Here is a 56,922-nt window from a genome sequence, read left to right on the forward strand (position 1 = left end):
AGACCCTCAACCTGCCCGCCTCGATGCCACGTACCCGCCGCGGACACCACCTCATCGACGCCGCCCGCGCCTTCATCGCCGTCGGCGACCGCGACGCCGCACTCAACGCCCTGCAAGCCGCGCGGACGGTCGCACCCCAGCAGACGCGCTACCACCCCATGGCCCGTGAAGCCGTGCGCGTCCTGGCAGGCCAACACCGCAAGGCCGGCGAAGAAGTCCGCGCCCTGGCGGCCTGGATGGGATCGGCCACCACCGAGCCCGCCTGACCGCTGTCAACCGCACTGTCCACTCTGAAGTACCCCGGCGTGGGGTACTTCAGCCCTTGCGTCTCCCCGAGGCTGGTTTCGTCGGAAACCATCCTTCAAGGGGGAACGCATGGCAGTACAGGCCGCAGCGACGCTCCACCAGAACGACATCGAACGCCCCGACGTCCCGGTCGGCCGAGTCGCGGAGGACAGCGAACACGCCGTCGGCGACGTCGTCCTGAGCGGGAACGCCTACGGATATGCGGCGCACTTGGGAGAGGCCCCACGCGACGGGTCCGGACCTGAGCCCGTGGCGCCAGCCGCTACCCGACGTGTTGCGCTCGCCCGACGTCGCCGTGAGGTCTGCAAGACGCAGGAAGCGCTCGCGTTCGAGACCGGAGTACACCGCACCACCGTCGCCCGCTGGGAATCCGGGGAGACGACCCCGAGCCTGTGGGTGCGGCCCCGGATCGCCAACGCCCTGAACATCCCGATCGACGCCCTGCTCGCCCTGCTCGGAGCCGACGTCGAAACCGCGCGGAGTACCCGGGACCTGGCCGCATCGAGTGGGGAACCCACCAATTCGGTGGGGCCCTCCCCGTCGGCCAGCCCTGGTGACCGGAGGGCGGAACGATGACCACGCCCAGCGACAACCCCAACGCAGCACCCGCACTCGAACCCGGTCGCGGCGCGACGTCCGGCGCGTGGCCACGACCGACGGCGACGACCTCAACCGTCAGCATGACCGAGGTCCACCAGATCGTCGGACACGTCACCCGGGCGCAGATCGACGTGACCCAGATCGACATCCGAGCCATCGCAGGCTGGACCGGGGACGGACGCTGGATACGAGGCGTCCAGGTCCACATCGCCGTCGCCGACATGACCAGCGGCCGAACCCTCGCCGCCGACCTCCACCTGACCCGCTGCACCGACCGACGCTGGGCCTGGCACGGCTGGCACTGGCGCACCGGCGTCGTACCGATCCGATGCCTCGTCAAGGTCGAACCCACGCCCGAATTCCTCGCGGCGATGGCCAACAGCCTCGCCGCAAACATCATCCAGGAGCCGACGGGATGACCCGGCCTCCCCTGAAATTCCACCGGACTCGATCGATCGGAGCAACGTCATGCTGAACCATCTCGGCTCGCCCGGCCGCCCCGTCAGGGTCGTGTTCGTCAACATCGACGGCGTGATCGTGCCCGACTGCGGCAACCTGGTCCCGGATCTCACCCGGCGCGCGATCGCCGGCGCTCGGGCCCGGGGGATCAAGGTAGTGCTCACGTCCGATCGGCCCGTCGCGGGAACCCTGCCGGTCGGTGAGCAGCTCCGACTGGGCAGGGGTGATGCCTTCATCGCGTCGCGGGGTGCGGTAACCGCAGAGTTCACAGGGAGCGGGCGGCGGCCGTTCGTCATGGTGGACGAGCCGCGCGTCTTCGATCCGAAGAGCGCATTCGTCGTCGCGATGGCCGCCTACCCCGAAGTGCGGATGGCGATCGAGGAACCGGGCAAGGGCTGGTGGGTCAACCATGTCTTCGAGCCCGGCCTGCTGACCGGACGGCAGATGCGCGTACGGAACGAGAAGCGGCTGTGGGACACGCCCGTGACCCGCGCGGCGGTCCATGCCGAAGGGATCGTGGCGCTGCTCCCCGAGATCGCCGCCGCCGGCGTCACCACCCGTGCGGTGGGCGCCGACATGGTCGACATCGTCGGTGCGGCCGTGAGTACCGCGGGCGCGGCGGAGGCCCTTCGCATGAAGTGGGGAATCCCGCACCAGGACACCGCGGCGATCGGCAGCCAGGTCGACGACACACCGCTCTTGACACAGGTGCGCCATGCGGCAGTCCTCGACGATGCCGCCGACGAGGTGAAGGATCTCGCCGACGTCATTGTGCCGCCCCTGGACCTGCAGGGCGCCGCTACCTTCCTCGACTCGCTGACCCTCAGCACCCGGCCGCTGCTGACCGAGTCCCTCCCGACCCGGCCGAGAGCCCGATGAGCGTCCGGCGAGATCGTCCAGTGCAGATGTCTCGTGCTCAGGCACGGCAGGTCGGCGACCTGAACGAGCAGCTGCGCATCGCCACCTCTGGCCTCCCGATTCCCGAGTCCGCGCCGCGGATCTGGGTACGTCACGGCGAAGGCGTCCAGCTCGACCGCTGCGAACTATGGGGCCTGATCGGACAGCAGCCAGTCCTGGCGCGAATCTGCGAGTTGCCGGCCGGCATCGGCCTGCGCATGTCACTGGTTGCTCAGGCAGCACAGAACGCCGGATTCACCATCCCGACCACCGACCAACGACGCCGCGCTGCCTGGCGCCGGATCCAATTGCCCGCCACCGTCACGACGCCATGGTTCGAACTGACGCTGACGCTCGAACCGCCCCGTGACGCAGGCGCCTAAGCACACCGCCAGTCCTGCAACATAGCAGCCCCTCATCCCTCATCCCTCATCCCTCATCCCTCATCCCTCATCCCTCATCCCTCATCCCTCATCCCTCATCCCTCATCCCAACCGCACTCCCACTGTTCACGCCTCTTGCAGATCGAGGTGACGGCTCGGTAAACGCTGCACTCCTCCCTGGTGGGAGGTGCGCATCGGATGACGGTGTCGATGAACAAGATGTCGGCCGGGGACGGCTACAGGTACTTCATGAAGTCGGTCGCCGCCGCGGACGCCGACCGGCCGATGAGTACCCCGCTGACCCGCTACTACACCGAGACCGGCACCCCACCGGGCCGGTGGATGGGCTCCGGGGTCGCCGATCTCGGTTCCGACGCGCAGGGTCGCCTCCAGGTGGGGGACATCGTCACCGAGCTCCAGATGGCGCTGCTGGCGGGTAAGGGTCTGGATCCGATTACTGGCGACAAGCTCGGGCGCGCCTATCCGGCCTACGAGCCGGGTGCGGGTAAGACGGCGGTGGCGGGCTACGACTTCACGTTCTCCCTGCCCAAATCCGCATCGGTCCTGTGGGCGGTTGCCGATGCGGATCTGCAGGAGCAGATCGCGGCTGCCCATCACACCGCGATTGACGAGGTCTTCGCGCTCATGGAACGCGAACTCGCCGCCACGAGGGTCGGCGCCAAGGTCGCGGGCAACGCCATCAACCGGGCCGGCGAGGGCGGCGCGGTCGCCCAGGTCCCGGTCACCGGTCTGATCGCGATGGCGTTCGATCACTGGGACTCCCGGGCGAACGATCCGCACCTGCACACCCACGTCGTGATCTCGAACAAGGTCAAGACCGTGCTCGACGGGCGGTGGAGGTCCTTGGACGCTCGCGGCTTCTACGACGCGACCGTGGCCCTGTCCGAACTGCACGAAGCGATCGTGGCCGATCACCTGACCCGCATCCTCGGTGTCGAATGGGAACCGCGCAGCCGCGGGACCGACCGGAACCCGGCCTGGGCGATCGTCGGCGTGCCGCAGGAACTGGTCGAGTCGTTCTCGAGCCGGACCGGACAGATCGACGCCCGCACCGACGAACTCATCACCGAGCACCGCGCCAAGCACGGCCGCGCGCCGACCCGCAAGCAGATCGTGAAGTACCGCGCCCAAGCCACCCTGGAAACGCGCCCCGACAAGACACAGCACTCCCTGGCAGACCTGACGGCTCACTGGCGACACCGTGCGGGTCGGATCCTGGGCCGAGACCCGGCCGCCTGGGCGCGCCGCATCACCTCCCACAGCCACGCACGGACCCTCCAGGCCGCAGACGTTCCTCAGGACGTCATCGCCGACGTCGCCGCGACCGTGCTGATCGTGGTGGGGGACAAGAAGTCCACCTGGCGCCGTTGGAACGTCGTGGCTGAGGTTGCCCGGCAGACCAAGGGCTGGCGCTTCGCCAGCACCGAAGACCGGCTCGCGGTCACGATGGCGATCACCGACCGCGCCCTGGAAGGCTCGGTCCGGCTGACCCCGCCGGACATCGCCGCCACCCCGGCCGCGTTCCTCCGCGCGGATGGCACCAGCGTCCTGCGCCCCAAGGACTCGGCGGTCTTCACCTCCCAGACACTCCTGGACGCCGAAGAACGCCTCCTCAAGCGAGCTGGCACACGCACGGCACCGAGACTGGACCTCCCGGCCGTCGTCCAGGCAACCAAGGCCCGCGACGGAATCGCGCGAGGTGGTCGCCCGGTGCATGCTGTATCGCCGGGGCAGGCCGAAGCTGTTGCGCGCATCGCGGCCTCTGGCAGGCAGATCGACCTGCTGGTAGGCCCGGCCGGAGCCGGGAAGACCACCACGATGCGCACCCTACGAGCCGCCTGGGAACGCCAGCACGGGCGCGGCGCCGTGGTCGGGCTCGCGCCGTCCGCCGTCGCCGCCGAGGTGCTCGCCGATGACCTGGGAATCGGGTGCGAGAACACCGCCAAGTGGCTCCACGAACTCTTCCGAGGCCGAACCCGATTCACACAGGGGCAGCTCGTCATCGTGGACGAGGCCACCCTGGCCGGCACGCTCACCCTGGACCGGATCACCGCCCACGCCGCCGCAGCCGGAGCCAAGGTACTGCTGGTCGGGGACCCCGCCCAACTCCAGGCAGTCCAGGCCGGCGGTGCCTTCGCCCTCCTGACCGCCGAACGCGCCGCCGACGACGGCGCCCCGGAACTGGCAGAGGTGCACCGGTTCACCAACGAATGGGAGAAACGAGCCTCCCTCGCCCTCAGACACGGCCGCCCCGAAGCCATCGGCACCTACCTCGCCCACGACCGGGTCCACGACGGCGACACCGACCAGATGATCGAAGCCGCCTACGACGCCTGGCACCACGACCTCACCCAGGGCAAGGCCTCCGTCCTGGTCGCCAGCGATCGCGAGACCGTCCGTGTCCTGAACGAGCGAGCACGCGCAGAACGCCTCCAGAGCGGCGACACCGACCCGGGACGAGCTGTCCGTCTCGCGGACGGGCTCGAAGCCTCGGCCGGCGACGTGGTGATTACCCGTCGCAACGATCGGCGGCTACGCACGCGCAGCGGCGCCTGGGTCCGCAACGGCAGCCGGTGGACTGTCGCCCAAGTCCGGGACGACGGCGCCGTCGTCGTCCGACAGACCGGAGCGCCACACGGCCGGACAATCACCCTGCCCGCCGCCTACGCGGCCGAACACCTCGACCTCGGATACGCGATCACCACCCACCGCACCCAAGGCATCACCGTCGACACCGCACACCTGCTCGCCGCCCCCGGCATGACTCGCGAGCACCTGTACGTGGGCCTGACCCGCGGCCGGGAGAACAACACCGTGTACGTCGCCACCGACACCAGCGCCGACATCACCCCCGACGACTACCAGGAACCAAGCGCCCGCGCCATCCTCGCGGCGATCCTCAACACCAGCGGAACCGAGAAGGCCGCCACCCAGACCCGCCGCGACGAGCGCGAACGCTACGAGTCGATCGCGCAACTCGCAGCCGAATACGAGACCCTGGCCGCCGCCGCCCAACACGATCGCTGGACACGGCTACTGCACGACTCCGGCCTCACCCCCAGCGAGGTACAGCGGGTCGCCACCGCGCCTGCCTTCGGAGCACTCACCGCCGAACTACGCCGCGCCGAAGCTGACGGCTACACCCTCGAAACCGTCATGCCCGCACTGATCACGCAACGGAGCCTGGATGACACCGACGACCCAGCCGCGGTACTGCACCACCGGCTCGTCCACGCCACCGTCAGACCACGACACTCCAACGGGCTGACCTCGCACTTCGCTCGTCAGCCAGCGCGGGTGGCCGGCCTCATTCCCCGCGCGACCGGACCCATACCCGCCGAGTACGAGCAGGCGCTCCAAGAACGCGAACGGCGGATCGAAGAACGGTCAGACCACCTCGTTACTCGCGCCCAGCGGGATGGCGAGCCGTGGCTCGCGAGACTTGGACCCAAACCCACCCATCCGCATGGCCGTCACGCCTGGCACGCCGCCGCCAGGACCATTGCCGCCTACCGCGACCGATACGGCATCACGGGCGCGATTCCGATCGGAACGGGACTTGTGGCGACGACCGCCCAAGCCGCGGACCAGGCGCGTGCAGCGGCGGCGCTCCACGCCACTACGACATCGCCACCTGATATGCCATCGGTGGGGTTCGGCGTCGCGGAGCCGGCCCGCGGAGACGGCATCGGGCTGTGAGCCGCAGCATGGGAATGGCTGAGGACAACGCCACGAGGTACGCCACTCGTAGCGGCGTACCTCGTGGCGCCCTCGTCACACTGCCGCGGGCGAATGCTCGTGGGCCGGCGCAGGCGTGGCGAGGCGACCTGTGCGATGCAGACCGTGAACCGCGGCCGCGCAGCCCGCTCCGAGTGTCAGGAGCGCGATCCACGGCACGGCGGGCAGTCCTGCGTCCCGTGCCGCGTCCAGCGCCGCCCCGGTGCCCAGGTTCCCGAGGGTGATTCCGATCCCGCAGATCGTGTTGTACAGCCCGTAGTGGGTGGCGACGAGCTTGTCACCGCTGAGCCGGACGATCGTGTCCATCTCGAAGGGGTAGGCGATCATGGTTCCGACTGCCAGCAGCAGGGCGGAAGCCGTCGGAGGTACCGCAGCCAGCAGCCATCGGCCCAGCCCTCCTTCCGGAGGATGCACGGCGGTGGCCGCCAACAGGGGTACGAACGCCAGCCCCATGACCAGGAGACCTCGGACCAGCGCCTGGCCCGGTTCGTACCGTTGCTTGCACCACGCCGTGACCCGCGACTGCAGGAGGATCGTGCTGAGACCGGACACCCCGAACAACAGTGCGACCGCCGCAGTACCGCCGAGGCCGTCCCCGCCGAGACGACGAACCTCCAGGGGCAGCGCGAGGTAGACCTGGAACGTCAGCACGTACGAGCCGATCATGGCGGTCGAGAACAGCAGGAACGACCGGTTGGTCAGGATGCCGATCCATCGAGGTGCTGCGTCGCTGTCAGCACGGTGCGTGTCGTCGCCGTCCCGGCGACGTGTGGGCAGGGCACGCACCTGCACGACGGAGAGCACCGCGAAGATGCCGGCGGCGGTCAGGCAGGTGACGCGGAAGCTGACCCCGGTCAGCACCATGCCGACCAGTGGGCCGAGCAGGATTCCGGCCTGGTAGAAGACGTTGAACAGTGCGAATGCCTCCACCCTGCGCTCTCCGGCGTCCAGCGCCAGGTAGGCCCGGACGGCCGGGTTGAACAGCGCCCCCGCGAGTCCTGTCGCGGCGGACGCGGCGATGAGCGCAGGCACGGAATCCACGAGCCCCAGCGTCGCGAAACCGGCCGTGCGCAGAGTGCAGCCCGCCACGATCAACGGCTTGTACCCGAACCGGTCGGCGAGCATGCCCCCGACCAAGAACATGCCCTGCTGGCTGAAGTTCCGCACACCTAGTACCAGGCCCACCAGCCAGGCGGCGAGCCCCACCGTGCCCGCGAGGTGGGCGGCCAGGTACGGCATGAGCATGTAGAACCCGAGGTTGATGGTGAACTGGTTCACCATCAGGAGCTGAACGCTGCGCTCATAGGTGCGGAACTGTGCGAACGTGCCCGTCACCGGGAGCCCTTTCGGTCGTCGTCGCGCCGAGCGAGGGGGTCGACCACCTCGGTACAGCGGGTCCATCCCAGGACCTCCTTCTCCTCAGCCCGAGCCACGACTTCTGGCTCCTCCGGCGGCTGGATGTCGAGCAGGCCGTTCCGGCGGCAGTACTCGTCGTCGTACACGGTGCCCAGGTAGCGCTGTGGTCCGTCCGGGAAGATCGTCGCGATCCGGGTGTCCGCCGACTCCGTCCGGGCCAGCCACCCCGCGACGAGGGCGACCGCGCCGACACTCCAGCCACCGGTCGCGTAGTGCGAGGCAGCCAGCTGACGGCAGGCCCACACCGCTTCGTGCGGGGCGACCCAGTGGACCTCGGTGAAGCTCTCGTACGCGACGTTCCGCGGGTAGATGCTGGACCCGAGACCGCGCATCAGCCTGGGGCGTGCGGGCTGCCCGAAGATCGTGGATCCGATCGTGTCGACCCCCACGATCCGGATGTCAGGGTAGAGCTGCCGGAGAACCCGCCCCACCCCCGCGGAGTGGCCTCCCGTACCGACGCTGCAGACCAGGACGTCGATGTGGCCCATCTGGGAGGCAAGCTCCAGAGCCAGCGGTGTGTACGCGGCGACGTTGTCGGGGTTGTTGTACTGGTCCGGAGACCAGGAACCAGGATGTTCGCGTAGGAGTTCGGTGACGCGGTCCCGGCGCGCTTGCTGCCAGCCGCCGGTTTCGTGCGGCTCGGAGACCATGTCGACCTCTGCGCCGTACACGCTCAGCAGGCGGGTCATGGACGGCTCCAGGCCGGGGTCGGTCACGAGGGTGACAGGGTGACCGTGGACGGTCCCGGCCAGCGCGAGCCCCAGCCCGAGCGTTCCGCTGGTGGACTCGATGATCTGGCCGCCGGGGCGCAGGTCTCCCCGGGCACGGGCCCTCTCGACCATGTAGAGGCCCGGCCGGTCCTTGATACCTCCGGGGTTGAAGCCCTCTAGCTTTGCCCAGAACCCCCTGCCGGCCGGAGCCAGCGGCTCCGAAACCCGCAGCAGCGGTGTGTTCCCCACCAGGTTCGAGATCCCGGCGCCTATGGGCATGACGGGGTTGTTGGTCGCGGTGCTGTTCATGTGTGCATCACTTTCGTCGTCGCTCGATGAGTGCGTGGTGCGTCGTCATCTCGCGCGGCGGCCTGTGGGGCCGTACGCGGCAACCGGACGTTCGGTTGCGAGTGCGATTTCTAGATGCGCCACCTCGACGTGATGGCCAGAGCAGCCCTCCCTGACCGAACCGGCCGGGAAGGCCGGGAAAGGCGGCGTGCCGACGGCAGCCGGACAAGGGCGGCGATGCCTGCTGGCGCTGGCGACGAGGTGAAGGGGTGACCGGCATCGCTGGCGGACGCAGGTACGAGGGCTTCCGGTGAGCACCATTCACCACCGGTGTGCTGATGGGGCCCGTGAAGCGGTTCGCCGTCGCCAGCTGACGTCGCGGCCGCCGACGTGTCGCGAGCCGCCGGCGCCGGGTCGGCCTCGTAAGAGTGCCCTCCGACCGGCACGTGACCGACGCCGCACCACGAGACCACAACGACGAGCGCTGCGCAGAGCAACGCGAAGACATAGGTTGAGCGGTGCGGCCCGACAAAGCGTGGCCGGGCATGCCGGAGCACGTCCTCAGTAGACAGCAAGATCCCCCCGAGTGCTCACGATGAGCAAAGAGTCCGGCATGGCGTGACCGCTCCTCGGGTGCGGACACGCCATGCCGGTTGACCGTCAGGTCACATGGCGCCGCCCATGAGCTCTTCCATCTCCGCGATCTCGGCGGTCTGGGCGTCGATGATGGTCTGCGCGAGTTCCTTGGCCTCCGGGTTCTGGCCGTCGGCCAGTTCGGTCTCGGACATCTCCACGGCGCCCTCGTGGTGGGCGATCATCAGGTGCAGGAACTCCATGTCGAACTCCGCGCCCGAGAGCTCGCTCAGGGAAGCCATCGCTTCCTCCTGGCTCATGCCCTCCATGTCCATTCCGGAGTGGTCCATGCCCTCCATCTCCGTGCCCGCGGCGTCAGTCTCCTCGCCCCACGCCTCGAGCCAGCCGGTCATGGTGTCGATCTCCGGCTGCTGCGCGCCCGCGATCCGCCCGGCCAGTGCCTTGACCTCGGGGTCGGTCGCCTTCTCGGAGGCCAGGCCGGCCATCTCGACGGCGCCCTCGTGGTGGACGATCATCATCTGCGCGAACTCGGTGTCGGCCGCGTTGTGATCGGCGGACGCCTTCCCACCGTCGTCGCCACCCGAGCACGCGGCGAGACTCGCCCCGGCCAGGAGCGTGACGGCGGCGGTAACCAGGACTCGGCGACGTGACATCACTTGATCTTCCTCTCGATCGATTCCCCACGCTCGGCGGGGCGCGCCGCGACGGCCGCCGGACGCTCCACATCAGTCTGGAACGTCAACACCGTGCATGCTGTCGCTGCTCGATCAAGCTTCGATGAAGACCCCGGTGCGGCCGTCTGACCGTGCTGATCGCCGTCGCGACTGCGGACAATTGACGGGAGCCGGCGTCCTGAGTGCCCTGCGGCGCCGCCGTCGTCGACGACGTGGTCTTACTTGTCCGTCTTGTCGGCGCGTGTTTCTGGCGGGTTCCGGACCCGGCTGGGGCACGACGGCTCGGAGGCGGTCGACGTCCTGCGCCAACTCGATCCGGACGTGATCGTTCTCGATCTGGGCTCGCCCTCGGTGCCTAACCTCGGCAGGCGGTCTGACCAGTGACGTCCCGTGACTCGCGGTGCGGTGTCCGCCTGCCGGGCGTCCGGTCAGGTCGGCGGCCGCAACCGGTTGATCGTCGGCCAGGCCCGTGTGGCACCTGTCGGTGGGAGGTCCACGACGAACGTCGCGCCCCGGCCGGGGCCTTCACTGTGCGCGCTGATGGCACCCCCGTGCGCCATCACGAGGGCCCGGACGATGGCCAGACCGATACCCGAGCCCCCGTGGCCGCGGTCGCGGGCGGCATCGGCCCGGTAGAACCGCTCGAACAGGTGCGGCAGGTGCTCGGCCGCGATGCCCTCACCCGTGTCGACCACCATGAACCGCACGCCCGTCCCGTGGCGCTCGGCTGTCAACCGCACCTCGCCTCCCGCTGGTGTGTGCCGCAGAGCGTTGTCGAGCAGGTTCCCGAGTACCTGTCCCATCCGGTCCCGGTCCACCGCGATCGTGCCAAGCCGCTGCTGGACAGCGGTGGTCAGTCGCACCGATCGCGCCGAGAAGCCGGCACGGGCCGCGTGCGCCGCGAGTTCCACCAGCTCACCCGGGTGAACTGGCGTCAGATCGAGGACCGTCGTACCCGACTCCGCCCGGGCGACGGCCGAAAGATCCTCCACCAGGCGCGTCAGACGAGATGCCTGAGCACGCAGCACCTCGATCGTCTCCGGCCCCAACTGTTCCACGCCGTCGTCTATCGCGTCGAGGTAGGCCGATATCGTGGCCACCGGGGTGCGTAGCTCGTGCGTGACATCGGCCGTCAACTGCCGTCGCATCGACTCGTTCTCGCCCAGCCGCTCGGCCATCGCGTTGATCGCGGCGGCCAACTCGTCGAACTCGCTGCCGACCCGCGGAGACCGCACCCGCACCGAGAACCGCCCGGTGGCGACCTGACCGGCCACGCGGGCCATGTTCCGGAGCGATTTTCCCACCCGGCGGGACATCACAGCCCCGATGGCCAGTGACGTCGCGACGGACACGCCGAGCGCTACCGCGAGCGTGAGCGTTCCCGCCGACATGAACGCCTGGACCGCATGATCGGCCATGCTGCCCGGCTCATGCTCGGCACGTGTCATGTAGCTACGGAAAATGCCCGGGCCGACGACCCGTGCGACGAGCCAGGCGGCGGCGCCGCTCACCATGACCACCAGGGCCATTGCCGTCACCAGCCGCGCACCGAATCCGGAAAGCTGCATGGGCTCATGGGATCCCATGAATCGACCGCGCGTCACCAACCCGCGGGCGACGCTCACACCCGAGCGGCTAGGCTGCGTGGGTCATGTCGGTGATCGCCACGGTCCGCTCGATTCTCCTCGCCGCCCGGCGAGGAGCGCTCGGCGCGCTCCTGATCAGTTCCGTCGTCAGCGGCCTGTTGTCGATGCACGCGCTGTACGGGGCGTTCGCCATGCACTCACACGACGTCGTCGCCACGGCGTCGACCGCGGTGCAAGCCGAAGGCGAGACCGACAGTCTTGACCCGGCCTACAGCTCGGCGAACCATGAGCATCCCGATGCCTGTGAATGCTGCGAGACCGACACACCCTGCCTCACGCTGACGGCAGCTACGGTGCCGCTGCTCCCACCGGCCACGATCTCGATCCAGCCCCCTGGCGTCGGCCTTCCTCACCGGGCGTCGCTCGCATCCACGACAGTCTCAGCCAGGCGTCCGAGCCTGCACGCCCTCGGTATCAGCCGCACGTAGCCATGCGTCGACGGCGCCCCGGACGCCCAGCGGCATTCGGGGCACCACCACGCATGCTCACCGACGACGCGGAAGAACCCCGACGCATGAACTCTACCTTCATAGCCAGGCTCACTCGCGCCCTGCTGACAGTGGCGCTGATCGCCATCTGCACGGCGCCACCCGCCGCGGCGCACACCAAGCTCACGACGACGTCACCCGGCGACGGGTCGATGTCAGCCAGACCCGTCTCGGCCGTGATCCTCACGTTCAGTCTCCCCGTCACGCCGGTCGGCGACGCCGTGGAGATTCACGGCCCCGAGGGCGCCGTGGGCGCCGCAGTCGTCCGGGCGCAGGACGGCACCTCCGTGACGGCGAAGCCTGCGGCGCCGCTGACCGGTGGCCATTACACGGTCTCGTGGACGGTCGCCGCGCAGGACGGCCACACGATTGACGGGAATTTCGAGTTCACCGTCGAGGGACGAACGGACCGTGTCTCCGAGAAGCCCACCAAGGAACCTGCACAGGACCCGGAACAGGAGCAGGACAACTCGCCGTCGCCCCACGCCGGCCACGACATGTCCTCGATGGAGCCGGACCACGAACCACCGCCCATCATCGACGCGAGCGGCCGGTTCGGCAGCGCGGTCATGATGTGGGGATGGCTCGTGGCCGCAGGCGGCCTGGCCTTCGCCGGGCTCGTGCTGCGCGGACGTGACGGCAACGACGAGACGGCGGTCCTGCGAACAGTCCGGTGGTCCGGGGCGCTCGTGCTTGTCGGTACGGCGCTACGAGTCGCCGCGCAGTCCGCCACCCTCACTCACGGAGACCTCGTCGCTGCAGCATCCCCCGACGCCATAGGTGACGCGCTCACAGGGGCCGCCGGATGGGTCGCCGGGCTCCAGGCGGTCGGCGCAATCACCGTCCTGGCCGGGACCGGCCGCACGATCCGGGGATCCGCAGCCGCCCTCGCGGGCGTCGTCGTAGCCGGAGCCGGGTTCGTCCTGGATGGTCACAGCAACATGATGGAGCCCCGCTGGCTGGTCCTGACCGCCGACATCATCCACCTGGCCGCCGCAGCAACCTGGGTCGGTGGCTTGGTCGCGCTCACCGTCGTGCTGCACCGGCACCTGCAGGATGATCGCCGCGCCGACACCGTTCTCGTGGCGGCGCGGTTCTCCGTCGTCGCCGCGGCATCGCTCGCTGCGGTCGCCGTCGCGGGGATCGCGCTGGCTCTCACCATCCTCGAACGTCCTGATCAGCTCTGGACGACCGACTGGGGCCTGGCCCTGCTCGGCAAGACCGCCGTTGTCGTCGCCGTCGGGCTCATCGGCGCCTACAACCACTTCCACACCATCCCGCATCTCACCTCCACAGCCAGTCGTCGCCACGGACGATCCTCACCAGGACCACTCCGCCGAAGTGCGGCACCCGAGATCGCGCTCATGATCGCCGTCGTCCTCCTCACCGGCTGGCTCGTCGGCGCGTCGACGAACGCATAGAGCGTTCTCGCCGGAGTTCCCGCGGGGCCCGGCCCAGATGACAGGAATGTCGCGTCCGTCCACCGATCGAGAGGCCCGACCATGTCCCTGCCGAAGCCGACACTCGCTCTCACCTCGCTGCATCTCGCACTCCTGGTCCTGGCTGGATGCACGAGCGGCGACGCCGCGCCCTCCGGCACCAAGCAGGCGCCGAGGATGGAGCACATTCACGGGATCGACGTCGACCCCGCGGACGGGGATGTGTACGTCGGCACTCACCATGGCTTGTTTCGCGTGGACGACGACGGACCGGAACTCGTGGGCGGGCACGGCCAGGACTTCATGGGATTCACCGTCGCTGGACCAGGACACTTCCTGGCCAGCGGTCATCCGGGCGAGGGGCAGGGCGGGCCGGGCTCGGTCGGGCTGATCGAGAGCACCGACGCCGGCGAGACCTGGAGCGAGGTGTCGCTCGGCGGCGGGGCGGACTTCCACGCCCTGGAGTACCGGCACGACCGGGTGTACGGGCTGAACTCGATGACGGGACAACTGTTGGTCAGCGAGGACCAGGAGAACTGGGAGGAACTCACCCGCACCTTGATGGCGGACTTCGCCGTCGACCCCGGATCGCCCGATGCCCTGATCGCCACCACGCAGGGCGGCCTGGCCCGCAGCACCGACAGCGGCCGGACCTTCGAGGTCCTGTCGGACGCGCCTCTGCTGGTCCTGGTGAGCTGGGCCGATGACGGCACCGTGGTGGGCGTCACCCCCGAGGGCGCTGTTTACCTGGCCGAGGACCCGGCCGGCGAATGGACCGAACGCGGCCGGCTACCCGGACACCCCGAGGCCCTGACCGCGATCTCCGCCTCGGAGATCTACGCCGCCGCGGTCGGCAAGGTCATGCGGTCCAAGGATGAAGGCACCACCTTCTCCGAACTGGGGTAGCGACTTCCGTGAGAATAGCCTCCCGAACGACCAGGAAGATCCGCTCCGCCCGCAGGGGTCATGGATTTCGAGCCTCGTTGCGCGCTGGGGCCGGTCCGGAGCGGCACGCAGCAGGCACGCCGCCCCTAAGTTAGTTAGAAACCCCGAAATTCCAACGATTCGGCGCACCGAACCCACATGATCAACCTCCCATCACTTTGGAACGGCCCGGTCGGGCCGAACCGCCTGGCGAGGGGCTCGGATCCGCTGGATGTTCCAGTCATTTCGCGAGCGTGGAACGCCGGGTGAGCGACGGGTTCTCGGCCGTTCCCGGATGTTCGACGACGACAGCCTGCCGGATGTCTCGTGACGACGCACCGCACTCCAGCCAGTGTGTTCCGGGATCCACGGTCCAGCGCGCGGTCGCCTCGTCCCAGCCCTGCCCACAGCACCGCGCTGGCATGCTCGCGCCATGGCAGAATCTGCACCACGCCGTTGCCGGGGGTCAGTTCCAGCCGGTCGTTCACAGGACCTCCTTCCGTGCCTTGGTCCAGCTCGTAAACCGCGCTCACGAGGCCGGAGTGGTTCGCCCGGACATCGACCACAGCAACCTCTACCTGCTCCAGCACGCCACGCGCGGACTTCTGCGCGGCACGCAAGCGCACGGCGCCCCTCGCCTGGCGGCAACTCGGCGAGTACATGTTCCACGCCTTCCGGGAGGCCGGACCCGATCGGCTCACCCCGCCGTCGAGGATCTGGACCAGGACCCTCGCCGGTGATCCGTCGCGCCGCACCGGGCCAGGCCACCCGCTTGGGTCAGAGGCCCAGATTGCGGTTCGAGTCGTGACACGGTTCCTGACACGATTGCCACCCCTGACACGCGGTCTGACACGGTTGCAACGACCACGGACGCCCACGGTTGCCCACCGATACCCGCCCGTGGGACGCTGGACCCGAACGAGGCGAGAACGGCGGAATCCAGCCGTTCTCGCGGCATGAACAGGGCGCACAAGCGCCCGGCGAGAACAGCCTTCCGAGCGAGCGCGAAGACCCGCTCCACCAGCAGGGGGTTAGGGGTTCGAGTCCCCTTGGCTCCACCTGGTGAAGGCCGCTGACCCGCAGGTCAGCGGCCTTTCATGTACCGCACGGCGGACCGTGGGACCCGGCCCGGGCCGCCGTCGGACATGTAGCTGCAGCCGCTCCGCCCGCCGGGTCGTGAGGACGGCCTCCAGCACCCGGTCGGACAGCAGGGTGGCGAGACGGCCGCGAACGGTTCGCCACTCCGAGCTACGACGAAGGGACCTGCGGCGAGCGTTTTGCCGCAGGTCCCTTCGCGTCGAAATTGCTCAGCGGATCACGTAGAGGTGGCTCGTTGCCGTCATGCCGGAGGCCGCCACCAGGCGGACCCGGCCCGTGAGTTCCCTTGAACTCTCCAGGGTGATGTTCCGCATGCCCCAGGTGGCCCGGTGCGAGTTGACCGTGCCCAGCCGTGTGTCGCCGACGTAGACATGGACCGAGCCCATTGTGGGCCCCGTGACCATGTTCAGGCGGACGGCGTTGACGTGGAAGGACCTCTCGGTCTGGGTCGGGCCCGAGCTGTGGTAGCCGGTGACCATGAGCGCGTCTCCGTAGCTGACGGGCAGCCCGAGGTCACGTGCATACGTGGCGAGTCCCCAGTCCATGCCGAACCGCCAGTCCGCGGGCGCGTTGGAGCACTTCCATCGAGACCAGTCGCTCACGTTGCCGGCGCGGTCCTTGATCCGGACGCGGGCACACTCCTGGTCCACAGGATTCAGCACGAACTTGGTCGAGGTGCTGGTCAGCCAGTCGCTCCTCGACGGCGTGCCCAGGTCGGCGCCTTCCCGTGTCCCCCTCACCTCCCGCTGGTAGCGGTAGACACTCTTGTCGTCGGTCCCGGAGTAGCGGAACGTCGGGTACCACTGGACGAGGCCAGACTTCCAGTCCGGCCAGGTGCCCATCCACCGCTTCACCGAGGCGCTGGATACCTTGGGCTTGATCCCGTCCACGTAGGTGCACCGGGTCTTGGACCAGTCGGACACGTTTCCGGCCTTGTCACTGGCCTTCACCTGGAAGCACACGGTCCTGGACCTGTACCAGGACCTGGTGAACGAGGTCGCGGTCCCCACGTTCTCGTAGGTCCACTCGCCCGTGGACTGCCCGCGTGGCGTCGCCCGGCGGCGGATCGTGTAGTTCCCGATCCTGCCGTTGTCGCTTCCGTACCACCGGAAGGTCACATCAGTCGTCGTGCCTGTCACCTTGGTCGAGCTGGGCAAGCTGCGAGAGGTAACCGACGGGGCCGTGCCGTCGATCTGCACGCATTGCTCGGGGGTCCAGGCACTGAGGTTTCCGGCCTTGTCGGTGGCACGGGTCTGCCAGCAGGTGCGGGAGCCGGCAGAAGCGGTAGCGTCTCGGCTCGAGCCGACGACGATCGGCGAGCTCCAGGCTCCGAAATTCTCCGCTCCGCGCGGACGGCTCCGGTGCCGGGCCTCGATGCGGGCCACACCAGAGGCCATGAATTCATCGCCCGGCTGGTCATCGTCGAAGGCTTTGAAGCGCACCGTGTACGTCCGGGTGGCAGACCATGTCGCAAGGTCCAGGACTGGCCACGGCGCGGCCGAGTCCGGCGGCGAGTCGAGGACCTCTGATGTGACCGGTGTGAGATCGACGGAGTGCAACTCGCCGTTGGAGGCGAACACTGCGGCGTTTCCGTCTGTGTCAAAGGTCGCCAGCGACGCCGGGGCTCCTGGGACTTTCGCGACCACATTCGTCCATGGATTGAACACGAGCGGCCGAGCCGGGTCACCAGGGCTACTAGTCGAGACACCGATGAGCATGCCGTCGCTGAGCGACCACGTAAAGCTGCCGAAATCCTTGTCGACCGACTTCGAGTAGTAGACACCAGCGCTGTCGTGGATGGAGTACAAGCCCTCCCAGCACATCACGAGTGCGAATCGGCCGTCGTAGCCAGCGGACTTCCCTGGCGCTGCCGGATCCCACTCGGGGTCGCCGCAGCCTGTACGCGTGGTCATGCGGACCGCGCCTGTCGGAACGCTGATGTAGCGCAGGTTGTAGCCGTCGACCGCAGTGATCAGCGAGCCCGAGAGTCGGTGCCCGGTGTAGTTGGTCGCTGCTGATCCGAGCGGAACACTTGCGACCACGGTTCCCGAGATTGCGTCCTGGATCGTGACAGACGTGCCTGCTCTGAAGCTCACACGAGTGCCGCTGGGGTCCAGCTGGTAGGAACTTGGGATGGCGCGGTAGGCGCCGTCGGAGGCGCGCAGAACCACGTGGGCGCCATTCGTCATCGTTCCGCGGACGGTGCCCCCTTCGGCGTCCTGCAGCGCTTCCATGCCGTCGATCTGGTGCCATGCGGCTTCTGCGGTACTGCGGTCGAGGGTCCACACCTGGGACGGCAGCCCATCGACGGCAACCTCCAGCGCGATGAGCTTCCCGGTCAGCTCGACTCGGGTAATGGCCCCATCAGGGAGCGCTTCCGCGGTGGCGAAAACTTCGGAGGGCAGGCTCGTCCGGATGTAGGCCGAGGCAGCAGGCGCACCTGCGACGACAAGGGTGGTGCCGGCAAGCGCCGTGATCGCGAGCCCGGCGGTCCATCGCAGGGCTCGGCGGCGCGTGCGCGCCAAGAAGATCTGGGGCATCGAGGGGGTTGCCTTTCGGTTCCGTCTCAGCGCCGGCGGAGGTACGTCCGGGACCAGCGCGAGGAATTCAGACGGAACACTATCCGCTGAACTGGCGGTTCAGCGCGGATCGACCGGGTGAAACAAGCTGTTCAGCGTGTGTTTTCGGGTCGACGCCGCTGCCTTGCGCCCGACATGGATCAAAGCTGGCAACTCCTTGATATTGCCTGGGATGTCGACTACCGATTCCCCACCCAGGACTGGTAGTTCTTGTTGCCGCCCGACAAGTTGTAGACCTTCTCGAAACCCAGGTTGCGCAGGACGTTCTGCCCCGCGTTGCCGGTCACGCCCTTGTTGCAGTACGTCACCGTGAAGGCGGCCGGGTCCAGCTCACCGGCCCGCGCCCGCAGTTCCGCCAGGGGGATGTGCACCGACCCGTCGACGAACCCCTTCGCGCGATCCTTGGCCGACCGGACGTCCACGACCTGCACCTTCTCGCCATCGCCCCGGAGCCGCTCCAGTTCCGCGGGCGTGATCAGCCGTGCGCGCCCGCGGATCGCGTTGTCGAGCGCCATGCCCGTGTAGTGCACCGGGTCCTTGGTCGTGGCGTAGGTGGGGGAATACGCCAGGTCCAGGTGGAACAGGTCGGCGACGTCGGCCCTGTAGGTGATCGCGGTGGCGAGCACGTCGATCCGCTTGTCGGCGCCGGAGGCGCCGATCGCCTGCGCACCCAGCAGCCTGCCCGACGCGCGGTCGGCCACGGCCTTGATCAGCAGCGCCTTCCCGCCGAGGTACTCCGGCCGGTCGGGCTTGATGTTGTGCAGCACCTCGACGTCGTACCCCGCCGCGCGCGCCAGGTCCTCCGTCAGCCCGGTCCGGGCCACGGCCAGGTCGAAGACCCGCACGATCGACGTGCCGAGAATCCCGCGGTGCTCCAGCGTGCCACCCGTGATCGCGTCCCCGGTGATGCGGCCGGTCTTGTTCGCCGTGGAGCCCAGCGGCACCCAGGCGGGCTCGCCCGTGACGAGGTCGAACGACTCCGCCACGTCCCCCACCGCCCACACGTGCTCGACGCTGGTTCGTCCCTGCCGGTCGACGGCGATCGCTCCCGTCGGCCCGATCGTCGCACCGGCCTGCTGCGCGAGCTCCAGGTTGGGTCGCACGCCCACCGAGACGATCACGAGGTCGGCCGGCAGGGTCTCGCCGTCGTCGGGTGAACCGACGCGCACGCCGGTCACGGCGTCGTCGTCCCCCTCGATCGCGCCGACGCGCGCCGCGAGGCGCAGGCCGACGCCGTGCCGGCGCAGTTCGGCGTCGACGCGCGCGGACATGTCCGCGTCCATGCGCGGCATGGCGTGCTCGAGCGCCTCGACGACGGTCACCTCGATGCCGCGCCGGGTGAGCTGCTCGGTCATCTCCAGCCCGATGTATCCGGCGCCGACGACGACGGCGCGCCGCACCTCGCGGGCCTCCAGCCACTCGCGGATCCCGCGGGCGTCGGACGGGTTGCGCACGGTGAACACTCCCGGCAGGTCCACGCCGGGCAGCGGCGGGACCACGCTGCGGACACCGGTGGCCAGGATCAGCTCGTCGTAGGTGTCCTCGGACGTGGACCCGGTCGCCAGGTCGCGGACGGTGACCGTGCGGGCCGCGGCGTCCACCGCCGTGACCTCGTGCCCGGTGCGGACGTCGACGTCGTAGCGGGCCTTGAACCAGGCGGCGTCACGCGGCGTGAGCTGGTCGATCGTCTCGACCTCACCGCCCACGAAGTACGGCAGGCCGCAGCCGGAGTAGGAGATGTCGTGATCGCGCTCGTAGACGGTGATCCGGGCGGTCTCGGTGTTGCGGCGAGCCTTCGCGGCGGCGGAGGTGCCGGCCGCGACCGACCCGACGACGACGATCTTGAATGGCGACGAGGTGCTCATCGGGTTCCTCTGCTCTGCGGGCTCGGTGAGGGACGGGGCGTTCGAGCGCACTGCATCGAATCTCTTCTATTTTGACAGTCATCGATATGGCTCGCAAGTCACCTGGCGGGCGCCCTGTCCGACGACGACGAACCGGGTGCCGGACACGAAACGGCCCTCGCGGGCCCCGGATATCCGGGGCCCGCGAGGGCCGTCCCACGCCCTGCTCGAGGGCCTGGGGATGTGTCGCCCGTCGTCAGGCCGGCTTGTCGGTCGGCTTCTCCGGGTCGGCGAGGTCGTCGTACGCGTAGGCGTCGTCGTCCTCCGGGGCGGACGGGCGGAGCGGTTCCGCCGTCGTCGGCTCCGCGGACTGCGGCGTGGCCCCGACCGGGGTCTTCTCCGAGGAAACCGCGCTCGGCTCCGACGGGAACGTGCCGTTCGGCGACAGCGTGTCGTCGACGGCGGTCGCGCCGGCCACCTGACTCGTCGTGCCCGCCGCCGCGTTCCCGGCCGACGGCGAGGTCCACGGTGCCGCCTCGGTCACCTTCTGCGCACCCACGCGGGCGGCCTCGGTGGCCTTCCCGGCGGCGGTGCGGGCCGCCTCGGTCGCCTTGCCCGCCGCGACCGACGCCTTCTGGCCGACGGTGCCCGCGACCTCACGGCCCTTGGACACCGCGGCGCCGGCCCTCTCGCTCACGCTGCTCGCCGCCGCGCTCATCTTGTGCCGGGCGTCCGTCGTGGTGCCGCCCGAGTAGTCGGCCGACGACGCCTGCTCCCACGGCTCCGCCCACGGGTCGCTCTGCGGCTGCGCCCGCTTCCAGAACACGTAGCCCGCGGCGACGGCTCCGACCCCGACGGCGGCCCAGACCCAGCGCTTCCCGGCCGAGCCCGACCTGGCCTCCCTGGCCGCCTGCTTCGCGGCCGCGGCCGCTGCCTTGGAGGCGTGCTTCTCGGCGAGCTCGGCCGCCTTGCGCGCGGCGCGCGCGGCCTTGCCCTTCAGGGGCGGCGCGGCCGCCTCCGCTGCCGCGCGCTGTGCGTCCGCCGCGTGCGCGGCGGCGGCGTTGGCCGCAGCGACGGCCCGCGGGAGCAGGTCGTCGACGAGCTTGTGGTGGGCGGTGTCGATGAGCGGCGCGGCCTTCGCGGCAGCCTGCTGGACCCGGGGCGCGGCGGCCTGAAGGCCGTCACGCCAGGCCTTCTCCGCGCGGGGCCCCGCCCAGTGGCGGAACTCCTCGACCCGCGGCTGCGCCCAGTCCTTGGCATGGAGCGCTTGTTCCTTGGCCTGCCCGGCGAGCGTGCCCGCCTGCTGGGCGGCCCTCGCGCCACGCTCGCTCAGCAACGCGGCGGCGGCGGCCGCCTGCTGCTTCAGCTTCTCCTTGTCGACCTGGTCGACGGTGATCTTGTGTCCCATGGAATGGAACCCCCCGGGTGTCGGCCGATGAGACAATCTGGCATGCACCACCCACTCTGCCATTGCCTGCTCGGTGTGGCGAGGCCGAGCGCTCGCGCGACGTGGAAAGATTGGGTACATGTTCGCAACCCTGCACACGACCGCCGGCGACATCCGTCTTGAGCTCTTCCCGAACCACGCTCCCAAGACGGTCGGCAACTTCGTCGAACTCGCACGTGGTGAGAAGACCTGGACGGACCCGCGCACGGGCGAGGAGCGCAAGGAGCCGTTCTACGACGGGCTGATCTTCCACCGGGTCATCGACGACTTCATGATCCAGGGCGGCTGCCCCCTCGGTACGGGCACGGGCGGCCCCGGGTACACGTTCGACGACGAGATCCACCCCGAGATGTTCGAGTTCAACGAGAAGTACCTGCTCGCGATGGCCAACGCCGGCAAGCGCCGCAACCCCGTCACCGGCGAGCCGGAAGGCACCAACGGCTCGCAGTTCTTCATCAGCACCGCCGAGACGCCCTGGCTGAACGGCAAGCACACCATCTTCGGCAAGGTGGCCGACGACGCGTCGCGTGCCGTGGTCGACGCCATCGGCAAGACGCCGACCCGTCCCGGTGACCGGCCGGTCGACGACATCACGATCACGCGCGTGACCATCGAGGACTGACCGGAGGGCCGGGTCATCACCGACGACGAGGCAAGCGCATCCCCCCACGCACAGGCCGGTCCGCCGGTCTGTCCCCGGCACACCGACCGGGTGTCCTACGTCAGGTGCCAGCGCTGCGGGCGTCCGGCGTGCCCGGAATGCCAGCGGCCCGCCGCCGTCGGCATCCAGTGTGTGGACTGCGTGAAGAAAGCCGCGAGGACGGCGCCGCGCCAGACGACGGTGATGGGCGGCACGGTCACCACCGGGCGGCCCGTCATCACCTTCGGGATCATCGGCGTGTGCGTGGTGAGCTGGTTGCTCCAGCTGATCCCCGGGCTCGGGTGGACCGGGCTTCTCGCCTTCCAGCCGTACGCCGGTGCCTTCGAACCGTGGCGATTCGTCACGGCCGCGATCGTCCACGCGGCACCCAGCCCGCTGCACCTGCTGTTCAACATGTACGCGCTGTGGATGATGGGCCAGTTCCTCGAGCCGCTCCTCGGGCGCGCGCGCTTCGCGGGGCTCTGCCTCGCGGCGGCGGTCGGCGGTTCGGTGGCGGTGCTGCTGCTCGCGGGCTCGCCGGCCGACCCCCAAAGCGGCTGGGGCACACCCGTCGTGGGCGCATCAGGCATGGTCTTCGGCCTGTTCGGCGCGGCGATCCCCGTGCTGAAGCGGATGGGTCGCAACGCGATGCAGATGTGGGTGCTGATCGGGATCAACGCGGTGATCGGCTTCGTGGTCCCGAGCGTGTCGTGGCAGGGGCACCTCGGGGGCCTCGTCACAGGGCTCGCGGTCGGCGCTGCGTTCGCCTTTGCCCCCAGGCGCGCCCAGGCGCTCGTGGGCGTGGCGGCACCGGTGGGCGCGCTGGCTCTCCTCGTGATCGCCGCCACCGTGAGGTACCTGGGTGTCGGCCTCTGGTGACCGCGTCCTTCGGGTGCCCGCGATCGGCCGGCGTCGTCGTCCCTGCTCCAGAAACCGCACCACAACGCCGACCTCGGGACTTTTCCACAGCTTTACCCACAGCTGTGGAAAGTCTGCCGGGGCGGCCCGAAGGGCCTCGCGGCGCGTCAGCGCCAGCGGGTCGTGAGGCCGAACCCGGCGATGATCAGGCCGAACCCGATGGCGAGGTTCCAGTTCCCGATCTGCGGGATCGGCAGGCCCAGATCCGCGCTCGTCAGGTAGAACGTGACGATCCAGGCGAGCCCGAGGACCATGAGCCCGACCATGACCGGTGCGAGCCAGCGGGGGTTCCCCTCCGGCTTCGCCGCCACCGGTGTGTCGCCGGCGGGCTTGGCGACGGCCTTCTTCTTGCGCGATTTCGACTCGGGCACGCTCGTGGGCTCCTGTCCGGGCGGGTACCGGACCGCCCGCGCCAGCGCGGGAAGTCCGGACGTTGTCAGTCTCGTGGACTAGCGTAGTGGCCGAGTCAGGCAAACGGTGACGCGGACATGGAGGTTTCCGTGATCGAAATGGCCCGGGCCCGGGCGATCACGGGCGCGCGGGTGCGGTCCTGGGTGACCGTCGGGGGTGTGCTCGCGGCCGCGGGCCTGTTGTTCGTGGCCAGCGGGCTGCATGCCGCGCAGTCCGGATCGCGGCAGCCGCAGGACATCGCCCAGGTGGTCCAGGCCGAGTCCGAGCGCGTCTCCGAGCTGACCGACGCCGCCGCCCTGCTCGACCAGGAGATCACCCGCCTCACCGCGGACGAGAGCGGGCACGTGCCGCGGGTCGCCCCGCCGGTCGCGGCCCGCGAGGGCATCGCCGCGGGCTCCCGGGCGGTGAGCGGCCCGGGCCTGACGGTCACGCTGGACGACGCACCGCCGTCGGCCCTCGACACCGCCCCCGGCGATCCGCAGCCGAACGACCTGGTGGTCCACCAGCAGGACCTGCAGAACGTCATCAACGCCCTGTGGGCGGGCGGGGCCGAGGCGATGACGCTGCAGGGCGAGCGCGTGACGTCCACCTCCGCTTTCCGCTGCTCCGGCAACATCCTGCTGCTGCACGGCAAGGTCTTCTCGCCGCCGTACGAGGTCACCGTGATCGGCGATCAGGAGGCACTGGCCCAGGCGCTGGAGGAGGATGAGGGCGTCAGGAACTACCGGGCGTTCGTCGACTGGGTGCATCTGGGGTGGGGCGTCGAGAGGCACGACAAGGTCGACGTTCCCGCATCGCAGTCGACCGGCGAGCTCCGCTACGCCCGGGTACCGGAAGGAACGGACGTCTTCGCGTGAACCGCACACCGACATCGGCAGAGCTCTTCCCCGCTCCGGTCCGGCGGGACGTCCCCCGGCGCCGGCACGCCCCCGACCCGCGCAGGCGCCGCGGCGGTGACGCCGTCGCGACCGTGGTCGGGGTGTTCGGTGAGCTCCTGGTCACCTGCGGTGTGCTGCTCGGGCTGTTCGTCGTGTGGCAGCTGTGGTGGACCGACGTCGAGGGCAACCGGGCGCAGCAGCAGATCGTCGCGGACATGGGCTGGGAGGAGCCCGAGAAGGACGGCCCGCGCGTCGCGACGGAGCACCGCGACAAGCCGCCGGGCGTCGCGGCGCCCGCCATGGGCGAGACGTTCGCGCAGATGTTCGTGCCGCGCTGGGGCGACGACTACGTCAAGCCGATCGCGGAGGGCACGGACAAGGCCACGGTGCTCGACACGATCGGCATCGGCCACTACGAGAAGACGGCCCTGCCGGGCGAGCTCGGCAACTTCGCCACCGCCGCCCACCGCACCACGTACGGCAAGCCGTTCAACCAGATCCACGAGCTCAAGGACGGCGACGCGATCGTGGTGCGTACCGAGAAGAACTGGTACGTCTACAAGATCGTCGAGTCCAAGATCGTGCTGCCGTCGAACATCGAGGTCATCTCCCCGATACCGGGCCTGATGCCCGGCGAGCCGCTGCCGGAGCTCAAGGACCGCTACGTCACCCTGACCTCGTGCCACCCGATGTTCTCCGCCGCCGAGCGGTACATCGTGCACGGCAAGCTGGACTACTGGGCCCCGGTCAGCGAGGGCACGCCGAAGGAGATGCTGGACTCGTGACGGCCTGCGAAAGAGGGATGGCGCGCTGATGTACTCCGCACTCTGGAACTTCCTGCCCGGTCCCACCTGGGCGCGCGTGCTGCTGTGCATCGGCCTGGGGATCATCGTGCTGGCGGTCTGCTTCGAGTACTTCTTCCCGTGGCTGAGCGAGTACATGCCGTTCAACGACACGACGGTCGAGTAATCACGGCGGTCGACCAACGGGGCCGACGCCGTAGGCTGTGCCGCATGACGCGGATCCTCGTCGTGGACAACTACGACTCGTTCGTCTACACGATCGTCGGTTACCTGAACCAGCTCGGCGCCGAGACCGTCGTCGTCCGTAACGACGCCGTGCCCGAGCCGGACGGCGACGGCCGGTTCGCCGACGACGCCGGGCCGTTCGACGGCGTGCTCGTCTCCCCCGGCCCCGGCACGCCGTCGCAGGCCGGCGCCTCCGAGTCCGTCATCCGCGCGTGCGCGCGCTCCCGCACGCCGATGCTCGGCGTGTGCCTCGGTCACCAGGCCCTCGCCGAGGTCTACGGCGCGACGGTCACGCACGCGCCGGAACTCATGCACGGCAAGACGAGCGAGGTGTTCGTGTCCGACGCCGCCGCGCCGGGTGCCGGCGCCGGGGCCGACGACGACGGGTCCGTGGTGTCCGACGACGCGGCGGCGCGATTCGACGTCGAGGGCTCGGTGCTGGCCGGGCTGCCCTCACCGTTCACGGCCACGCGGTACCACTCGCTGGCGGCGACGCCGGAGAGCGTGCCGGGCGAGCTGGTGGTGACGTGCGCGACGGAGTCGGGTGTGGTGATGGGGCTGCAGCACCGGGACCTGCCGCTGCACGGGGTGCAGTTCCACCCGGAGTCCGTGCTCACCGAGGGCGGGCACCGGCTGCTGGCGAACTGGCTGGAGATGTGCGGGCTGGAGGGCGCCGTGGAGCGATCGACGGGGATGGCTCCGCTCGTGGCCGGATGAGGAACGCCGGGGCAGCCGGGTCGCGAGGCGACGGCTACCCCGGCGGTTCTGGCTGCCGGTGCCCGGAGATCAGTCGTTGTTCCCGGGCGGGAAGAGGCCGCCACCCTCCGACGGGGTCGCGCTCGGGCTGGCGGACGGGAGCGCCTCGTCGTCGACGACCTGGAGGATGACGTCGCTGCCCGGCTCGATCGCGAGACCCGGTGCCGGGTTGGTGTTGTAGACCTGACCGGGCTCAGCCTGGTCGCTGACGCCGTACTCGACCTCGCAGTGGAAGCTCTGCCGGCAGATCTCGAGTGCCTCGTCCTCCGGCATGCCGATGATCTCGGCGGGGAGCGAGACCTCCTCAGGCTCCTTGGCCACGAAGACCTTCACCGTGCTGCCCACGGCGACGTCACCGCCTCCGACCGGGTCGGTCCGGATGACCTGGCCCGCGGGAAAGTCGGTGGAGTCCTGCGGCACGGTCTCGGGGTAGAAGCCCAGTTCCTTCAGCTGATCCGTGGCCTGCTTCTCGCTGAAGCCCGTCAGGTCGGGAAGCGTGATCATCCCCGACGAGTAGAAGACGTTGACGGACGAGCCCTCTTTCACGGTCGTGCCCGGAGCCGGCTGCGACTCGATGGACTCGTCCTTGGGCTTGGAACTCGACTTGGCGGTCCAGTCGCCCAGCTTCAGACCCACTGCTTCCAGATTCTGCTTCACCTGGGCCTGGGTCATCCCCAGGATGTTGGGGACGCCCACCTCGCCAGGCGCACCCGAGACGAAGATCTTGACCGTCGACCCCGCTTCGACGTCGGTCCCGGCCTCCGGCTCCGTCTTGCCGGTCACCTGGCCCTTCTCCTGTTCGGAGTCCTCCTGGACGGTCTTCTGGCACTCGAGTCCTGCGGCCCTGACGACCCCGCACGCCTCGTCGTACGACGTCCCCGCCGTGACTGCCGGCACGCCAACGGTCTCCGCCGCGGGAGGCTGCTGGTTCATCATGATCCCGATGAGGATCGCCACCAGCGCCGCGATCGCGACGGCCACCAGCGTCCAGATCAGCGTCTTCTTGTTGTCCGTCTCCCGGCGGTCCCCCCGGCTCCCGGGCGGCCCCACCGGCATCGTGCCGGTCGGATATCCCTGCCCGGGGGTGTTCACGGGCGGCTGGGTCGACGTCGGTGGCCCGCCCCACTGCTGCCCGGCCCCGTACCCGGCGGGCATCGGCGCGGTCCCGTACCCGGCGGGTGACATGACCTGCGTCTGCCCGCCGGCCGCCATCGCGCCCACCATCGGCGCGGTGACCTGCCCGCCGCGCAGCGCGGCCTCGAGGTCCGCCCGGAACTCCGCCGCCGACGAGTACCGCTGCTCGCGGTCCTTGGTCAGCGCCTTGAGCGTGATCCGGTCGAGCACGTCGGGCACGTCCACCGCGATCTCGCTCGGCCGCTGCGGCTGCTGCCCCACGTGCTGGTACGCCACCGCCACGGGCGAGTCGCCCTGGAACGGCGGCCGCCCGGTGAGCAGCTCGAACAGCAGGCACCCGGTCGAGTACAGGTCGGAGCGCGAGTCGACGGTCTCGCCGCGGGCCTGCTCGGGCGAGAGGTACTGCGCCGTGCCGATCACCGCGTTGGTCGCGGTCATGGTCGCCGCGGAGTCCGCCATGGCCCGCGCGATGCCGAAGTCCATCACCTTGACGGCGCCGGTCGGCGTGATCATGACGTTCGCGGGCTTGATGTCCCGGTGCACGATCCCGGCCCGGTGCGAGTACTCCAGGGCGGACAGCACCCCGGTGGTGATCTCGATGGCCTCTTCGATGGGCACCGCGGCGCCGTCGGTCAGGATGTCGCGGACGGTGTGCCCCTCGACGTACTCCATGACGATGAAGGGGACGGTGATCTCCCGGTCGCGGTTGTCCTTGGCGCGGTCCTCCCCCGTGTCGTACACGGCGACGATGGCGGGGTGGTTCAGCGCGGCGGCGGACTGCGCCTCACGGCGGAAACGAGCGAGGAAGGACGGGTCCTCCGCGAGGTCGGACCGCAGCACCTTGATGGCGACCGTCCTGCCGAGCCGGGTGTCGTGGCCGACATGCACTTCGGCCATGCCGCCACGGCCGACGAGCTCGCCGACCTCATAGCGGCCGGCGAGCACCCGGGGCGTGTTGTCAACCAACTTGTACGTCCTTCGAAGATTCGGCCGTCCGCGTCGCGGCCGGCGGCTCGTCAAGGAGCATCATCCCAGAATCCACGGCGATGGCCGTGGTGCCAGGATTCAGCATTGCGTCCGTCGTTCGGTAGGAAATCTCACCCATCGACTCCGCATCGTTATCCCCGCCCCCGCCCATGGTCAGAACCAGGATGAGGACGACGACGGCCAGCAGGACGCCCAGGGCGACCAGTGGCCAGGGGATACGGATGCCGAGACGGTCCTCGAACTCGGCCGCCCAGTGCGCGACGCTCGTCGTGAACCCGCCCTTGCGGTTCGATCGTCCGGACTGCTCCTCACGCATCTCCCGCCGCGACCGATACGTCCGCGACGTTCCGTCCGCAGGCGACAGGGTACCCGGCAGGTAGCCGGTCTCCGGGCGGAACCCGCCGCTGATCGGATCATCCACGGCGCTCCCGTGCCGTCCGACGGCGTGTCCCTGCGAGTCCGTGCCCTGATGCCCTGTGCCCTGCCCCGTGGCGGCCTCCGCGGGCAGGTCCGACCCGGGAGCGCCGTGCCGGTGGGGCCGCGCCTGCGGCGTCGTCGTCTGGCTCCGGCCACCCCAGGGGTTCTGGTCCGACGGCGCCGCGGCGGGTGCGGACGACGCCGTCGTCCCGAACGGGTGGGTCGGGCGACCGGCCTGCGCCGGCGGCACCGACTGCGGCACGACCTGGGGCTCCGCGTGAAACATGGCCTCGCCCTGCGCGGCGCGGCGGACTTCGCTGCGCGTCCGCGCGGCGGGCCGTGCGCCACCACGTGTGTGGCCGCGCCGGTTGCCGCCCGCGTGCCGCGACGGCCCGGCGTCGGGCTGCTCGCCGGAGCGCGGGCCGGGGATGACGCGGCGGGTGCCGAACGGGTCCGCCGTGACCTCCGCGGCCAGCGCGTCCATCTCGCGCGCCAGCGACTCGGCCGACGAGAACCGGTGCGCCGGATCCTTCTCCAGCATCTGCATGATCAGCTCGGCGACGCCCGGATGGGCCGACGACGGCAGCGGCGGCACCGGCGCGTTGACGTGCGCGATCGCGATGTCGACCGGGCTCTTGCCCGTGAACGGGCGCCGCCCCGCGGTCGCCTCGTAGGCGACGACGCCGAGCGCGTAGATGTCCGACGCCGCGGTCGCCGACTGGCCGACCGCCTGCTCGGGGGAGAGGTACTGCGCGGTGCCCATGACCATGCCGGTGGCGGTCATCGGGACCTGGTTCTGCGCCACGGAGACGCCGAAGTCGGTGATCTTCACGGTGCCGGAGTGCTCCAGCAGGATGTTGCCGGGCTTGACGTCGCGGTGCACGACGCCGGCCGAGTGCGCCGCGTGCAGGCCGCGCGCCGTCTGCGCGAGCAGCGGCAGCAGGCGGCCGGCGGGCAGCACCGGCTCACGTTCCAGCAGGTCGGCAAGGGGTTCGCCGAGCACGAGCTCCATGACCAGGTAGCCCGCGCCGTCCTCCTCGCCGTAGTCGTACATCTGGGCGATGTTGGGGTGGAGCAGCGTCGAGGAGTTGCGCGCCTCCGTGCGCAGGCGCCGCAGGAAGTCCTCGTTGCCGGTGTACTCCTCGCGCAGCACCTTGATGGCGACCTCGCGGTTGAGCTTCTCGTCGAAGGCGACCCAGACCTCGCCCATACCGCCGATGGCCAGGCGGCGCACCAAGCGGTAGCGCCCCCCGACCAGCACCCCCTCGACGGGTCTCATCGATCGCTCCCGGACTGCAGCGCGGCCTCGAGGACCGCCTTCGCGACCGGGGCCGCCAGCGCGCTCGAGGCGGTCTCCTCGGTCGAGGCGCCGGCGTTCTCGAGGACGACGGCGACCGCGACCTGCGGGTCCTCCGCCGGGGCGAACCCGGTGAACCAGAGCGTCGGCTGCCGCGGCGGGTCCTCCGCCGTACCAGTCTTGCCGGCGACCGTGACGCCCGGGATCTGGGCGTTCACGCCGGAACCGCCCTCCCCGTTGACGACCTCGGTCATCATCGCGCGGAGGTCCTCGGCGGTGGACGACGAGATCGGGTTGCCGAGCACGTCCGGCTGCGTCTTCTCGACGGTGTTGAGCGAGCTGTCGCGGATCTCGTCGACCAGGTACGGCTGCATCTCCGTGCCGCCGTTCGCCACGGTCGCGGTCATCATGGCGACCTGGAGCGGGGAGAGCTTGAGGACACCGCCCTGACCCATGCCGGTCAGCTCGATGGGAGCGGTGGTGGTGCCCTCGTTGTTGTCGACCCCGGGGTAGGTACCGGCGGTCGTGTCGAGCGGGACCTCCAGGGCCTCGTCGAAGTGGAAGTCCTCGAACATGTCGCCCATCGCCTCGGCGCCCACCTTGCCGCCCAGCCACAGGTAGGCGGAGTTGCAGGAGACCTTCAGCGCCTCGGTGAGGGTGATCTCGCTCTGGCCCGCCACGCACTCGTAGCCGCCGAAGTTGTTGACCTTCGTCTGCGTGCCGGTCAGCGTGTAGCCGTTCGGCGCCGGGACCTTGGTGTCGGCACGGAACTTGCCGCTCTCGATCGCGGCGGCCGAGGTGAACACCTTGAACGTCGACCCCGGCGGGTAGAGCGCGTTGATGGTGCGGTTGTGCAGGACGGAGTAGCTGCTGCGCCGCTCTTCGCCGGCGAGGCTGCCGACGACCGGAGTGGTGGCCGCAGCGATGTTGATGGCGGCGCTCGCCTCTTGGCCGTCATGCACGGCCATCGTGTTCGGGTCGTACGACGGTTTGGAGACCATCGCCAGGATGGCGCCCGTCTTGGGATCGAGCGCGACGGCGGCACCGGTGTAGTCGCCGAGCGCGTCCCAGGCAGCCTGCTGGACGGCGGGATCGATCGTGGTGACGACCGAGGAGCCCTCGGCGGTCTGCCCGGTGATGAGGTTCTGCAGCTGGTCGAGCCAGAGGGAGTCCGCGCGCCCCGACAGGTAGTCGTTGTTGGCGTTCTCGAGCCCCGAGACGCTGCCCGTCACGGCGAAGTAGCCGGTGATCGGCGCGTACATCGACGCGACCTCGCCCTTGCCGCCCGCGTAGATGCGCTGGCGCCCGTAGTCGTCGTCGACCTCCTTGGAGATCACGATGTTCTCGTCGCCGACGACGATCGGGCCGCGGGCGGCGCCCAGGTCGCGGTAGATCTTGCGGGCGTTCCGGCTGTCCTCGTTGAGCTCACCCGCCCGGACGTACTGGATGTAGGTGGTCGAGACCATGAGGACGAGGAACATCGCCATGACGACGGCCGACAGGCGGCGCAGGGTGGTGTTCACGCCTGGTCACCTCCTTGGTCCCGGATCGGTGCGTGCATCTGGGTCTTCTCGTCGCTGGGCGCGGGCATGTTCTGCCGTGCGGCCTCTCGGTTCGCGGGACTTGCTCCCGGCCCGACCGGGATCGCGCCCTCGACGCCGGGGTGTTGGGTGCTGGCCGGCACGTCGGCCACCTGGCCGCGTGTCGGCAGGGCCGACGGTCGTCGCGCGGCGTCGGAGATACGCAGCAGAAGCGCTACGACGACCCAGTTCGCCACCATCGACGACCCACCCTGGGCCATGAACGGCAGCGTCAGGCCGGTCAGCGGGATGACCTGGGTGATACCGCCGACGACGACGAACACCTGGAGCGCCATGACGAACGCCAGACCGCCGGCGAGCAGCTTGCCGAACCCGTCCCGGACGCCGACGGCGGTGCGCATGCCACGCTGCACGATCACGAGGTAGACCAGGAGGATGCCGAGCAGGCCGGTCAGCCCGAGTTCCTCACCGAACGTCGCGTAGATCATGTCGGAGAAGGCGAACGGGATCCTCGTCGAGAAGCCCTCACCCCAGCCGGCGCCGAACAAGCCGCCGTACGCCATCCCGAACATGCCCTGCACGATCTGGAAGGAGCCGCCCGGATCCCGTTCGTAGAGTTCCTGGTCGAGCGGGTTGAGCCAGATATCCACGCGCGCCTGCACGTGTCCGAAGATCGTCCAGGCCACGAACGCACCGATGACGAACATCGACAGGCCGATGGCGACCCATCCGCCGCGCTCGGTGGCGAGGTAGAGCATCCCGACGAACAAGCCGAAGAACAGCAGCGACGTCCCGAGGTCCTTCTGGCCCACCAGCACCGTCAGCGAGACCGCCCAGACCACGAGGATCGGGCCGAGGTCACGCATACGGGGAAGCTGCAGGCCGAGGACCTTCTTTCCGGCGAGAGCGAGGGTGTCCCGGTTCGCCACCAGGTACCCGGCGAAGAACACGGCGAACAGCAGCTTCGCGAACTCGGCGGGCTGGAGGGAGAATCCCGCGACGCTGATCCAGATCCGCGCCCCGTTGAGTTCCTTGCCGAGCCCGGGGATCAGGGGCAGGATGACCAGGACCAGCGCCGCGAGCATCGCGGTGTACGTGAACTTGCGCAGCAACCGGTGGTCGCGCAGGAGCACGAGGATGACGCACATCACCACGATGCCCACGACGTTCCACATGAGGTGGCGGGGAGCGTCCGTCAGCCGCATACCCTCGAGCTGGAGCCGCGTGATCATCGCCAGGCTCATGACGCTCAACAGCACGACCGCCGGCAGGATCACCTGGTCCGCGTAGGGTGCGCGGATCCGCAGCACGATGTGTGCCACCAGGGACAGCCCGGTCAGCACCAAGGTGTTCATCCAGAAGCTGTCCGGCAGCTTCCCCTCGATGGTGTAGCCCACCATCGCGAGCCCGCCCAGCCCCAGCACCAGCGCGACGACCAGCAGCACGGCCTCCGCCGCGCGCCCGGGAGCGTTCTCCTCCGGCTGCAGGGCGCCCTGCATGCCCTGGGGGATCCTCTCGGAGAGCAGGCTCATCAGTTGTTCCCCCCGTCGCCGTCGGTCGAACGGTCACTGTCGCGGGACGACGAATCCTTGCTGTCCGCGTTCGAGTCGGTGTTCCTCGAGCCGGAGTCCGAGTCCCTCGACGGCTCGTCCGAGGGCCTCGTCTCCTCCTCCGACGGCGTCGGCGAAGGAATCGGCTCGGCCTCCTCGGCCCGCTCCTCCTCCGCCTGGTCGATCAGCTTCTGCGCGCGCTCGAGCGCGTCCTCGCGCGACGACGCGCGGATCGTTCCCTCGATCCGGTCGCCGATGTACGCGGGCAGCTCGGCGATGTCGGTCCCGGTCAGCACGACCGGCGTCGACAGCGAGAACGGCCCGGCCGTCGCGGGGATCCCGCGGAACACCGCGACCTGACCGTCGGCCTCGCCCACGTAGTACTGCGTCTGCGTCCAGCGGTAGCCGGCCCAGCCGGCCACCCCGATGCCGCCGATCAGCAGCACCGCACCGAGGGCGGTGAGCCACGGCCTGCGCTTGCGGGGCCCCGCCACCTCGGCGTCGGCCTCGTCCCCGCCCTCGGGCATGACGTCCGGCCGGTACTCGGCGCCCTCGGAGCCGCTCACGGCGTGCTCCAGCACCTCGGCCAGGCGCGGGTCGTCGTCGGGCAGCACCGCCGTGCCGACGGCGGCGCCCGTGGCGGCCACCGCGCCGTCGGCCCCGCCGGGGACGGGTCCGTTCGGGTGGATGATCGTGCCCGGGCCGATCGCGGCGGTCACGCCGCGCAGGGCGGCCGCGCCGACGATCTCCGGGTCCGGCGGCGGGAAGGCCTCCGCGTCGTCGTCGACGACGTCGGCCACCACCACCGAGATGTTGTCCGTGGAACCCTCGCGCATGGCCATCGAGACCAGCCGCTCGGCGGCACCGGCGGGGTCGGCGACCTGGCGGAGCGTCTCGGCGAGATCCTCCGGCGAGACGAAGCCCGACAGGCCGTCGGAGCAGAGCATCCAGCGGTCGCCCGGGATCGCCTCGCGGACCGACAGGTCCGGCGTGAGGTCCAGGTCGAAGTCGCCGAGCACCCGCATGACGACGTTGCGCTGCGGGTGGGTCTCGGCCTCGTCGGGCGAGATGCGGCCGGTGTCGACCAGGTGCTGGACGAACGTGTGATCGACCGTGACCTGGGACAGCAGGCCGTCCCGCAGCAGATAGGCACGGGAGTCGCCGAGGTGTGCCATGGCGAGCGTGTTGCCGCTGCGCAGCAGCGCGGTGACCGTGGTGCCCATCCCGGCCAGGTCCGGATCGGCCGCCGTGGCGGAGATCAGGTCCTGACGTGCGCGATCGACCGACTGCTCGAGATCGGTGAGCAGCCGGTCGGTGCTGTGCCCGGGTTGGTCCAGGGGCGTCAGGGCGGCGATCGTCAGGGACGACGCCACGTCGCCCCCCGCGTGGCCGCCCATGCCGTCGGCGACCACCAGGAGGTACGGCCCCGCGTACGCGGAGTCCTGATTGTTGGAGCGGACCAGGCCGACGTCGGAACGCGCGGCATACCGCAGATTCACGGTCACGTGATGGTCATCCCTGGAGCTCGACGACGGACTGGCCGATCTGTACGCCTACCCCCGCTGGCAGCGGGACGGTCCCCTGGATGCGCTGATCGTTCATGTAGGTCCCGTTGGTGGAACCGAGGTCCTCGACGTACCACTGGTTCCCCTGCGGGTAGATGCGGGCGTGCCGCGACGACGAGTAGTCGTCGTCGAGCACGAGAGTGCAGCTCGGGGCCCGGCCGATGAGGATGCCGGACTGCGTGAGCGGGATCGTCGTGCCGGTCAGCGGGCCGGCGACGACGACAAGGCGGGACGGCGCGCCGCTGCGCGGAACGCCGCCCACAGGAGTAGGAGCCGGCCCGCCGGGGGGCGGACCGCCCGCCGCGACGGGTTCCGGCTGACGACGACGCTTGCGGCCACCGGTACGGGGGCCCGCGAGGTCACGCCTCAGGACTGCCACGGCCGAGAGCACGAACACCCACAACAGCACCAGATAACCCAGCCGCAGCAGGGTGAACGTCAACTCGCTCATGAGGGGTCGATCACCAGTCCTCGTTCTCGGCGCCGGAACTCCCCGACCAGAACATGATCCGGGTGCGTCCGATCGTCATGGTGTTGCCGTCGAGCAGCGTGGCCGCCGGCACCTGATGGCCCTCGACGTACAGTCCGTTCGTGGAGCCCATGTCGGAGGCGATGACGCCGTCCGGTGTGACACGGATCTCCAGATGGCGGCGGGAGACGCCCGGGTCGTCCACGACGATGTCGGCCTCGGCGTCGCGCCCGATGACCGTCACCGGGCCGGTCAGCAGATAGCGCTGCCCGTCGATGTCGATCAGCGGGTGCCGAGCGCTGGGCGAACCCGAGGTCGCGGGCGCCACGTTCCCCTGCACGCTGCGGGAACGCACGTTGAACCGGCCCGGCACGAGCTCGAACACCTCGTCGAACGTCACGCTGACGGGCCCGACGAACGCGTAGTGCTGTGTCGCCGCGTAGGCGGTCACGTTCGACGCCAGCTCGTCGGCCAGGGTCTGTGCACCCCAGGCCTCGATCTGGGCGAAGTCGTCCGGGGACAACTCGATCGTGAACTCGTTCGGCGCGACGGTGCGGTCCCTGCCGACGACCGCGGCACGGTCGTCAAGCTCCCGCCTGAGCCGGCTCGCCAGCTCAACGGGTTTCACCTCACCGCGTCCTACCTTGGCGAACGCGTTGTTCATCATGCGCTCCACGCTCTTCTCGAAGCGATCCAGGGCGCCCATGCCACCTCCTTCCCGGCCTGCGCCTGGGCAGACTACATAGATCGTATAGACCGGCAGGTCAACGCGGACCGCAATCCGTGTGGAAGTCCTGCGGATCTTCTCGATCCTGTGCTGTGAGCCTCGGCACTGCCAGTCGGGATGAGGACGGGCGAACCCGCACGCTACCGGAGGTCGCGGTGCGACGGAACCGGGTGCGTCACGAATCCGGTTCGGATCCGACCCCACCTGCGTGCTACTGTCTTCCAGCAGCGCGCGAGTGGCGGAATTGGTAGACGCGCACGGTTCAGGTCCGTGTGCCCGAAAGGGCGTGGGGGTTCGACTCCCCCCTCGCGCACGTGATGCGATTGGGCGGGGTGTGTTTGGGCTGAGGCCCAAACCGCCCCGCCTCTCTTGTTTTTCTGCGGGGGCGCAGCCCCCGCACCCCGCCCGGGAGGGACTTCGTCCCCCCGGACCCCCCTTGGGTCTCCCCGGACCCCCTTTGGCTTCCCCAAACCCCCTTTGGTTCCCCCCGGACCCCCCTCTTACCTGGCGGGATGGGCCCCTCGGGTGCCTGGCCGGCCGTGCGTTAGGTCGCATCGCTGGTTTGCGTCACAATCTGCTGCATGCTTGACGTCTCGATCGCCCCAGCTCCGGCGCGTGGTGCGCCGTTCGAGGAGCACGTCGAATGGGCCCGTAACGCGCCCGCGACCCCTGTGACACCTGCCACCATGCCGGTCTCCTTCGCCGATACGCCGGCGGGGGACGACATCGTCGTCGACCCGCAGCCCTGGGACTACGAGGCCCTGGCGCGCGAGGCGGTGTCCGCGTCGCGGCACGGCGTGCTCGACATCGGGACGGGGGACGGCTCCGCGTTCGTCGCGCTGGGGCCGCTGCCGGAGCGGTCCGCGGCCACCGGCAACGGGCCCGCGTTCCTCGCCGCGCGACGCCGGCTGGAGCCGCTCGGGGTGAACGTCCAGAAGGTCGAGGAGGTCTGGGCCGACGAGCTGATGCTGCCGTTCTTCGACGGCCAGTTCGGCACCGTGATCAGCCGCTGCGGCCTGGTCAGCGCGACCGAGGTGGCGCGCGTGCTGGAACCCGGCGGCGTCTTCGTCACGGAGCAGTTCGACACGCGCGACGGGTTCGCGATCAACGACGCCCTCGGCGTCCCGCTCGGCTGGGACCCGGACGGCATGACCGTCGACGTCCTCGCCGACGGGCTCAAGGCCGAGGGCCTCGAGGTCACGCGCTCGGAGCACCACGCGGGCGTGCGGCGCTTCACGAGCCTCGGCGCGCTGCTCTGGTACCTGAAGCTCGCCCCCTGGCAGGTCCCCGACCTGGCGCAGCTCGCGCCGGGCGCCGTCGCCGCCCACGAGGCGGGCCTGCGCGGCCTGCACATGCAGTTCGCCGCCGGCACCGAGCTGGTCGACGAGGCCCCCCGCATCCTGGTCACGGCCCAGAAGCCCGTCTGACCTGCCGGAGTCGTGCCCGCGATCCGTCGCGCCCGGGACCGGCCCGGCGCGACACCTCGCGGCCACGTTCTCACGGTCCGTTCACAGCGGGGCGGGGATCCGCGGGGGCGACGGCCGCCACCGCCCTGCGCACGGCCGTCACGATCGCCGCGGGGCCCTCGCCGGTGACCGTCTCGACGTGCTGGGGCAGCGTCAGGGCGGCGGGCGCGGCGGTGACGATCCGGCCGTCGTGGGCGATCGTCGGGGCGTGGGCCTCGAGGTCCGCCCAGCTCGGGCAGCGCCGCATGCCCGCGACGTATCCCGGCGGGATGCCCGCGACGTCCAGGAAGAGCTCCACCGCCGAACCTCGATCGCCCTCCGCGACGCACGACTCGACCGCGGCCACCAGGTGGCGCCACGCGTAGGGATCCGCGGCGGCGACGTCGTACCGCGGCCGGTGCACGACGACGGCGGTCACGCGTTCGCCCAGGTCCGCGGCTGCCCGCAGCGCGAGGAACGACCCGGTGGACAGCCCCAGCAGCGCCGCCGGGCGCTCCGCGACGTCGAGCACCGCGGACAGGTCCTCGATCTCCCGTTCGACCGCGTACGGCGGCCTGAACCCGCTCTCGCCCCGGCCGCGCCGGTCGTACCGCACGCAGCTGATCGGACCGCGGAAGTGCCCGCCGTCGTCGTCCGCCACGGGCAGCGCGAGAACGCGCGCGATGGCGCGCGTCGCGGCCGGCCGGTGCGCGAGCACGCCGTCGACCACCACGACCGACGGGCCGCCGCCGGGACCGGTCCTGTCGACGGCGATGGCGGTCCCGTCCGCGGAGGTGACGGTCAGGTCGACGGTCGGGGCCACGGTGTTCGGCGAGGTCATACAAGGTACGACGACGCCGCGGGCCGGAACTGATCGCTCGCGTCCGGAGCCCCGCGCGACCGGTGCGGAAAAAACCTTGGCGCCCCCGCCGGCGCGGCGTAGGTTCCTGCTTACACAAGAAGGGAGGTGATCCGAGATCGTGAAGACACTCGGGACCAGTGAGGTGGTCGCGCGCTGAAGTCGCGTGACGCATGACGTCTACGCGCCGGCCTGGCCGGCGCACGGGACTGGTGGCGAAACCCACGCGACCACCGGGGCCCGCGGGTACCGCGCCCTCGTCCAGCGCGGTACGGAGGTGCACCTCCGAGCCCGCGGGCCTTTTCCATGCTTGCGCACCTATTGCCCGCCGCCGGCAGGGGTTTTCCCTGGTCCGCTCGCGTGAACCCGCCACGTGCGGCTTATTCTCGAAGCTATGGCAGGCGGAGCGGTGGTCCTCGCGGGTGCCGGCGGCGCGGTCGGCGCGCAGCTGGCCTTCCGGCTCGCCGCGGAGGGGACCGAACAGCGGATGATCGTGCCCGGCAGGGGGCAGGAACCCTCGCTGCCGGACGGCAGCCCGTTGCCGGACTCCGAGACCATCGTGCTCGGTCACACCCCGGGCAGGCCGGAACTCGCCACGGCGCTGGAAGGCGCCGAGACCCTGGTCATCGCGGGCGCGGCGCACCGCGACCCGGACCCGTTCGCCCTGATCCGTGCCGCGGCCGAGCTCGGCGTGGGCAGGATCCTGCACCTCTCCCACATCGGCGCCTCCGAGCAGGCCGTCGCGATGGCCGCCCGGCGGCAGTGGCTCGTCGAGCAGGAGGTCCGCGCCTCCGGCGCGACCTGGACGATCCTGCAGTGCTCGATCCTCTTCGGCGCCCTCGTGCGCTCGGTGCACGACGACGTGCTGCGGGCTCCGGCGGGCCACGGCCGGGCGGCGGCCGTGTCCAACGCCGACGTCGCCGACGCGGTGACCGCCGTCCTGCTCGACGAACGCGTCCACGTCCACGATCGCGTCACCTACCGGATCACCGGGCCCACGGCGCTGTCCGGGCCCGAGATCGCCGCGGCGCTGTCCGTCACGATCGGGCGCGTGGTGCGCTACGAGCCGGTCGCCGCCCGCGACCTGTACTCGACCCCGATCCCGTGGGTGCGCGACCTCGACGCCTGGATCTCGTGCTGCGCCGCCGTCGATGCCGGGGTGTACGAGCAGGTCAGCGACGCGGTCCCGGCCCTGGCGGGCCGTCCGGCGCGGGCGTTCTGGCGCTGGCTCGACGACTATCCGGTCGAATGGCTCCACCTCGGCGACTCGCGGGACAGCGGCACCGCGATGTAGGTCCGATGCCGGACGAGGTGACGCGGTTACATTCGGCAGATGTGGACGCCGGACGTGCTCGCGGGTTTCGAGCAGCTCACGCTCGACCTCAGGGCCGACGACGAGGGCGACGTCGTCGCCACCCTGGTGCGCCGGATCGACCCCGGACCGGTCGACGCCGGCGTCGATCTGCTGTACGTGCACGGCTGGAACGACTACTTCTTCCAGGCGCACCTCGCCGGCTTCTGGGAGGAGCTCGGCGTGAGGTTCCATGCCCTCGAACTGCGCAAGTACGGCCGGTCCATCCGGGAGTGGCAGACGCCGAACTACGTCGCCGACCTCGGCACCTACGACGAGGACATCGCGGCGGCGCTCGCGGAGATCGGGCACGACCCGGCCGCGCCGCGCGGGCAGCGGCGCCTGATGCTCATGGGGCACTCGACCGGCGGGCTGATCCTGAGCCTGTGGGCGTCCCGCCACCCGGACAGGGCCGCCGGGGTGGTGCTCAACGCGCCGTGGCTTGAGCTGCAGACGCGCGAGGCGGGGCGCCGCGTGCTGGAGCCGGGGGTGCGGGCGGCCGCCGCGATCAACCCGCGCGGCCCCGTCGTCTACTACGACCGCGGGCTGTACTCCCGGGCGATCTCCGCCGAGTTCGACGGCGAGTGGACCTACGACACCGTCTGGCGGTCCGACGCGGGCCGCCGCCCGACGCCGGCCTGGATGGCCGCGATCCTCAGGGGCCACGACCAGGTGGCGCACGGGCTGGCGATCACCGCGCCAGTCCTGGTGCTGCTGTCGGCCCGGTCCGTCCTGCCCACGCGCTGGACCGACGAGATGCTCCGGGCGGACACGGTGCTCGACGTGACCGGCGTGGCCCGCCGCGTGCCGAACCTCGGGCCGGTCACGACGCTGGTCCGGCTCGACGGCGCGCTGCACGACGTCACGCTCTCCGCCGCCCCGGTCCGCGAGGTGCTGTGGCGCGAGACCGCGCGGTGGTTCCGCGGGTACGTCGGCGGGGAGGTGGTGCGCAGGCCGGTGCCGTCCACCGCCGCCGACGACGCCGTCGCCGCCCGGGTCGGCACCGGCCCGTTCACCTGGTGGCGCCGCCTGCGCCGGCCGCCGGGGTAGCGGCCTCCCGGCGAGGGCGAGCGCCCTGCGGCCGGCGCGGCGTCACATGTCCTGGACGAGGGTGACCACCAGGACGCCCAGGAGCAGGAGCGGGATCGGGAGCGCCGCCCAACGGCGTCGTCGGACGGCGACCACGACCCCCGCGACCAGCAGCGGAGCGGCCGCGTAGCGGGCGATCGCCGAGGACATGCCGATCTCCGCGAAGTCCTCCAGCACCGCCCCGAGGAGCACGACGGTCACGGCGAGGGCGGAGAGGTTGACGACGGAGAAGATCTCGCCCTGAGGCCGGAGCTCCGCCTCTGGTCCGGGGCCCGTCTCGGCGGGCGGGTCCTGCGTGGTGGCGCGGAAGTCGGTCACGTTTCTCCTCTGGGGTGGGAACGCGCAGGTCAGGCAGCATGAATCTGGCTGTGTGGGGGACAGGAAGGGTGGTCTACCCCGAGTCTTGGCGTCGCGTCGGCACAGGTCAAGCAAAGTCCAGGAATCCAGCCACCTTTATCGGGCGCGCCGAGGGGGCATCATTGCCCCCATGAAGGTCTCGCGCCGCTCCGCCGTCCCGCCGTTCGCCGTCATGGAGATCCTCGCCGCCGCGAACGCGCGCCGCGCCGCGGGCGAGGACGTGCTCAACCTCTGCGCGGGCGAACCGAGCACGGGGGCCTCCGACGTCGTCCGCGAGCGTGCCGCCGAGGTGCTGCGCGGCGGCGACATCGGCTACACCGAGGCGCTCGGCGTCCCGGCCCTGCGGGCCGAGATCGCCGCCCACTACGGGCGCTGGTACGACGTCGAGGTCGACCCCGCGCGGATCGCCGTCACCACCGGGTCCAGCGGCGGCTTCCTGCTCGCGTTCCTCGCGGCGTTCGACGTCGGCGACCGGGTGGCGCTCGCCCGGCCCGGGTACCCCGCCTACAAGAACATCCTCGCCGCGCTCGGCTGCGAGGTGGTCGAGCTCGACTGCGGGCCCGAGACCCGCTACCAGCCGACGGTCTCCCAGCTCATGGAGGCGTACTACGAGGGCGGGCTCGACGGCGTGATGGTGGCGAGCCCCGCCAACCCCACCGGCACGATGATCACGTCGGACGAGCTGGACGCCGTCGCCGCCTGGTGCGCCGAGCACGAGGTGCGCCTGATCAGCGACGAGATCTACCACGGCATCGCCTACTCCGACGAGGTCACCCAGGCCACCGCCGCGCGGTACGCCGACCGGGGCGCCGTCGTCGTCAACTCCTTCTCGAAGTACTGGGCCATGACGGGCTGGCGGCTCGGCTGGCTCGTGCTGCCGCAGGAGCTGGTGGCGCCCGTCGGGGCGCTCGCGGGGAACGTGGCGCTGTCGCCGCCCGCGCTGGCGCAGCAGGCGGCGGTGGCGGCGTTCAGCGAGGCCGGGTACGCGGCGGCGACCGAGAACGTCACGCGGTACGCGGACTCCCGCGCCCTGCTCGTGGCGCGGCAGGCCGAGCTGGGCTGGGACCCGGTGGCCCCGGCCGACGGCGCGTTCTACTTCTACGGGAACGTCGCGCGGTTCGGCCTCGACTCGGTGACGTACTGCGACCGGCTGCTGGCCGAGGCGAACGTGGCGATCACGCCCGGCCTCGACTTCGACGCTGTCGGCGGGCGGGACTGGGTGCGGCTGTCGTTCGCGTCGGCCCCGGCGGTCGTCGCCGAGGCGGTGGACCGGATCGTGGCCTGGCACAAGACGTTGTGACCTACGGGCGCATGTCGCGCGCCGCCTCGACCATCTCGTCGATGACGGCGCGCACGGCCGGGCTGGGTTCGTGGCGGCCGATGCGGTGGCGCACCACGAGCTTGCGGGATCCGAGGCCGGCCAGCCGGACCACCGTGACGCCGTCGGGGACGTCGTTCTCGCCCAGGGCCAGCGCGGGCAGCATCGCGACGCCCTGACCGGCCGAGACGAGTGAGAGCGCGGTGTCGAAGTCGTAGTAGGCGTGGCGGGTCGGGATGGCCGTGCCGAGCGTGCGGGACAGACGCCGTAGCGCGCGGTCCGCGGCCGTGTCCGCGATCGGTCCCACCCAGGGGAGGCCCGGGAGGTCGTCGAGGCGCTCGGGTTCGGCGGTCTCCGGGGGGACCACGATGCACCACGGCTCCTCCAGCAGCGGGATCTCGTGGACGCCCCGGGGCGCCGGCGCATCCACGTCCATGTCCCGCTCCAGCACGATCGTGTCCAGGTCGCCCGCGCGCAGGCCCCGGGCCAGCTCGGCCGGGTCGTGCTCGCTGACGCCCACCTCGATGCCCGGGAACCTCGTGGCCAGCGGCGCGAGCATCGGGGCGACGACGGCGCGGATCGCGGTCTGGAAGGCACCGATCATCACGCGGCCCGTCACCTCCTCGCCGAGCGCGGCGATCGCCTGCCGGGCCTCGATGAGCTCGGACTCGATGCGCTCGGCGGTCTCGGCCAGGACCCGGCCAGCCGGGGTGAGCGTGACGCCGCGCGGCCCGCGGTCGAGCACCGTGATGCCCTCCTCGGCCTCCAGCTTGGCGATCTGCTGGGACACGGCGGACGGCGTGACGCGCAGCAGATCCGCGGCGGCGAGCACGCCGCCGGAGCGGTGCACCGCAAGGAGGAAAGCGAGTCGCCGGGGGTCTGCAGCCATGTAGCGATGCTACACCCCGGAGTGCAGGAACATTCGATTGTGCTGAACGGGTTCCAGGGTGCACCATGGTGTTCGGCGCGAGCCCGGGAGGTGCCTCCCGCGGCGCGATGCCGCCCCGCCCGCGCTCGTCGGCGGAGGTTCTACCCACCCTCGCGGCTCGTTTCCGGCGCGGGTGACCCGTGAATTTTCGAATCGATTCGGGAGGTGCTCTGTGTTCTCGCTCACGACTGTCGTCACGGCCTTCGGCTGGGTCGGTGCCGCCGCTGGTCTGGTCGCGTACGCGATGGTCAGCCAGGGCCGGTGGCGCCCCGACTCGATCGCCTTCCAGGTGACGAACCTGGCGGCGGCGATCGTCCTGCTGGCGGTCGCCGCGATCCACGGCGTCTGGCCGTCCGCGGCGTCCAACGCGGCCGCGATCGCCATCGGGCTGAACGCGCTGTACATGGTGGTGCGGGCCCGCGTGCGGCGGGTGCGGGGCGGGCGTGCGGTCCGCGAGGCGACCGCCGAGGTCGCGGAGACGACGCCGGCCTGAGCGCGAGCCTGCCGGACGTGTCTCAGATCACCACCGTGTAATGACAAAAGCCGCGGCCGGTTGAGAGGCTGGACAGGACAGTAAATCACAGTGCAAGGACGCATCGATTCCTGGAGAATTTTGCCAGATGCGATCGCCGGGCGTGATCATGGACCGCTGCAGGCTCCATGCGCAGCTCAGGCGCGCGGCGTGAGACTCACGTCCACGACCAGTGCTCGATGATCGGAGAGCCCCGTGTCCACCGCACGGGGCTCTCCGGTCACCCGCAGCTGGCCGTCGTCGTCCACGAGCACGTGGTCGATCTGGAACCGCGGCCGTTCCACGGGGAACGTCGGCGTCGGCGTGGCGGCCGGCGGCCGCCAGCCGATCTGTTGCACCGGCGCCGTGTCGCGCAGGTTCAGGTCCCCGGTGAGCACGACGGGCCGCGGCGCGCCGCTCAGCGCGTCGCGCAGCCACGGCAGCTGGGCCCACGCGTTGCCGAGCCGCGAGCTCAGGTGCGTCGCGCAGACGGTGATCGTGCCCGACGGCGTCCCGACGTCCGCGGCGACGGCGGCCCGCGGCTCGTCGACGCCCAGCTGGACCGGCCCGGCCCACCGGCTCGCCAGCGGCAGCCGCCAGTGCCGCCATGCCCGCACCGGGAACCGTGAGGCCAGCGCGATCCCGTACGCGGGGTACCGTTCGCGACCCCGGGCCCGCCAGCGCAACCCGGGCACGCTCATCCACCCGGCCACGGTCGGCACGAACCGATGGTCGACGGCGCCCATGGCCTCCGCGCAGATCCGCGCCTGATCGGTGAACCCGCTGCGGGGCTGCCGCCTGTCGACCTCCTGCAGCGCCAGGATGTCCGGGTCCAGGGCCCGCACGGCGGCGGCGAGCCGGCGCGCGTCGCACCTGCCGTCGGGGCCGAGCCCGTGCCGGATGTTGAACGTCACGATGCGCACGCGCCGATCCTGGCGTGCGCCCGGCCGCGCCGCCACCTGGGCTGTCGCCGCGTCGCCTGCGGTCCGCACGGGCGGCCTCTACCGCGGCCGTCCCCTCCACCGTGGCGCGGCCCCGGGGCGGTCGCAACCGTGCGCCTGGCGTGCCCGGCCAGGCAGTAGGCTGGGCACACAACTGAATCCGGCCCGGGCGAGTTCTCTCCCGGGGCCGTGCCGCCAGCAGTCGCGACGGGAGAGCCCGGCCCGGCGTCGTCGTCCCTGACGACCACGCCGATCAGACCGGCGCCGAAGGAGCAACACCCTCCCCGGGAATCTCTCAGGCACCCGTACCGTCGCGGCGAGGCAACTCTGGAAAGCAAACCGCCCGGCCTGGTCATCGCCACGCCGGAACGGTTTCACCGACGGTGCAAGCCGGTGCCTCCCGCGAGGGAACGCGCCGGTCAAACTCTCAGGTCGACCCAGCTCCCCGCACCCGGGCAGCCGGGTCCGATGACAGAGCGGGGAGGGACCCCTTGACGTCCCTCGCCCTCCGACCGCAGGAGCCCGCCCGTGAACCAACAGCACCCGGCCGTGTTCGCCGACCGGCACCTCGGCCCCCGCGGCCGCGAGATCACGACGATGCTCGACGAGCTCGGCTACGCCACGCTGGACGCCCTCGTCGAGGCCGCGGTCCCCAAGTCCATCCGCACGGAACGCCCGCTCGACGTGCCCGCCGCGCGCAGCGAGGCCGAGGTCGTCGCCCACCTGCGGGAGCTCGCGGGCAAGAACGTCCTCAAGCGCCAGCTGATCGGCCAGGGCTTCTACGACACGCACACGCCCGCGGTCATCCGCCGCAACGTGCTGGAGAACCCCGCCTGGTACACGGCCTACACGCCCTACCAGCCCGAGATCAGCCAGGGCCGCCTCGAGGCCCTCCTCAACTTCCAGCAGGCGGTCGAGGACCTGACCGGCCTCGACATCGCCAACGCCTCCCTGCTCGACGAGGCCACTGCCGTGGCCGAGGCCGTCGCCCTGATGTGGCGCGCGTCGCGCGCGAAGGCCGGCTACGTCGTCCTCGACGCCGAGCTCTTCGGGCAGTCCCTCGCCATCGCGCGCGGCCGCGCGGAGGCCATCGGCCTCCCGGTCGTCGTCCTCGGCCTGTCGGCCGGCCTGCGGGCCGGTCTCGAGCGTTTCGTCGCCGACGGCGGCACGCTGCCCGACGGCGACCTGGTGGGCGTCGTGATCCAGCAGGCGGGCGCCGGCGGCCGCGTCCTGGACGCCCGCGGCGTGGTCGCCGAGGCCAAGGAGGCGGGCGCGCTCGTCACGGTGGCCACCGACCTGCTCGCGCTGACGCTGCTGGTCAGCCCGGGCGAGCTGGGCGCGGACATCTCCGTCGGCTCGGCGCAGCGGTTCGGCGTGCCGTTGTTCTACGGCGGCCCGCACGCCGCCTACATGTCGGTGCGCAAGGGACTGGAGCGGCAGCTCCCAGGTCGGCTCGTCGGCGTCTCGGTCGACGCCGACGGCGCGCCCGCCTACCGCCTCGCCCTGGCCACGCGCGAGCAGCACATCCGCCGTGAGCGGGCCACGAGCAACATCTGCACCGCCCAGGCGCTGCTCGCGATCGTCGCGAGCATGTACGCGGTCTATCACGGGCCGGCGGGCCTGAGGGCGATCGCCGAGCGGGTCCACGGCCACGCGCTCACCCTCGCGAACGGCCTGCGGGCCGCCGGGGTCGAGATCGTCCACGACCAGTTCTTCGACACGGTCCGCCTGGCGGTTCCGGGCCGCGCCGACGACGTCCTCCGCTCGGCGTCCGACGCCGGGTACAACCTGTTCGCCCCGGACAGCGGCCACGTGCAGGTCTCCGTCGACGAGACGACGACGCCGGCCGACGTGGACGCGGTGCGCACGGCGATCCTGACCGCGCTCGGCCTGGACGCCGGCGCGGCGCCGTCGTCGTCCGCCGCCGCGACGTTCCCGGCGGAGCTGACCCGGACCACGGACTACCTGCAGCACCCTGTTTTCCACAGGTACCGCTCCGAGACGTCCCTCATGCGGTACCTGCGCAAGCTGTCCGACAAGGACCTCGCGCTGGACCGCACGATGATCCCGCTCGGCTCCTGCACGATGAAGCTCAACGCGGCGGTCGAGATGGAGTCGATCTCCTGGCCCGAGTTCGCCGGGATCCACCCGTACGTGCCGGCCGAGCAGGCCGCCGGCTACGCCGAGCTCATCTCGGCGCTGGAGAGCCAGCTCGCGGAGATCACCGGTTACGCCGCCGTCTCCGTGCAGCCCAACGCCGGCTCGCAGGGCGAGTTCGCCGGGCTGCTGGCGATCAAGGCGTACCACGCCTCGCGCGGCGAGCAGGCGCGCGACATCGTGCTCATCCCGGCCTCGGCGCACGGCACGAACGCGGCGTCGGCGGCGCTCGCGGGGCTGCGCGTCGTCGTCGTCAGGACGGCCGACGACGGCGAGGTGCTGCTCGACGACCTGCACGCCCAGCTGGAGAAGCACGGCCCGCGGGTCGCGGCGATCATGATCACGTACCCCTCCACGCACGGCGTGTACGAGGAGCACGTGCGCGAGGTGTGCGACGCGGTGCACGCGGCGGGCGGCCAGGTGTACATCGACGGCGCGAACCTGAACGCGCTCGTCGGGCTGGCCCGGCCGGGGGAGTTCGGCGGCGATGTGTCGCACCTGAACCTGCACAAGACGTTCTGCGTCCCGCACGGCGGCGGCGGGCCCGGGGTGGGGCCGGTCGCGGTGGCCGAGCACCTGGTGCCGTTCCTGCCGGGGGACCCGACGGCGTCGTCGGCCGGCGAGAACGGACCCGGCGCGGGCGGGACGCCCGTGTCGGGCACGAACCACGGTTCGGCGGGCATCCTGCCGATCTCGTACGCGTACCTCGCGCTGATGGGGCCGGACGGGCTGACCGAGGCGTCGCGGACGGCGGTGCTGACCGCGAACTACGTGTCGTCGCGGCTCGGCGGGTACTTCCCCACGCTCTACACGGGGCCGAACGGCCTGGTGGCGCACGAGTGCATCCTGGACCTGCGCGAGCTGACCGCACGGACCGGCGTCACGGCGGCTGATGTCGCCAAGCGGCTCCAGGACTACGGCTTCCACGCCCCGACGCTCGCGTTCCCGGTGGCCGGCACGCTGATGGTGGAGCCGACGGAGTCGGAGGACCTGGCGGAGCTGGACCGGTTCGTCGCGGCGATGATCGCGATCGCCGGGGAGATCGACGACGTCGCGGCGGGCCGCTGGACGGTCGACGACTCGCCGCTGCGCGGCGCCCCGCACACGGCCGCGTCGGTGGTCGCGGACTCGTGGGACAAGCCGTACTCTCGCGAGCAGGCGGCCTACCCGCTGCCCGGCCTGCGGCACGACAAGTACTGGCCGCCGGTGCGCCGCATCGACGACGCGCACGGGGACCGGAACCTGGTGTGCTCGTGCCCGCCGGTCGAGAACACAGCCTTCGAGGCCCCTGAGACGTCCGCGCCTGCCGAGGAGATCCGATGAGCGACAAGAAGACGCCGCTGCACGACGAGCACGTCGCGCTCGGGGCGCACCTGACGGAGTTCGGCGGCTGGGAGATGCCGCTGCGGTACACCTCCGACCTCGCCGAGCACCGTGCCGTGCGCGAGGCCGCCGGGCTGTTCGACCTGTCCCACATGGGGGACATCGAGGTGACCGGCCCGGACGCCGCCGCGTTCCTGGACCACGCGCTGGTGGGCGCGATCTCGAAGGTCGGCCTGCTGCGGGCCCGCTACACGATGATCTGCGCCGACGACGGCGGCGTGCTCGACGACCTCATCGTCTACCGCACGGGCGACACCGAGTACTTCGTCGTGGCGAACGCGGCCAACACCGACCTCGTGCTGGGCGAGCTGGAGCAGCGGGCGCGCGGCGCCGGTGGCGCGGCGGCGTTTGACGTCGAGATCGCGGCCGTGCCGACCGCTCTGATCGCGGTGCAGGGGCCGCGCGCGGAGGAGATCCTGCGGGCGACCGACGGCTTCGACGAGAGCGCCACGGACCCGGCGGCCTCCGGTGGGACGCTGGCGGACCTGAGGTACTACGCGTGCGCGCCGATGACGTTCGCGGGCGAGCCCGTCGTCGTCGGCCGCACCGGCTACACCGGCGAGGACGGCTTCGAGGTCTGGGTCGCCCCGCACCTCGCCGTCCGCCTGTGGCGGGCGCTGCTCGCCGCCGGCGAGCCGTTCGGCCTGGTCCCGGCCGGGCTGTCCGCGCGCGACTCGCTGCGCCTGGAGGCCGGCATGCCGCTGTACGGGCACGAGCTCGACACCACGACCACGCCGTTCGAGGCGGGCCTCGGCCGCGTCGTGAAGTTCGACAAGGTGTCCGGCGACGGCGCGCCGGTGGCCTTCACCGGGCGCGCCGCGCTCGAGTCGCGGGCCGGGTCCGAGCCGGCGCGGGTGCTGGTCGGGCTGCGCGGGCAGGGGCGGCGTCCCGCCCGCGCGGGCTACGACGTCGTGCTGCGCGGCGCCGCCGGAGCTGCCGGGGCGAAGGTCGGGACGGTGACGTCCGGGGCGCCGTCGCCCACGCTCGGGTACCCGGTCGCGATGGCGTACGTGACCCCGGAGGTGTCCGCCGAGGGCACCGAGCTCGCGGTGGACGTGCGCGGACGGGCGGAACCGTTCGTCGTCGTCCCGCTGCCGTTCTACCGTCGTCCCGGGAAGTGACAGCACTCCCGGGCCGAGCCGGCCAACCGAACTGATCTACGACAGGAGCCCGATATGGCGGACTACCCCGCTGACCTGAAGTACACGACGGAGCACGAGTGGATCGACGGCGGCTCGCCCGCGGCCGTCGGCGTGACGCCCTACGCGGCCGAGGCCCTCGGCGACGTCGTGTTCGTCGAACTGCCCAAGGTCGGGGCGACGATCGAGCACGGCACCGTGGTGGGCGAGATCGAGTCCACGAAGTCCGTCTCGGAGCTGTACTCGCCCGTGAGCGGGACCGTCGTCGAGGTGAACGAGGAGGTCGTCGCCGACCCCGCCCTGGTGAACTCGGACGCGTTCGCGGCCTGGCTGTTCAAGGTCGACGTGACGGCCGAGGGCGAGCTGCTCACCGCCGAGGAGTACGCCGGGCACGCGGGCGGCTGATCCTGCCGGACGTCCATGATCTGTCGCGGCGGAAACAGCTTCACCGCGACAGATCATGGACACTTGACCAAGGCAGCGGGTTTATCCGGTTGGTGGCAGGTTCTTCTCGACGGACAGGGTCGCTCAGGGGCTCTACCTCGCGGTTCTCTCCTCGCGGAGTAGCTACTGACTTATCTTCAGGTTGCGAGACGGTCACGCCTTCGAAATTTCTCGATCCAACCGCGTCACGATTCCCCGCTCACCACGTCTCTCTTGATAGCAGCACCCCACCAAGGCCGAGCCCAGAACCGGCCGCTGCATCGAAGGAGAGCCCACATGAGCACCGTTGTCGTCGATGTACCCGAACTGACCCGTCGCGAGCAGGTCGTCCTTCAGGGCCTGATGAACCTGGACGAGACTCTCGAGCAGATCGCCGACTCCCTGTTCGTCACGCGCAACACGGTGAAGTCGCAGGTCCGTAGCCTCTACCGGAAGCTCGGCGTGACCAGCCGCGAGGCAGCGGTCGAGCGCGCCGCCCTCCTCGGCCTGGCCTGAGGCGGACCACCACCCCGCGACCGCCTCCGCCGCACCCGGCGCGGAAGCCGTCGTGTCGCGGGGCGGTCCATGCCAGGATGCTCGGTATGGCCGCCCCGATCCTCGTCGTCGCCGCCGCGCTGGTGGACGACCTGACCCACCCCACCCGCCTGCTCGCCGCCCGTCGGACGCTTCCGGCGGCGCTCGCGGGCCGCTGGGAGTTCCCCGGCGGCAAGGTGGACGACGGCGAGACGCCCGTTGCCGCACTGCACCGCGAGCTGCGCGAGGAACTCGGCGTCACGGCCGAGCTGGGCCGTGAGCTCCCGGGCCCCGACGACGAGTCGTCGTGGCCGCTCACCGACCGCTACCGCATGCGGCTCTGGCTCGCCCGGATCACCGCCGGCACCCCGGCCCCGCTGGAGGACCACGACGAGCTGCGCTGGCTGCCGGTCACCGACCTGCACTCGGTCCCCTGGCTCGACGGCGACGTCCCCATCGTCCGCGCGCTCGAGGCCGCACTTCACGCGCCCGCCCGGTGAGGGCCCTTGTCAGGCCGGGACGGGCCGGGCGCGGCGGGCCGCCGCGATGCGGTTGCCGAGGGGGACGAACGCGCCGTCCATGAGGACCGGGACGACGTCGGTCGCGTCGACCTCCGAGGCGATGACGACGTCCTCGTCGAAGCCGAGGTCGATCAGCTCGCGCGCGCTCGCCGACTCGCGCAGCAGCTTCTCGGGGCGGGCCACGCCCTTCCACAGCGCCGCGGCGGCGATGCTCTCCGCCGAGAGCCGGGTGGTGTTGTCCGGCAGCATCCCGGTGAGCTTCGCGGCGATCGCGCCGGCGCCGATGTTGTCCTCCAGCGCGGGGCGCAGGGAGCCGTCGGTCCAGTGCTCACCGGCCGGGACGAGGACGACGTCGTGCGCCGGGTTGGCGTTGAGGTGCGCCGCGGCGAGACCCGCGACGGCGGCCGCGTTGCGCAGGCATCCCGCAATCATCAGGGCGCCGCGGCTGGAGATGGTGTGCGCGATCATCGAGCCGTTCGGCGACGGCAGCACGACGCGCTCGGCGTCGAGACCGCGCAGCGACGCGGGCGACAGGCTGATGCCCTCCGACGAGCGGGGCCCGGCCAGGGCGGCGCGCATCGTGCGGGCCAGCCGCGCGGCTCCCGACGCGTCGCTGTAGGGGAACGGGTACACGCCCGCGCCCGCCTCGCACGCCACCGTGACCGACGTCGAGAAGGACAGCACGTCGATCACCACGACCAGGGACCGGCGGGCGTCGGCGTCGGTCAGCGCACGCGCACCGGCCAGTCCCCAGTCGGTACGGACCCGGGCGGGACGCTGGTCATGCGGTGTCGCGGTCACGCAGGCATCGTAGAGCCTTGGGCCTCCCTTGAGGTAGGGCATATGGGACGAAAATCTATACGATCAGGTTTCGGGCGGGTGAAAGCATTCGCAGTACGCTGTGCGCATGACGAATTTCCAGGTCGCCCATCGCGACAAGCAGGAGCCCACCGCGACTCTTCTCGTCCGGGTGATCGTGTGCCTGGCCCTGTTCGTGGGTGGTCTCGCGCTGATCGGGATCGGGTCGGACGGCGCGGACGCCGAGAACCTGGGCAGCGCGCTGACCTTCGTCGGCGGCATCGTGCTGATCTCGCTCGCGTTCGGCCTGCCGATGATGGGCGCGACGGAGCGCTGATCCAGCCGTTCCCCGGCCCCGATCTCACCCGATAAAGGTGCGATCGGGGTTCCGTTGTGTGCCAGGATGACCGATGCGCCGTCATCGACGGCCGCTCCCATCTCATCCTCCCCAGGGGCTGATGTCCATGCGCCCGTTCCTACGCTTCGCCGCCGTGGCCCTGTCCGCGGGAGCTCTCCTCCTGGCCGGGTCGGCCGCGCCTTCCGCGCCGGCTGCCGCAGCCGGCACCCGAAGCGGCACCCTGCACGTCGTGACCCGCGCGGGAACGCTTGACGGCACCTATTCGATCTCCGACGTCGTGACAGGCACCAGCGCACGCGTCGCTCGGATGAAGTTCGTCTTCGACCCGCACGGCCAGACCCTCGACCTCATGTCGGGGACGGCCGGTGGCCGAAGCTCGATCTGCGTGGAGAAGTCCAACGGCGACTACTGCGACCATGCCTACCTCGTCCAGGACTCGAACACCGAGGCCCACGCCGATGTCTACCTCGATGCCAGTGATCCTGCGACCACCTACGAGGCCTACGTCGCGCTGAGATTCAGCCTCGGCGGCCGCACCGGGTTCTGGTTCTACGACCCCGACCCGCTCGAGTTCAAGGTGAAGCGACAGACCAAGGCTCGGGTCACCGCCGAACGTTCTGGGTCTTCGGTGGTCGTGTCCGGCGGGCTGAGCCGTGCCGTTCCGCTCCTGCGCCAGACGGAGGTCGGCTTCCGGCCGTACCCTGGCGCCGACGTCGTGCTCACGTTCGACCCTGAAGGCGACGCTCCTGCCGTCAGCAAGGCAACGGTCACGACATCCGCCGCGGGAACGTTCAGCAGGAAGCTGGCATATCCCGGCCCGGGCCGGTGGATCGCCGCATTCGCGGGCAACTCGGCCTACGCGCCGTCAGGTGTGCTGGCGTCCGGCCGGCCCGCTCCCGCTCCTGAGCCGGCCAAGACGGTCAGGTACACGGACTACGGCGTCACGGCGTCCTTGAAGACCGTGGCGACGAATGTCACCGTCACAGGGTCGGACGAGGTGAAGATGCGCGTCGACATCCGGGGCTCCGCCGACACCGACTGGTTGTCGATCGAAGCGAGGGAGATCTGTGCGGTCAGCCGCGTCGGCCGGTACGACTGGCGCTGCAGCACGGCACGCAAGGTGAGCAGCAACCATGCCTACGCAGTCTTCCCGTTCAGCAGCTTCGACCCCGCGAGCGTGTACGACCTGGCGGTGGCGGGCAAGTTCACGCTGTCCGGATGGGGCAAGATCGACTTCCCGGCGTCCTCCGGCGTCGCCAGCTTCAAGGTCTCCAAGAAGACCAGGCTGACCACGGCGTTGAGCGACACGTCGGCCAGGACGGGTCAGAAGGTCTGGGTCTCGGGATCGCTCAAGGTCCCCACCCTCAAGTCCGACAGCACCAACCCGTCGGGCTTCCACGCGCTGCCCTACGAGCCCGTCCGGATCTGGTTCGACCCGTCCGGCTCTGCCGACCCGGTGCTGAAGGCCAAGATCACGACCGACTCGAAGGGCGCGTACGCGAAGTCGTTCACGGCTCGCACCTCCGGCAGCTGGATCGTCAGGTACGCGGGGGACGAGACCCAGTTCCTCACCTCGTCGTCCGACCGGAAATGGATGTCCGCCGGCTGACGGACGCCGACCCTCGACCCGCTGACGAACGGCCGCCGTCACCCGCATCCGGATGACGGCGGCCGTTCGGCGTCGCTCAGAGAGTCTCGCGGACCTGCCGGGTCGCCGCGATCAGGTTCGTCAGGCTGGCCGTCGTCTCCCCGTAGCCGCGGGTCTTGAGCCCGCAGTCCGGGTTGACCCACACCAGGCGCGGGTCGATCTCCGCGACGGCGAGCTTGAGCAGGTCAGTGATCTCGCCGTCGGACGGTACCCGCGGGCTGTGGATGTCCCAGACCCCCGGGCCGATGCCGCGGGCGTAGCCCGTGGCGGCCAGCGCCGGCACGATCTCCATGCGGGACCGCGCGGCCTCGACGGACGTGACGTCCGCGTCGAGGTCGTCGATCGCGCCGACGACGTCGCCGAACTCCGAGTAGCACAGGTGCGTGTGGATCTGGGTCGACGGCGCCGCGCCGGAGGTCGCCAGGCGGAACGAGCGCACCGACCAGTCGAGGTAGCCCGGCTGCGCACCGGCGTCCAGCGGCAGCAGCTCACGCAGCGCGGCCTCGTCGACCTGGACGATGCCGGTCCCGGCCGCCTCCAGGTCCGCGACCTCGTCGCGCAGCGCGAGCGCGACCTGGTTCGCGGTGTCGCGCAGCGGCTGGTCGTCGCGCACGAACGACCAGGCCAGGATGGTCACCGGGCCGGTGAGCATCCCCTTGACGGGCTTGTCGGTGAGCGACGCCGCGTACTGCGTCCACGGCACCGTGATCGGCTCCGGGCGCGACACGTCGCCCCACAGGATCGGCGGCCGCACGCAGCGCGAGCCGTACGACTGCACCCAGCCGTGCACCGTCGTCGCGAAGCCGGCGAGCCGCTCCGCGAAGTACTGCACCATGTCGTTGCGCTCCGGCTCGCCGTGCACGAGCACGTCCAGGCCCAGCTCCTCCTGCAGCTCGATCACGCGGGCGATCTCCCCGCGGATCCGCGTCGTGTACTCGGCGTCGTCGATCTCGCCGCGCGTCCAGGCGGCGCGCGTGGTGCGGATCTCGGAGGTCTGCGGGAACGAGCCGATCGTGGTGGTGGGCAGCGGCGGCAGGTTCAGCCGGGCCTGCTGCGCCGCGGCGCGATCGGCGTACGGGGCACGGGCGAAGTCCGCGTCGGACAGCTCGCCGAGGCGTTCCCGGACCTCCGGGACGACGACGCCGGCCGCCTCCGCCCGCGCGGCCACCGCGGCGGCCGACGCCGTGAGCTCCTGGGCCACCGCGTCCCGGCCCGCGGCCAGCGCGCGGGACAGGGTGACGACCTCGGCGACCTTCTGGTCGGCGAACGCCAGCCAGCCGGCCAGCGCGGGGTCGAGGCGCGGCTCGTCGTCGACGTCGTGGGGCACGTGCTGCAGCGACGTGGACGTGCCGACCGCGATCGCCGCGGCGCCGGCCGACTCGCGGAGCGTCTCCAGGACGCCGAGCTTCGCGGCGAGATCCGCGCGCCAGATGTTGTGACCGTCGATCACGCCCGCGACCAGGGTCTTGGTCTCCAGCCCGGGAACGGTGGACGACGACGTCGCGGGTGCGGAGGCGGCGTCGGACGCCCCGGAACCGCTGCCCGGCAGCGGGGAGCTGCCGCGCACCAGGTCGACGGCGATCGCCTCGACGGCGGTGCCGGCGAGCACCGACAGGTGGTCACCCGACGCGCGGCGCAGGTCACCGAACGGCGCGGCGACCAGGATCTGCGGGCGCTCGGTCCCGGCGGCCGCGGCGGTGAGCCCGGCGTACGCGCGGCGGACGGCGTCGGACACGGTCTCGTGGTCCGCGGCGATGAGGTCGCTGACCAGCGCCGGCTCGTCGAGCTGTACCCAGGGGGCGCCCGCGGCGGCGAGCGCGGCGAGGAGCTCGCGGTACGCGGCGACGACGTCGTCCAGGCGGGACAGCGGCGAGAAGTCCTCGGGGGCGCCGTCCTCCGGCTTGCTCAGCAGGAGGTACGTGACCGGGCCGACGACGACCGGGCGCGTCACCACGGGAATCCCGCCGTCGGACGGGCGCGCGGCCTCGGTGAACTCGCGGACGATGCGGTCGTCGGCGAACGAGATCGGCGTGGACGGGCCGATCTCCGGGACGAGGTAGTGGTAGTTCGTGTCGAACCACTTGGTCAGCTCGAGCGGCGGCTGCGCGGCGGTGCCGCGCGCCAGGTCGAAGTAGCCGGCGTCCTGTGCGCCGTCCGTGAAGCGGGACGGGATCGCGCCCAGCGTGAACGTGATGTCCAGCACCTGGTCGTAACGGGAGAACGAGCCCGGGATCGCGGCGTTGCCCGCCTCCAGGCCCAGCTCGGCCAGGCGGCGGACCGTGGCGAGGCGCAGGTCGTGGGACGTGCGCTCCAGGTCCTCCTCCGTCGTCCTTCCCGACCAGTACGACTCCAGCGCGCGCTTCAGCTCGCGCCGTCGCCCGATGCGCGGGTAGCCGAGCACCGTGGCGTGGGGGAATGAGGGCAGATTGCTCTCGGTCATCTCTACTCCATCGCACCTGGCATTGAGCACCGTGCCCCGGCAGGGGTGGTTGCTGCGGCGTCACGGAGCCAGGTCTCTCGGCCGCTCTGGATGGGTGAACATGCCTCCGGGAGGAGGCGTGAGGGCCGCCCGGCGGACGTCGTCGTGCGGGCCCTCCGGACCCCGGCTCAGGCCGGGGTTGTCGTGAGTCCGGCGGCGGACAGCAGGTCCAGCGCCGGACGGTGCTTGTTGAACGTGTACACGTGGATGCCGGGCGTGCCCGCGTCGAGGACGGCCCGGGCGAGCCGCACCGTGTACTCGATGCCGCGCTCGTGCTGGGCCTCGACGTCGGGTGAGCCGTCGTCGAGCTGCAGGCCGTCGAGCTCCGCGAGCAGGCCCGGCGGCGGGACGACGCCGGTCAGCTCGTGCACCCGGCGCAGGCGGCGCGGCTCCGTGGCGGGGAGGATGCCGGCCAGGATCGGGATCGTGACCCCGGCCTTCCGGGCCGCCGTCGTGAACCCCGTGTACGAATCGGGCTCGTAGAACAGCTGGGTGATCGCGAAGGAGGCGCCTGCCTCCTGCTTCTCCAGCAGGCGGGCCACCTCCTGCTCGCGGGTCGTGCCGGCGCCGGGGTTCCCGTCCGGGAACGTGGCGACGGCGATGGTGAGCGGCTTGGCCGCGCCCCGCAGCGCGTTCGCGGGGCTGGCGGCGCAGCGCCGGGCGTCGAGGTCGCGCAGCAGGCGGACCAGCTCGGTGCTGGAGTGCACGCCGTCGGCGGCCGGGCGCCAGTCCGGCTGGTCCTTCGGCGGGTCGCCGCGCAGGGCGAGGAACGTGCGGACCCCGGCCTCGAAGAAGTCGTCGATCACCTCCGACA

Annotated in this window: 49 protein-coding genes, 1 tRNA gene and 2 riboswitches (2 of these 52 cut by a window edge); of the genes, 28 read left to right on the forward strand and 22 right to left on the reverse strand. The window is 70.9% G+C overall.

Features of this window, described 5'->3' with window-relative positions; genetic code table 11:
• The 6 genes from ABD208_RS11295 to mobF form a co-directional block, all read left to right on the forward strand.
• A protein-coding gene (locus ABD208_RS11295) for a helix-turn-helix domain-containing protein (RefSeq protein WP_344102706.1) crosses the window boundary here: on the forward strand, positions 1 to 266 show its 3' portion. It extends 961 nt beyond the left edge of the window; the window shows 266 of its 1,227 coding nt (coding positions 962-1,227); the start codon falls outside the window, past its left edge; its stop codon occupies positions 264 to 266.
• Between the two features lie 109 nt (positions 267 to 375).
• On the forward strand, positions 376 to 882 hold the full coding sequence (locus ABD208_RS11300; protein ID WP_344102708.1) for a helix-turn-helix transcriptional regulator: 507 nt from the start codon (positions 376 to 378) through the stop codon (positions 880 to 882).
• Between the two features lie 104 nt (positions 883 to 986).
• Positions 987 to 1,325: a hypothetical protein gene (locus ABD208_RS11305; RefSeq protein WP_344102710.1), complete on the forward strand. Its 339-nt coding sequence runs from the start codon at positions 987 to 989 to the stop codon at positions 1,323 to 1,325.
• A gap of 49 nt (positions 1,326 to 1,374) precedes the next feature.
• A complete protein-coding gene (locus ABD208_RS11310; RefSeq protein WP_344102713.1) occupies positions 1,375 to 2,244 on the forward strand; it encodes an HAD family hydrolase in 870 nt (289 codons plus the stop codon).
• A 26-nt stretch (positions 2,245 to 2,270) separates the two neighbouring features.
• Complete coding sequence (locus tag ABD208_RS11315; RefSeq protein WP_344102715.1) at positions 2,271 to 2,645, forward strand: DUF1349 domain-containing protein; 375 nt, start codon at positions 2,271 to 2,273, stop codon at positions 2,643 to 2,645.
• Positions 2,646 to 2,843: 198 nt separating this feature from the next.
• The gene (mobF, locus tag ABD208_RS11320) at positions 2,844 to 6,365 is read left to right on the forward strand and encodes a MobF family relaxase (RefSeq protein ID WP_344102718.1); all 3,522 of its coding nucleotides are present in this window, start codon (positions 2,844 to 2,846) and stop codon (positions 6,363 to 6,365) included.
• 75 nt (positions 6,366 to 6,440) lie between these two features.
• On the opposite strand, the gene ABD208_RS11325 is transcribed toward mobF, so the two are convergent.
• The 4 genes from ABD208_RS11325 to ABD208_RS11340 all read right to left on the reverse strand — a co-directional run bounded on the left by ABD208_RS11325 (position 6,441) and on the right by ABD208_RS11340 (position 11,654).
• Entirely contained in the window at positions 6,441 to 7,739 is a 1,299-nt protein-coding gene (locus ABD208_RS11325; protein ID WP_344102720.1) for an MFS transporter, read from the reverse strand.
• A complete protein-coding gene (locus ABD208_RS11330; RefSeq protein WP_344102723.1) occupies positions 7,736 to 8,839 on the reverse strand; it encodes a PLP-dependent cysteine synthase family protein in 1,104 nt (367 codons plus the stop codon). Before ABD208_RS11330 ends, ABD208_RS11325 begins: the two co-directional genes overlap by 4 nt.
• 644 nt (positions 8,840 to 9,483) lie before the next feature.
• On the reverse strand, positions 9,484 to 10,065 hold the full coding sequence (locus ABD208_RS11335) for a DUF305 domain-containing protein (protein WP_344102725.1): 582 nt from the start codon (positions 10,063 to 10,065) through the stop codon (positions 9,484 to 9,486).
• 449 nt (positions 10,066 to 10,514) lie between these two features.
• Positions 10,515 to 11,654, reverse strand: a complete 1,140-nt coding sequence (locus tag ABD208_RS11340) for a sensor histidine kinase (RefSeq protein ID WP_344102727.1) — start codon at positions 11,652 to 11,654, stop codon at positions 10,515 to 10,517.
• A gap of 83 nt (positions 11,655 to 11,737) precedes the next feature.
• Between ABD208_RS11340 and ABD208_RS11345 the strand changes: the two genes are divergently transcribed.
• The 3 genes from ABD208_RS11345 to ABD208_RS11355 all read left to right on the forward strand — a co-directional run bounded on the left by ABD208_RS11345 (position 11,738) and on the right by ABD208_RS11355 (position 14,565).
• Positions 11,738 to 12,160, forward strand: coding sequence for a hypothetical protein (locus ABD208_RS11345; protein ID WP_344102730.1), 423 nt, complete (start codon positions 11,738 to 11,740; stop codon positions 12,158 to 12,160).
• An 86-nt stretch (positions 12,161 to 12,246) separates the two neighbouring features.
• A complete protein-coding gene (locus tag ABD208_RS11350) occupies positions 12,247 to 13,641 on the forward strand; it encodes a copper resistance CopC/CopD family protein (protein ID WP_344102732.1) in 1,395 nt (464 codons plus the stop codon).
• Between the two features lie 81 nt (positions 13,642 to 13,722).
• Complete coding sequence (locus ABD208_RS11355) at positions 13,723 to 14,565, forward strand: F510_1955 family glycosylhydrolase (protein WP_344102734.1); 843 nt, start codon at positions 13,723 to 13,725, stop codon at positions 14,563 to 14,565.
• Positions 14,566 to 15,890: 1,325 nt separating this feature from the next.
• Here the strand turns inward: ABD208_RS11355 and ABD208_RS11360 are convergent.
• From ABD208_RS11360 to ABD208_RS11370, 3 genes are all read right to left on the reverse strand, one after another.
• Positions 15,891 to 18,221 (reverse strand): fibronectin type III domain-containing protein, encoded by a 2,331-nt coding sequence (locus tag ABD208_RS11360; protein WP_344102736.1) that lies wholly within the window; start codon positions 18,219 to 18,221, stop codon positions 15,891 to 15,893.
• Between the two features lie 218 nt (positions 18,222 to 18,439).
• Complete coding sequence (locus ABD208_RS11365) at positions 18,440 to 20,125, reverse strand: FAD-dependent oxidoreductase (RefSeq protein WP_344102738.1); 1,686 nt, start codon at positions 20,123 to 20,125, stop codon at positions 18,440 to 18,442.
• A 235-nt stretch (positions 20,126 to 20,360) separates the two neighbouring features.
• Positions 20,361 to 21,512 carry a hypothetical protein gene (locus ABD208_RS11370; protein WP_344102742.1) on the reverse strand — a complete coding sequence of 384 codons (1,152 nt, stop codon included), beginning with the start codon at positions 21,510 to 21,512 and terminating at the stop codon, positions 20,361 to 20,363.
• Positions 21,513 to 21,630: 118 nt separating this feature from the next.
• Between ABD208_RS11370 and ABD208_RS11375 the strand changes: the two genes are divergently transcribed.
• Entirely contained in the window at positions 21,631 to 22,173 is a 543-nt protein-coding gene (locus ABD208_RS11375) for a peptidylprolyl isomerase (RefSeq protein WP_344102744.1), read from the forward strand.
• Positions 22,174 to 22,395: 222 nt separating this feature from the next.
• Complete coding sequence (locus ABD208_RS11380) at positions 22,396 to 23,070, forward strand: rhomboid family intramembrane serine protease (protein ID WP_344102746.1); 675 nt, start codon at positions 22,396 to 22,398, stop codon at positions 23,068 to 23,070.
• 146 nt (positions 23,071 to 23,216) lie between these two features.
• Here the strand turns inward: ABD208_RS11380 and ABD208_RS11385 are convergent, their stop codons facing one another.
• Positions 23,217 to 23,480 carry a cell division protein CrgA gene (locus ABD208_RS11385; RefSeq protein ID WP_344102748.1) on the reverse strand — a complete coding sequence of 88 codons (264 nt, stop codon included), beginning with the start codon at positions 23,478 to 23,480 and terminating at the stop codon, positions 23,217 to 23,219.
• A gap of 138 nt (positions 23,481 to 23,618) precedes the next feature.
• Here ABD208_RS11385 and ABD208_RS11390 point away from each other — a divergent pair, with 138 nt between their 5' ends.
• From ABD208_RS11390 to ABD208_RS11405, 4 genes are read left to right on the forward strand one after another with little or no spacing between them, the layout of a single operon-like run.
• The gene (locus tag ABD208_RS11390; protein ID WP_344103242.1) at positions 23,619 to 24,377 is read left to right on the forward strand and encodes a DUF881 domain-containing protein; all 759 of its coding nucleotides are present in this window, start codon (positions 23,619 to 23,621) and stop codon (positions 24,375 to 24,377) included.
• A complete protein-coding gene (locus tag ABD208_RS11395; protein ID WP_344102750.1) occupies positions 24,374 to 25,183 on the forward strand; it encodes a class E sortase in 810 nt (269 codons plus the stop codon). Before ABD208_RS11390 ends, ABD208_RS11395 begins: the two co-directional genes overlap by 4 nt.
• Positions 25,184 to 25,211: 28 nt before the next feature.
• On the forward strand, positions 25,212 to 25,367 hold the full coding sequence (locus ABD208_RS11400; protein WP_344102752.1) for a hypothetical protein: 156 nt from the start codon (positions 25,212 to 25,214) through the stop codon (positions 25,365 to 25,367).
• Between the two features lie 44 nt (positions 25,368 to 25,411).
• Positions 25,412 to 26,143, forward strand: coding sequence for an anthranilate synthase component II (locus tag ABD208_RS11405; RefSeq protein ID WP_344102755.1), 732 nt, complete (start codon positions 25,412 to 25,414; stop codon positions 26,141 to 26,143).
• 69 nt (positions 26,144 to 26,212) lie between these two features.
• Here ABD208_RS11405 and pknB read toward each other — a convergent pair whose 3' ends face one another.
• The 7 genes from pknB to ABD208_RS11440 are packed head-to-tail and all read right to left on the reverse strand — an operon-like array spanning position 26,213 to position 35,848.
• A complete protein-coding gene (gene pknB, locus ABD208_RS11410; RefSeq protein ID WP_344102757.1) occupies positions 26,213 to 28,282 on the reverse strand; it encodes a Stk1 family PASTA domain-containing Ser/Thr kinase in 2,070 nt (689 codons plus the stop codon).
• The gene (locus ABD208_RS11415) at positions 28,275 to 29,999 is read right to left on the reverse strand and encodes a serine/threonine-protein kinase (protein WP_344102759.1); all 1,725 of its coding nucleotides are present in this window, start codon (positions 29,997 to 29,999) and stop codon (positions 28,275 to 28,277) included. Before ABD208_RS11415 ends, pknB begins: the two co-directional genes overlap by 8 nt.
• On the reverse strand, positions 29,996 to 31,540 hold the full coding sequence (locus ABD208_RS11420) for a peptidoglycan D,D-transpeptidase FtsI family protein (protein WP_344102761.1): 1,545 nt from the start codon (positions 31,538 to 31,540) through the stop codon (positions 29,996 to 29,998). The genes ABD208_RS11415 and ABD208_RS11420 overlap by 4 nt, the downstream gene beginning before the upstream one ends.
• On the reverse strand, positions 31,537 to 33,090 hold the full coding sequence (locus tag ABD208_RS11425) for an FtsW/RodA/SpoVE family cell cycle protein (RefSeq protein WP_344102763.1): 1,554 nt from the start codon (positions 33,088 to 33,090) through the stop codon (positions 31,537 to 31,539). The genes ABD208_RS11420 and ABD208_RS11425 overlap by 4 nt, the downstream gene beginning before the upstream one ends.
• The gene (locus tag ABD208_RS11430) at positions 33,090 to 34,613 is read right to left on the reverse strand and encodes a PP2C family protein-serine/threonine phosphatase (protein ID WP_344102765.1); all 1,524 of its coding nucleotides are present in this window, start codon (positions 34,611 to 34,613) and stop codon (positions 33,090 to 33,092) included. Before ABD208_RS11430 ends, ABD208_RS11425 begins: the two co-directional genes overlap by 1 nt.
• A gap of 7 nt (positions 34,614 to 34,620) precedes the next feature.
• Complete coding sequence (locus ABD208_RS11435; protein ID WP_344102767.1) at positions 34,621 to 35,124, reverse strand: FHA domain-containing protein FhaB/FipA; 504 nt, start codon at positions 35,122 to 35,124, stop codon at positions 34,621 to 34,623.
• Between the two features lie 10 nt (positions 35,125 to 35,134).
• Complete coding sequence (locus tag ABD208_RS11440) at positions 35,135 to 35,848, reverse strand: FHA domain-containing protein (protein ID WP_344102769.1); 714 nt, start codon at positions 35,846 to 35,848, stop codon at positions 35,135 to 35,137.
• Positions 35,849 to 36,098: 250 nt separating this feature from the next.
• Here ABD208_RS11440 and ABD208_RS11445 point away from each other — a divergent pair.
• Both ABD208_RS11445 and ABD208_RS11450 read left to right on the forward strand, forming a co-directional pair.
• Positions 36,099 to 36,182, forward strand: a tRNA-Leu gene (locus ABD208_RS11445).
• Between the two features lie 268 nt (positions 36,183 to 36,450).
• Positions 36,451 to 37,296: a class I SAM-dependent methyltransferase gene (locus tag ABD208_RS11450; protein ID WP_344102772.1), complete on the forward strand. Its 846-nt coding sequence runs from the start codon at positions 36,451 to 36,453 to the stop codon at positions 37,294 to 37,296.
• A gap of 70 nt (positions 37,297 to 37,366) precedes the next feature.
• Here the strand turns inward: ABD208_RS11450 and ABD208_RS11455 are convergent, their stop codons facing one another.
• Entirely contained in the window at positions 37,367 to 38,155 is a 789-nt protein-coding gene (locus tag ABD208_RS11455) for an alpha/beta fold hydrolase (protein ID WP_344102774.1), read from the reverse strand.
• 412 nt (positions 38,156 to 38,567) lie between these two features.
• On the opposite strand from ABD208_RS11455, the gene ABD208_RS11460 reads away from it, so the two are divergent.
• A complete protein-coding gene (locus tag ABD208_RS11460; RefSeq protein WP_344102776.1) occupies positions 38,568 to 39,467 on the forward strand; it encodes an NAD(P)H-binding protein in 900 nt (299 codons plus the stop codon).
• A gap of 39 nt (positions 39,468 to 39,506) precedes the next feature.
• Positions 39,507 to 40,574 (forward strand): alpha/beta hydrolase, encoded by a 1,068-nt coding sequence (locus ABD208_RS11465; RefSeq protein WP_344102778.1) that lies wholly within the window; start codon positions 39,507 to 39,509, stop codon positions 40,572 to 40,574.
• 42 nt (positions 40,575 to 40,616) lie between these two features.
• Here the strand turns inward: ABD208_RS11465 and ABD208_RS11470 are convergent, their stop codons facing one another.
• Positions 40,617 to 40,931, reverse strand: coding sequence for a hypothetical protein (locus ABD208_RS11470; protein ID WP_344102780.1), 315 nt, complete (start codon positions 40,929 to 40,931; stop codon positions 40,617 to 40,619).
• A 169-nt stretch (positions 40,932 to 41,100) separates the two neighbouring features.
• On the opposite strand from ABD208_RS11470, the gene ABD208_RS11475 reads away from it, so the two are divergent.
• On the forward strand, positions 41,101 to 42,270 hold the full coding sequence (locus ABD208_RS11475) for a pyridoxal phosphate-dependent aminotransferase (protein ID WP_344102782.1): 1,170 nt from the start codon (positions 41,101 to 41,103) through the stop codon (positions 42,268 to 42,270).
• Between the two features lies 1 nt (position 42,271).
• Here the strand turns inward: ABD208_RS11475 and ABD208_RS11480 are convergent, their stop codons facing one another.
• Complete coding sequence (locus tag ABD208_RS11480; RefSeq protein ID WP_344102784.1) at positions 42,272 to 43,177, reverse strand: LysR family transcriptional regulator; 906 nt, start codon at positions 43,175 to 43,177, stop codon at positions 42,272 to 42,274.
• Positions 43,178 to 43,388: 211 nt separating this feature from the next.
• On the opposite strand from ABD208_RS11480, the gene ABD208_RS11485 reads away from it, so the two are divergent.
• Positions 43,389 to 43,709, forward strand: coding sequence for a CBU_0592 family membrane protein (locus ABD208_RS11485; RefSeq protein WP_344102786.1), 321 nt, complete (start codon positions 43,389 to 43,391; stop codon positions 43,707 to 43,709).
• A 176-nt stretch (positions 43,710 to 43,885) separates the two neighbouring features.
• Here the strand turns inward: ABD208_RS11485 and ABD208_RS11490 are convergent, their stop codons facing one another.
• Positions 43,886 to 44,650, reverse strand: coding sequence for an endonuclease/exonuclease/phosphatase family protein (locus tag ABD208_RS11490; RefSeq protein WP_344102788.1), 765 nt, complete (start codon positions 44,648 to 44,650; stop codon positions 43,886 to 43,888).
• A gap of 216 nt (positions 44,651 to 44,866) precedes the next feature.
• Positions 44,867 to 44,989: riboswitch (glycine riboswitch) on the forward strand.
• Between the two features lie 276 nt (positions 44,990 to 45,265).
• Here ABD208_RS11490 and gcvP point away from each other — a divergent pair.
• The 5 genes from gcvP to ABD208_RS11515 all read left to right on the forward strand — a co-directional run bounded on the left by gcvP (position 45,266) and on the right by ABD208_RS11515 (position 50,804).
• Positions 45,266 to 48,148 carry an aminomethyl-transferring glycine dehydrogenase gene (gcvP, locus tag ABD208_RS11495; RefSeq protein ID WP_425561106.1) on the forward strand — a complete coding sequence of 961 codons (2,883 nt, stop codon included), beginning with the start codon at positions 45,266 to 45,268 and terminating at the stop codon, positions 48,146 to 48,148.
• The gene (gcvT, locus tag ABD208_RS11500; protein WP_344102793.1) at positions 48,145 to 49,329 is read left to right on the forward strand and encodes a glycine cleavage system aminomethyltransferase GcvT; all 1,185 of its coding nucleotides are present in this window, start codon (positions 48,145 to 48,147) and stop codon (positions 49,327 to 49,329) included. Before gcvP ends, gcvT begins: the two co-directional genes overlap by 4 nt.
• Before the next feature lie 54 nt (positions 49,330 to 49,383).
• Positions 49,384 to 49,752, forward strand: coding sequence for a glycine cleavage system protein GcvH (gene gcvH / locus ABD208_RS11505; RefSeq protein ID WP_344102795.1), 369 nt, complete (start codon positions 49,384 to 49,386; stop codon positions 49,750 to 49,752).
• 315 nt (positions 49,753 to 50,067) lie between these two features.
• Positions 50,068 to 50,286: a LuxR C-terminal-related transcriptional regulator gene (locus ABD208_RS11510; protein WP_344102797.1), complete on the forward strand. Its 219-nt coding sequence runs from the start codon at positions 50,068 to 50,070 to the stop codon at positions 50,284 to 50,286.
• An 86-nt stretch (positions 50,287 to 50,372) separates the two neighbouring features.
• On the forward strand, positions 50,373 to 50,804 hold the full coding sequence (locus ABD208_RS11515; RefSeq protein WP_344102800.1) for a (deoxy)nucleoside triphosphate pyrophosphohydrolase: 432 nt from the start codon (positions 50,373 to 50,375) through the stop codon (positions 50,802 to 50,804).
• 9 nt (positions 50,805 to 50,813) lie between these two features.
• Here ABD208_RS11515 and ABD208_RS11520 read toward each other — a convergent pair whose 3' ends face one another.
• A complete protein-coding gene (locus ABD208_RS11520; RefSeq protein ID WP_344102802.1) occupies positions 50,814 to 51,626 on the reverse strand; it encodes a 2-phosphosulfolactate phosphatase in 813 nt (270 codons plus the stop codon).
• A gap of 106 nt (positions 51,627 to 51,732) precedes the next feature.
• Here ABD208_RS11520 and ABD208_RS11525 point away from each other — a divergent pair, with 106 nt between their 5' ends.
• Positions 51,733 to 51,960, forward strand: coding sequence for a hypothetical protein (locus tag ABD208_RS11525; protein WP_344102805.1), 228 nt, complete (start codon positions 51,733 to 51,735; stop codon positions 51,958 to 51,960).
• Positions 51,961 to 52,114: 154 nt separating this feature from the next.
• Positions 52,115 to 53,590 (forward strand): hypothetical protein, encoded by a 1,476-nt coding sequence (locus ABD208_RS11530; RefSeq protein ID WP_344102807.1) that lies wholly within the window; start codon positions 52,115 to 52,117, stop codon positions 53,588 to 53,590.
• 76 nt (positions 53,591 to 53,666) lie between these two features.
• On the opposite strand, the gene metE is transcribed toward ABD208_RS11530, so the two are convergent.
• Positions 53,667 to 56,069: a 5-methyltetrahydropteroyltriglutamate--homocysteine S-methyltransferase gene (gene metE / locus ABD208_RS11535; RefSeq protein WP_344102810.1), complete on the reverse strand. Its 2,403-nt coding sequence runs from the start codon at positions 56,067 to 56,069 to the stop codon at positions 53,667 to 53,669.
• A gap of 4 nt (positions 56,070 to 56,073) precedes the next feature.
• A riboswitch (SAM riboswitch) is annotated at positions 56,074 to 56,166 on the reverse strand.
• 70 nt (positions 56,167 to 56,236) lie between these two features.
• Positions 56,237 to 56,922, reverse strand: partial view of a methylenetetrahydrofolate reductase gene (locus ABD208_RS11540; RefSeq protein ID WP_344102812.1) — the 3' portion only. The gene runs 259 nt beyond the window's last position; 686 of the gene's 945 nt are visible here — the last part of the coding sequence; its start codon lies off the right edge, out of view; the stop codon is at positions 56,237 to 56,239.

This window comes from Myceligenerans crystallogenes, assembly GCF_039529775.1.
In the GTDB taxonomy this organism is placed as follows: domain Bacteria; phylum Actinomycetota; class Actinomycetes; order Actinomycetales; family Cellulomonadaceae; genus Myceligenerans; species Myceligenerans crystallogenes.

Coding starts and splice junctions, on each gene's coding strand:
- ABD208_RS11515 (WP_344102800.1), top strand. CDS start 50,373: ATGGCCGCCCCGATCCTCGTCGTCGCCGCCGCGCTGGTGGACGACCTG.
- ABD208_RS11525 (WP_344102805.1), top strand. CDS start 51,733: ATGACGAATTTCCAGGTCGCCCATCGCGACAAGCAGGAGCCCACCGCG.
- ABD208_RS11440 (WP_344102769.1), bottom strand. CDS start 35,848: ATGGGCGCCCTGGATCGCTTCGAGAAGAGCGTGGAGCGCATGATGAAC.
- ABD208_RS11335 (WP_344102725.1), bottom strand. CDS start 10,065: ATGTCACGTCGCCGAGTCCTGGTTACCGCCGCCGTCACGCTCCTGGCC.
- ABD208_RS11345 (WP_344102730.1), top strand. CDS start 11,738: ATGTCGGTGATCGCCACGGTCCGCTCGATTCTCCTCGCCGCCCGGCGA.
- ABD208_RS11400 (WP_344102752.1), top strand. CDS start 25,212: ATGTACTCCGCACTCTGGAACTTCCTGCCCGGTCCCACCTGGGCGCGC.
- ABD208_RS11460 (WP_344102776.1), top strand. CDS start 38,568: ATGGCAGGCGGAGCGGTGGTCCTCGCGGGTGCCGGCGGCGCGGTCGGC.
- ABD208_RS11510 (WP_344102797.1), top strand. CDS start 50,068: ATGAGCACCGTTGTCGTCGATGTACCCGAACTGACCCGTCGCGAGCAG.
- ABD208_RS11415 (WP_344102759.1), bottom strand. CDS start 29,999: ATGAGACCCGTCGAGGGGGTGCTGGTCGGGGGGCGCTACCGCTTGGTG.
- ABD208_RS11340 (WP_344102727.1), bottom strand. CDS start 11,654: ATGCAGCTTTCCGGATTCGGTGCGCGGCTGGTGACGGCAATGGCCCTG.
- ABD208_RS11300 (WP_344102708.1), top strand. CDS start 376: ATGGCAGTACAGGCCGCAGCGACGCTCCACCAGAACGACATCGAACGC.
- ABD208_RS11435 (WP_344102767.1), bottom strand. CDS start 35,124: ATGAGCGAGTTGACGTTCACCCTGCTGCGGCTGGGTTATCTGGTGCTG.
- ABD208_RS11365 (WP_344102738.1), bottom strand. CDS start 20,125: ATGAGCACCTCGTCGCCATTCAAGATCGTCGTCGTCGGGTCGGTCGCG.
- ABD208_RS11475 (WP_344102782.1), top strand. CDS start 41,101: ATGAAGGTCTCGCGCCGCTCCGCCGTCCCGCCGTTCGCCGTCATGGAG.
- ABD208_RS11330 (WP_344102723.1), bottom strand. CDS start 8,839: ATGAACAGCACCGCGACCAACAACCCCGTCATGCCCATAGGCGCCGGG.
- ABD208_RS11350 (WP_344102732.1), top strand. CDS start 12,247: ATGAACTCTACCTTCATAGCCAGGCTCACTCGCGCCCTGCTGACAGTG.
- gcvT (WP_344102793.1), top strand. CDS start 48,145: ATGAGCGACAAGAAGACGCCGCTGCACGACGAGCACGTCGCGCTCGGG.
- ABD208_RS11450 (WP_344102772.1), top strand. CDS start 36,451: ATGCTTGACGTCTCGATCGCCCCAGCTCCGGCGCGTGGTGCGCCGTTC.
- ABD208_RS11465 (WP_344102778.1), top strand. CDS start 39,507: ATGTGGACGCCGGACGTGCTCGCGGGTTTCGAGCAGCTCACGCTCGAC.
- ABD208_RS11370 (WP_344102742.1), bottom strand. CDS start 21,512: ATGGGACACAAGATCACCGTCGACCAGGTCGACAAGGAGAAGCTGAAG.
- ABD208_RS11405 (WP_344102755.1), top strand. CDS start 25,412: ATGACGCGGATCCTCGTCGTGGACAACTACGACTCGTTCGTCTACACG.
- ABD208_RS11425 (WP_344102763.1), bottom strand. CDS start 33,090: ATGAGCCTGCTCTCCGAGAGGATCCCCCAGGGCATGCAGGGCGCCCTG.
- gcvP (WP_425561106.1), top strand. CDS start 45,266: ATGCTCGACGAGCTCGGCTACGCCACGCTGGACGCCCTCGTCGAGGCC.
- gcvH (WP_344102795.1), top strand. CDS start 49,384: ATGGCGGACTACCCCGCTGACCTGAAGTACACGACGGAGCACGAGTGG.
- ABD208_RS11480 (WP_344102784.1), bottom strand. CDS start 43,177: ATGGCTGCAGACCCCCGGCGACTCGCTTTCCTCCTTGCGGTGCACCGC.
- ABD208_RS11390 (WP_344103242.1), top strand. CDS start 23,619: ATGGCCCGGGCCCGGGCGATCACGGGCGCGCGGGTGCGGTCCTGGGTG.
- ABD208_RS11455 (WP_344102774.1), bottom strand. CDS start 38,155: ATGACCTCGCCGAACACCGTGGCCCCGACCGTCGACCTGACCGTCACC.
- metE (WP_344102810.1), bottom strand. CDS start 56,069: ATGACCGAGAGCAATCTGCCCTCATTCCCCCACGCCACGGTGCTCGGC.
- mobF (WP_344102718.1), top strand. CDS start 2,844: ATGACGGTGTCGATGAACAAGATGTCGGCCGGGGACGGCTACAGGTAC.
- ABD208_RS11360 (WP_344102736.1), bottom strand. CDS start 18,221: ATGCCCCAGATCTTCTTGGCGCGCACGCGCCGCCGAGCCCTGCGATGG.
- ABD208_RS11375 (WP_344102744.1), top strand. CDS start 21,631: ATGTTCGCAACCCTGCACACGACCGCCGGCGACATCCGTCTTGAGCTC.
- ABD208_RS11305 (WP_344102710.1), top strand. CDS start 987: ATGACCGAGGTCCACCAGATCGTCGGACACGTCACCCGGGCGCAGATC.
- ABD208_RS11310 (WP_344102713.1), top strand. CDS start 1,375: ATGCTGAACCATCTCGGCTCGCCCGGCCGCCCCGTCAGGGTCGTGTTC.
- ABD208_RS11355 (WP_344102734.1), top strand. CDS start 13,723: ATGTCCCTGCCGAAGCCGACACTCGCTCTCACCTCGCTGCATCTCGCA.
- ABD208_RS11380 (WP_344102746.1), top strand. CDS start 22,396: ATGGGCGGCACGGTCACCACCGGGCGGCCCGTCATCACCTTCGGGATC.
- ABD208_RS11315 (WP_344102715.1), top strand. CDS start 2,271: ATGTCTCGTGCTCAGGCACGGCAGGTCGGCGACCTGAACGAGCAGCTG.